53 protein-coding genes (1 of these 53 only partly in view) are annotated in these 56,729 nt (G+C 58.5%); 28 read left to right on the plus strand and 25 right to left on the minus strand.

What is annotated here, in order from left to right:
• A protein-coding gene (locus ABIQ96_RS23230) for a multicopper oxidase domain-containing protein (RefSeq protein WP_348217042.1) crosses the window boundary here: on the plus strand, positions 1-493 show its end. 1,892 nt of this gene lie to the left of the window's left edge; 493 of the gene's 2,385 nt are visible here — the last part of the coding sequence; its start codon lies off the left edge, out of view; its stop codon occupies positions 491-493.
• A gap of 67 nt (positions 494-560) precedes the next feature.
• Complete coding sequence (locus ABIQ96_RS23235; RefSeq protein WP_348217043.1) at positions 561-1,097, plus strand: DUF3347 domain-containing protein; 537 nt, start codon at positions 561-563, stop codon at positions 1,095-1,097.
• A 195-nt stretch (positions 1,098-1,292) separates the two neighbouring features.
• On the opposite strand, the gene ABIQ96_RS23240 is transcribed toward ABIQ96_RS23235, so the two are convergent.
• Positions 1,293-2,717, minus strand: coding sequence for a PLP-dependent aminotransferase family protein (locus ABIQ96_RS23240; protein ID WP_348217044.1), 1,425 nt, complete (start codon positions 2,715-2,717; stop codon positions 1,293-1,295).
• A 156-nt stretch (positions 2,718-2,873) separates the two neighbouring features.
• Between ABIQ96_RS23240 and ABIQ96_RS23245 the strand changes: the two genes are divergently transcribed.
• Complete coding sequence (locus ABIQ96_RS23245; protein WP_348217045.1) at positions 2,874-3,083, plus strand: hypothetical protein; 210 nt, start codon at positions 2,874-2,876, stop codon at positions 3,081-3,083.
• Between the two features lie 6 nt (positions 3,084-3,089).
• Here ABIQ96_RS23245 and ABIQ96_RS23250 read toward each other — a convergent pair whose 3' ends face one another.
• Positions 3,090-4,052 (minus strand): alpha/beta fold hydrolase, encoded by a 963-nt coding sequence (locus tag ABIQ96_RS23250; protein ID WP_348217046.1) that lies wholly within the window; start codon positions 4,050-4,052, stop codon positions 3,090-3,092.
• 132 nt (positions 4,053-4,184) lie between these two features.
• Between ABIQ96_RS23250 and ABIQ96_RS23255 the strand changes: the two genes are divergently transcribed.
• Both ABIQ96_RS23255 and ABIQ96_RS23260 read left to right on the plus strand, forming a co-directional pair.
• Positions 4,185-4,760: a fatty acid hydroxylase gene (locus tag ABIQ96_RS23255; protein WP_348217047.1), complete on the plus strand. Its 576-nt coding sequence runs from the start codon at positions 4,185-4,187 to the stop codon at positions 4,758-4,760.
• Between the two features lie 72 nt (positions 4,761-4,832).
• Positions 4,833-5,000, plus strand: coding sequence for a hypothetical protein (locus ABIQ96_RS23260; RefSeq protein WP_348217048.1), 168 nt, complete (start codon positions 4,833-4,835; stop codon positions 4,998-5,000).
• A 9-nt stretch (positions 5,001-5,009) separates the two neighbouring features.
• Here the strand turns inward: ABIQ96_RS23260 and ABIQ96_RS23265 are convergent, their stop codons facing one another.
• From ABIQ96_RS23265 to ABIQ96_RS23275, 3 genes are read right to left on the minus strand one after another with little or no spacing between them, the layout of a single operon-like run.
• A complete protein-coding gene (locus tag ABIQ96_RS23265) occupies positions 5,010-6,383 on the minus strand; it encodes a class I SAM-dependent methyltransferase (RefSeq protein ID WP_348217049.1) in 1,374 nt (457 codons plus the stop codon).
• On the minus strand, positions 6,380-7,120 hold the full coding sequence (locus ABIQ96_RS23270) for a hypothetical protein (protein WP_348217095.1): 741 nt from the start codon (positions 7,118-7,120) through the stop codon (positions 6,380-6,382). Before ABIQ96_RS23270 ends, ABIQ96_RS23265 begins: the two co-directional genes overlap by 4 nt.
• A gap of 51 nt (positions 7,121-7,171) precedes the next feature.
• The gene (locus ABIQ96_RS23275; RefSeq protein WP_348217050.1) at positions 7,172-8,287 is read right to left on the minus strand and encodes a glycoside hydrolase family 76 protein; all 1,116 of its coding nucleotides are present in this window, start codon (positions 8,285-8,287) and stop codon (positions 7,172-7,174) included.
• 104 nt (positions 8,288-8,391) lie between these two features.
• On the opposite strand from ABIQ96_RS23275, the gene ABIQ96_RS23280 reads away from it, so the two are divergent.
• Positions 8,392-9,456 (plus strand): Gfo/Idh/MocA family oxidoreductase, encoded by a 1,065-nt coding sequence (locus ABIQ96_RS23280; protein ID WP_348217051.1) that lies wholly within the window; start codon positions 8,392-8,394, stop codon positions 9,454-9,456.
• Between the two features lie 91 nt (positions 9,457-9,547).
• Here ABIQ96_RS23280 and ABIQ96_RS23285 read toward each other — a convergent pair whose 3' ends face one another.
• Positions 9,548-9,976, minus strand: coding sequence for a deoxycytidylate deaminase (locus ABIQ96_RS23285; protein WP_348217052.1), 429 nt, complete (start codon positions 9,974-9,976; stop codon positions 9,548-9,550).
• A gap of 98 nt (positions 9,977-10,074) precedes the next feature.
• On the opposite strand from ABIQ96_RS23285, the gene rarD reads away from it, so the two are divergent.
• A complete protein-coding gene (gene rarD / locus ABIQ96_RS23290) occupies positions 10,075-10,950 on the plus strand; it encodes an EamA family transporter RarD (protein WP_348217053.1) in 876 nt (291 codons plus the stop codon).
• Positions 10,951-10,955: 5 nt separating this feature from the next.
• Here the strand turns inward: rarD and ABIQ96_RS23295 are convergent, their stop codons facing one another.
• Positions 10,956-12,059: a leucine-rich repeat domain-containing protein gene (locus ABIQ96_RS23295; protein ID WP_348217054.1), complete on the minus strand. Its 1,104-nt coding sequence runs from the start codon at positions 12,057-12,059 to the stop codon at positions 10,956-10,958.
• A 201-nt stretch (positions 12,060-12,260) separates the two neighbouring features.
• Here ABIQ96_RS23295 and ABIQ96_RS23300 point away from each other — a divergent pair, with 201 nt between their 5' ends.
• The gene (locus ABIQ96_RS23300) at positions 12,261-12,965 is read left to right on the plus strand and encodes a C4-type zinc ribbon domain-containing protein (RefSeq protein WP_348217055.1); all 705 of its coding nucleotides are present in this window, start codon (positions 12,261-12,263) and stop codon (positions 12,963-12,965) included.
• 12 nt (positions 12,966-12,977) lie between these two features.
• On the opposite strand, the gene ABIQ96_RS23305 is transcribed toward ABIQ96_RS23300, so the two are convergent.
• The 3 genes from ABIQ96_RS23305 to ABIQ96_RS23315 are packed head-to-tail and all read right to left on the minus strand — an operon-like array spanning position 12,978 to position 16,245.
• On the minus strand, positions 12,978-15,230 hold the full coding sequence (locus tag ABIQ96_RS23305) for a hypothetical protein (RefSeq protein ID WP_348217056.1): 2,253 nt from the start codon (positions 15,228-15,230) through the stop codon (positions 12,978-12,980).
• Complete coding sequence (locus tag ABIQ96_RS23310) at positions 15,227-15,757, minus strand: type II secretion system protein (RefSeq protein ID WP_348217057.1); 531 nt, start codon at positions 15,755-15,757, stop codon at positions 15,227-15,229. Before ABIQ96_RS23310 ends, ABIQ96_RS23305 begins: the two co-directional genes overlap by 4 nt.
• Complete coding sequence (locus ABIQ96_RS23315) at positions 15,754-16,245, minus strand: hypothetical protein (protein ID WP_348217058.1); 492 nt, start codon at positions 16,243-16,245, stop codon at positions 15,754-15,756. Before ABIQ96_RS23315 ends, ABIQ96_RS23310 begins: the two co-directional genes overlap by 4 nt.
• 57 nt (positions 16,246-16,302) lie before the next feature.
• Here ABIQ96_RS23315 and ABIQ96_RS23320 point away from each other — a divergent pair, with 57 nt between their 5' ends.
• Positions 16,303-16,851 carry a hypothetical protein gene (locus tag ABIQ96_RS23320; protein WP_348217059.1) on the plus strand — a complete coding sequence of 183 codons (549 nt, stop codon included), beginning with the start codon at positions 16,303-16,305 and terminating at the stop codon, positions 16,849-16,851.
• 2 nt (positions 16,852-16,853) lie between these two features.
• Here the strand turns inward: ABIQ96_RS23320 and ABIQ96_RS23325 are convergent, their stop codons facing one another.
• From ABIQ96_RS23325 to mutL, 5 genes are all read right to left on the minus strand, one after another.
• Positions 16,854-17,957, minus strand: coding sequence for a hypothetical protein (locus ABIQ96_RS23325; RefSeq protein WP_348217060.1), 1,104 nt, complete (start codon positions 17,955-17,957; stop codon positions 16,854-16,856).
• The gene (locus ABIQ96_RS23330; protein ID WP_348217061.1) at positions 17,954-18,505 is read right to left on the minus strand and encodes a hypothetical protein; all 552 of its coding nucleotides are present in this window, start codon (positions 18,503-18,505) and stop codon (positions 17,954-17,956) included. Before ABIQ96_RS23330 ends, ABIQ96_RS23325 begins: the two co-directional genes overlap by 4 nt.
• 5 nt (positions 18,506-18,510) lie before the next feature.
• Positions 18,511-19,245 carry a hypothetical protein gene (locus ABIQ96_RS23335; RefSeq protein ID WP_348217062.1) on the minus strand — a complete coding sequence of 245 codons (735 nt, stop codon included), beginning with the start codon at positions 19,243-19,245 and terminating at the stop codon, positions 18,511-18,513.
• Between the two features lie 278 nt (positions 19,246-19,523).
• Positions 19,524-20,318: a hypothetical protein gene (locus ABIQ96_RS23340; protein ID WP_348217063.1), complete on the minus strand. Its 795-nt coding sequence runs from the start codon at positions 20,316-20,318 to the stop codon at positions 19,524-19,526.
• 322 nt (positions 20,319-20,640) lie between these two features.
• A complete protein-coding gene (gene mutL, locus ABIQ96_RS23345; protein WP_348217064.1) occupies positions 20,641-22,374 on the minus strand; it encodes a DNA mismatch repair endonuclease MutL in 1,734 nt (577 codons plus the stop codon).
• A gap of 126 nt (positions 22,375-22,500) precedes the next feature.
• On the opposite strand from mutL, the gene ftsY reads away from it, so the two are divergent.
• The 3 genes from ftsY (at position 22,501) to ABIQ96_RS23360 (ending at position 25,611) form a co-directional block, all read left to right on the plus strand.
• The gene (gene ftsY / locus ABIQ96_RS23350) at positions 22,501-23,352 is read left to right on the plus strand and encodes a signal recognition particle-docking protein FtsY (protein ID WP_348217065.1); all 852 of its coding nucleotides are present in this window, start codon (positions 22,501-22,503) and stop codon (positions 23,350-23,352) included.
• Between the two features lie 232 nt (positions 23,353-23,584).
• The gene (locus tag ABIQ96_RS23355; RefSeq protein WP_348217066.1) at positions 23,585-25,003 is read left to right on the plus strand and encodes a hypothetical protein; all 1,419 of its coding nucleotides are present in this window, start codon (positions 23,585-23,587) and stop codon (positions 25,001-25,003) included.
• 107 nt (positions 25,004-25,110) lie between these two features.
• On the plus strand, positions 25,111-25,611 hold the full coding sequence (locus ABIQ96_RS23360; protein ID WP_348217067.1) for a hypothetical protein: 501 nt from the start codon (positions 25,111-25,113) through the stop codon (positions 25,609-25,611).
• A gap of 163 nt (positions 25,612-25,774) precedes the next feature.
• Here ABIQ96_RS23360 and ABIQ96_RS23365 read toward each other — a convergent pair whose 3' ends face one another.
• The 3 genes from ABIQ96_RS23365 to ABIQ96_RS23375 all read right to left on the minus strand — a co-directional run bounded on the left by ABIQ96_RS23365 (position 25,775) and on the right by ABIQ96_RS23375 (position 27,237).
• On the minus strand, positions 25,775-26,140 hold the full coding sequence (locus ABIQ96_RS23365; protein ID WP_348217068.1) for a type II toxin-antitoxin system VapC family toxin: 366 nt from the start codon (positions 26,138-26,140) through the stop codon (positions 25,775-25,777).
• The gene (locus ABIQ96_RS23370) at positions 26,137-26,358 is read right to left on the minus strand and encodes a ribbon-helix-helix protein, CopG family (protein ID WP_348217069.1); all 222 of its coding nucleotides are present in this window, start codon (positions 26,356-26,358) and stop codon (positions 26,137-26,139) included. The genes ABIQ96_RS23365 and ABIQ96_RS23370 overlap by 4 nt, the downstream gene beginning before the upstream one ends.
• Before the next feature lie 78 nt (positions 26,359-26,436).
• A complete protein-coding gene (locus tag ABIQ96_RS23375) occupies positions 26,437-27,237 on the minus strand; it encodes a hypothetical protein (RefSeq protein WP_348217070.1) in 801 nt (266 codons plus the stop codon).
• Between the two features lie 260 nt (positions 27,238-27,497).
• Between ABIQ96_RS23375 and ABIQ96_RS23380 the strand changes: the two genes are divergently transcribed.
• The gene (locus ABIQ96_RS23380; RefSeq protein WP_348217071.1) at positions 27,498-28,670 is read left to right on the plus strand and encodes a hypothetical protein; all 1,173 of its coding nucleotides are present in this window, start codon (positions 27,498-27,500) and stop codon (positions 28,668-28,670) included.
• A 37-nt stretch (positions 28,671-28,707) separates the two neighbouring features.
• A complete protein-coding gene (locus tag ABIQ96_RS23385) occupies positions 28,708-30,321 on the plus strand; it encodes a toll/interleukin-1 receptor domain-containing protein (protein ID WP_348217072.1) in 1,614 nt (537 codons plus the stop codon).
• Between the two features lies 1 nt (position 30,322).
• On the opposite strand, the gene ABIQ96_RS23390 is transcribed toward ABIQ96_RS23385, so the two are convergent.
• Positions 30,323-33,424, minus strand: coding sequence for a beta-propeller domain-containing protein (locus ABIQ96_RS23390; protein WP_348217073.1), 3,102 nt, complete (start codon positions 33,422-33,424; stop codon positions 30,323-30,325).
• A 167-nt stretch (positions 33,425-33,591) separates the two neighbouring features.
• Here ABIQ96_RS23390 and gcvT point away from each other — a divergent pair, with 167 nt between their 5' ends.
• The 4 genes from gcvT to ABIQ96_RS23410 all read left to right on the plus strand — a co-directional run bounded on the left by gcvT (position 33,592) and on the right by ABIQ96_RS23410 (position 38,034).
• Positions 33,592-34,659 (plus strand): glycine cleavage system aminomethyltransferase GcvT, encoded by a 1,068-nt coding sequence (gene gcvT, locus ABIQ96_RS23395; RefSeq protein WP_348217074.1) that lies wholly within the window; start codon positions 33,592-33,594, stop codon positions 34,657-34,659.
• Between the two features lie 77 nt (positions 34,660-34,736).
• The gene (locus ABIQ96_RS23400) at positions 34,737-35,357 is read left to right on the plus strand and encodes a hypothetical protein (protein ID WP_348217075.1); all 621 of its coding nucleotides are present in this window, start codon (positions 34,737-34,739) and stop codon (positions 35,355-35,357) included.
• Positions 35,358-35,414: 57 nt separating this feature from the next.
• Positions 35,415-35,792: a glycine cleavage system protein GcvH gene (gcvH, locus tag ABIQ96_RS23405; RefSeq protein ID WP_348217076.1), complete on the plus strand. Its 378-nt coding sequence runs from the start codon at positions 35,415-35,417 to the stop codon at positions 35,790-35,792.
• A 52-nt stretch (positions 35,793-35,844) separates the two neighbouring features.
• A complete protein-coding gene (locus ABIQ96_RS23410) occupies positions 35,845-38,034 on the plus strand; it encodes a glycoside hydrolase family 3 N-terminal domain-containing protein (protein WP_348217077.1) in 2,190 nt (729 codons plus the stop codon).
• Between the two features lie 40 nt (positions 38,035-38,074).
• Here the strand turns inward: ABIQ96_RS23410 and ABIQ96_RS23415 are convergent, their stop codons facing one another.
• The 3 genes from ABIQ96_RS23415 to pgsA form a co-directional block, all read right to left on the minus strand.
• Positions 38,075-39,883 carry a lectin-like protein gene (locus tag ABIQ96_RS23415; protein WP_348217078.1) on the minus strand — a complete coding sequence of 603 codons (1,809 nt, stop codon included), beginning with the start codon at positions 39,881-39,883 and terminating at the stop codon, positions 38,075-38,077.
• Between the two features lie 24 nt (positions 39,884-39,907).
• The gene (locus tag ABIQ96_RS23420) at positions 39,908-41,731 is read right to left on the minus strand and encodes a lectin-like protein (protein ID WP_348217079.1); all 1,824 of its coding nucleotides are present in this window, start codon (positions 41,729-41,731) and stop codon (positions 39,908-39,910) included.
• 81 nt (positions 41,732-41,812) lie between these two features.
• Positions 41,813-42,406 carry a CDP-diacylglycerol--glycerol-3-phosphate 3-phosphatidyltransferase gene (gene pgsA / locus ABIQ96_RS23425; protein WP_348217080.1) on the minus strand — a complete coding sequence of 198 codons (594 nt, stop codon included), beginning with the start codon at positions 42,404-42,406 and terminating at the stop codon, positions 41,813-41,815.
• Between the two features lie 102 nt (positions 42,407-42,508).
• On the opposite strand from pgsA, the gene gnd reads away from it, so the two are divergent.
• Positions 42,509-43,927 carry a decarboxylating NADP(+)-dependent phosphogluconate dehydrogenase gene (gene gnd / locus ABIQ96_RS23430; RefSeq protein ID WP_348217081.1) on the plus strand — a complete coding sequence of 473 codons (1,419 nt, stop codon included), beginning with the start codon at positions 42,509-42,511 and terminating at the stop codon, positions 43,925-43,927.
• A gap of 217 nt (positions 43,928-44,144) precedes the next feature.
• Positions 44,145-45,257, plus strand: coding sequence for a histidine kinase (locus tag ABIQ96_RS23435; RefSeq protein WP_348217082.1), 1,113 nt, complete (start codon positions 44,145-44,147; stop codon positions 45,255-45,257).
• A gap of 43 nt (positions 45,258-45,300) precedes the next feature.
• Here the strand turns inward: ABIQ96_RS23435 and ABIQ96_RS23440 are convergent, their stop codons facing one another.
• Complete coding sequence (locus ABIQ96_RS23440; RefSeq protein WP_348217083.1) at positions 45,301-46,299, minus strand: CocE/NonD family hydrolase; 999 nt, start codon at positions 46,297-46,299, stop codon at positions 45,301-45,303.
• Positions 46,300-46,395: 96 nt separating this feature from the next.
• Between ABIQ96_RS23440 and ABIQ96_RS23445 the strand changes: the two genes are divergently transcribed.
• From ABIQ96_RS23445 to ABIQ96_RS23480, 8 genes are all read left to right on the plus strand, one after another.
• Positions 46,396-47,121, plus strand: a complete 726-nt coding sequence (locus tag ABIQ96_RS23445; protein WP_348217084.1) for a phosphodiester glycosidase family protein — start codon at positions 46,396-46,398, stop codon at positions 47,119-47,121.
• 44 nt (positions 47,122-47,165) lie between these two features.
• Positions 47,166-48,095, plus strand: coding sequence for a ribonuclease HIII (gene rnhC, locus ABIQ96_RS23450; RefSeq protein WP_348217085.1), 930 nt, complete (start codon positions 47,166-47,168; stop codon positions 48,093-48,095).
• Positions 48,096-48,300: 205 nt separating this feature from the next.
• The gene (locus tag ABIQ96_RS23455; protein ID WP_348217086.1) at positions 48,301-48,633 is read left to right on the plus strand and encodes an HU family DNA-binding protein; all 333 of its coding nucleotides are present in this window, start codon (positions 48,301-48,303) and stop codon (positions 48,631-48,633) included.
• Positions 48,630-49,154 (plus strand): septal ring lytic transglycosylase RlpA family protein, encoded by a 525-nt coding sequence (locus ABIQ96_RS23460; RefSeq protein ID WP_348217087.1) that lies wholly within the window; start codon positions 48,630-48,632, stop codon positions 49,152-49,154. Before ABIQ96_RS23455 ends, ABIQ96_RS23460 begins: the two co-directional genes overlap by 4 nt.
• A 49-nt stretch (positions 49,155-49,203) precedes the next feature.
• On the plus strand, positions 49,204-49,584 hold the full coding sequence (locus ABIQ96_RS23465; RefSeq protein WP_348217088.1) for a Dabb family protein: 381 nt from the start codon (positions 49,204-49,206) through the stop codon (positions 49,582-49,584).
• 71 nt (positions 49,585-49,655) lie between these two features.
• On the plus strand, positions 49,656-50,600 hold the full coding sequence (locus tag ABIQ96_RS23470) for a homoserine kinase (RefSeq protein WP_348217089.1): 945 nt from the start codon (positions 49,656-49,658) through the stop codon (positions 50,598-50,600).
• A gap of 56 nt (positions 50,601-50,656) precedes the next feature.
• Complete coding sequence (thrC, locus tag ABIQ96_RS23475) at positions 50,657-51,952, plus strand: threonine synthase (protein WP_348217090.1); 1,296 nt, start codon at positions 50,657-50,659, stop codon at positions 51,950-51,952.
• Positions 51,953-52,084: 132 nt separating this feature from the next.
• The gene (locus tag ABIQ96_RS23480) at positions 52,085-52,522 is read left to right on the plus strand and encodes a DUF5069 domain-containing protein (RefSeq protein WP_348217091.1); all 438 of its coding nucleotides are present in this window, start codon (positions 52,085-52,087) and stop codon (positions 52,520-52,522) included.
• Between the two features lie 12 nt (positions 52,523-52,534).
• Here the strand turns inward: ABIQ96_RS23480 and ABIQ96_RS23485 are convergent, their stop codons facing one another.
• Positions 52,535-54,427, minus strand: coding sequence for a S8 family serine peptidase (locus tag ABIQ96_RS23485; RefSeq protein WP_348217092.1), 1,893 nt, complete (start codon positions 54,425-54,427; stop codon positions 52,535-52,537).
• 79 nt (positions 54,428-54,506) lie between these two features.
• Positions 54,507-56,408, minus strand: coding sequence for an ATP-dependent DNA helicase RecQ (locus ABIQ96_RS23490; RefSeq protein WP_348217093.1), 1,902 nt, complete (start codon positions 56,406-56,408; stop codon positions 54,507-54,509).
• Positions 56,409-56,729: the final 321 nt, after the last annotated feature.

Genomic DNA, 56,729 nt, shown 5'->3' on the forward strand with positions numbered 1-56,729 from the left:
CTGGCTCTTCTACGGCTTTGCCGACATCCTGAGCAGCGAGACTCAGGGCAGGCTCACCCTCTCCGATCCACTCAACATCATTTCGCTCGAATGGGAGGCCGGGTGGCATGCCTCCGACGGCATCGATTGGGAAGGAGACCTCACCTATGGACGCTACTTCAACCGCTTCACGACCGTCTTCGCCGGAGTTTATGCGGAAGGAAACAACTCTGACAGCGACACGGAGCGCGCGATCGCCGGCGTCAGCTTTCTGTTGCCTGGTAACTTCATGTCGCGTGCATGGATCGATTCCGACGGCGGGGCCCGGGTCACGCTGGATCGCGAGATCATGCTGACTCCGCGACTCGGGATCTTCGGCGAGGTGGAGTATGACACCCACGACAAATGGTCCTCGCAGGCGGGATTTAGCTATCTCATCAATCAGTATTTCTCCGTAACCACAATCTGGGACACGGACTACGGACTCGGTGCTGGAATCACGGTCCGTTTCTGAAATTCCCACCGCACTCAGCCCATCAGCCCATCCAAATCTACCAACAACCCCGAAATCAACAAACACCATGAACCGACTCCATCCGATGACCCTGCTTTTTGTCCTCGCCACCACTGCTCTGACCGCACTCGTCTCCTGCAAACCTGAGTCTTCGTCCACTTCCGCCGTAACTCCCGAATCCGCCACCATTCCTGATGGAGATGGTGTGGTCTTCAAGGACGCCGCGACCTACCGGCTTTTCAAAAGTTATATCGCCCTCAAGACTGCCCTCGTTAAAAGCGATGCCTCCGCCGCCAAGGCCGCCGCCGCAGGAATCGACTCGGAGGTTCCTGCGGTGACCGAAGCGACGAAGGCCATCGCCGCCACCGGCGACCTGAAAGCCCAGCGCGCCTCGTTTCAGACGCTGGTCGCCGCACTGGTTCCGATCTTCCAGCAGAATTTAGCAGGAGGAAGGATCAGCATTCAGCATTGCCCGATGGCGATGGGCGGAAAAGGTGCCGACTGGATTTCCGAAAGCACCGCCATTCGCAATCCTTACTACGGTGAATCGATGCTCGAATGCGGGGAGGTCACGAAGAGTCTCACAGCCGGGTCCATCCCGTGACTTCCCGGTTAGAATTAAACAAACTCAAGGCAATACGCTGAAATTCTGCTGCAAGAACTGCGAGCCGAATTTAGGAATGGAACCCACGAAGTATCTGGCGAAATTGAAGTGCGTTCGGGGCGGAGAAACCCCGGAAACCCGCTCGTCAAATCACGACCCGCCTGTAATTGTCGGGATGTCGTACCACGCATTTCGTCAGAACTTCCCTGCCAGTCTCCCCAAGGTCGCGATCGCATCCAGCGTGCGCGGACCGAAGGCAAATCCGCAGCTCAGACGGAAGCAGTTTTTCAATCCGCCGGACGGTGAGAAAAGCGTCCCTGGCACCAGACTGATTCCTTTCGCGACGGCGTCCACTGTGAAGGTTTCCGAGTCGAACTCCGCAGGCATTTCGATCCATAAGACAAAGCCGCCCGCGGGTTGGTTCACCCGGCAACTCACGGGAAAATGTTGGATCACCGCCTGTCGGGTGCGCGCACACTGCAAGGCATACAATTGGCGGATCCGGCGCAAGTGGCGGTCGTAGCCGCCGGCATCGAGGAACTCCGCGACGACGAGTTCGGAGAGAGTTGCGTTCCACGGACATTGGATGGTTTTCAGGCGTTTGACTTCTTGCTGATAGATCCCAGGCAGTATCCAGCCGACGCGGAAGCCGGGTGCGATGGTTTTCGAAATAGAGCCACAGTGAATGACGTTCCCGCCATAAAGCGCGATGGACGATGGGCGGCCGCCGTCGTGGGAAAGCTCGCCGTAAACATCGTCCTCGATGATGGCGAATCCATGGCTTTCTGATAGTTTCGCGAGGCGCTTTTTGGACTCCGGACTCATGACGCTGCCGATCGGGTTCTGAAAATTCGGCTGCACCACGCAGGCCGCAATGCGATGCTTTTTCAACGCGGCTTCCAAGGCATCTACGACCATGCCATCGCGAGCGCAAACCGGAACCTCGATCGCCCGCAGGCCGAGGTCGCGGATCAGATGGAGAATGCCGAAATAGGTGGGAGTTTCCACGGCCACCAAGTCGCCGCGTTTCGTGGTCGCCCGCAACGCCAACAGCAACGCTTCGGTGGCACCGTGGGTGGTGATGAGTTCATCCGGTCCCGCCTTGATTCCCGCGACTAACAGCCTTCGCGAAAGTGCGATCCGCAGCTCGCGCCGGCCCATCGGCGGGGTGTAACGGAGGGCGTCGGATTTGAATTTCCGCATCACGGCGTTCGTGATCGAAGCGAGTTTCGCGGAAGGAATGATGGATTCATCCGGCGCGGCGGCGGCGAACGGAACCACCTTGCGGTTTTCCGCCAGATCCATCACCGACTGGAAAATGGATGTTTGCGCGATCACCAACGGCTTGGTCGAATGCTTTGCCGCCGTCGGCAGTTTGGACAAATCCAAGACCGGCGGCGGGATGTAATAGCCCGATCTAGGCCGCGCCTCGATGATGCCCTGATCTTCCAACGAGCGGTAGGCTTCCATCACTGTCGTGATGCTCACCTGATGCTCGCGACTGGCCTGCCTCACGGATGGCAGCCTGTCTCCCGCCGAGAACGTCCCGGCGCGGATCAATCCGGCAAGCCGCGACGCCAGATCCTGATAGAGAGGCACGGCCGCTTTCATTGCAGTCATGATGCTCTGATCCGGCGGTGGCTGCCAGTTACAATTTTGAAAAATCTCGATAAATTCGGAATCTGTACCATCTGTGCTTCCCTGAAATCCCCCGGACTGTATCTGTTTTGCCGTCCATCCCATGCCTAGAATCCAGCGTCTGAGGAACCAAACGCCATGATCTACATCGTCAAAACCGCCCTCGTTTTTTTCATCCTCGGCTGGTCGCTCTTCGGAATGTGGCTGGTCGCGAAATATGCGGTTCTGTTCGGACCGCACATCGACGATCCAGCGGAATCCGTCGGTGCCCGCTCGTTCGGCGTCACTCATATCGGTCTCGTGTGGTTCGGCTTCTTCTCGCTGGCGACGTATTTCCTGTTCCATTGATCGCTATCAGCTCCCAAGAAACTCAAGAGCCCGGGTTTCCGACCAATACTCCCCGCCGTTTCCGAATGCAGCAAACCCGACGTGGCCGCCCGTCGCAGGTGATTCGAAATGGAAGAACTCACTCGAAGCAGCTTCTTCACCGGGATAACAACCCGGGCCAAGAAACGGATCGTTTGCCGCATTTACCAACAGTGTCGGCAGCGTGATGTGAGGAAGAAACTGCCGGCAACTGTTCTTCTCCCAATAGTCCGCGGCATTCTTGAAACCATGGATCGGCGCGGTGTAGCGGTCGTCGAACTCCTGGAAGGTGCGGATGTCCGCCAGGCCAGTTAGATCAACCTCATCCGGAAACAGGCGGTCTTTGGCGCGGATCTTCGCACGCATGGCGACGAGGAAACGCTCCATGTAGATGCGGTTGGAAGCGGTGGCGAGTTCGCGCGACGAGCAGGCGAGGTCGCACGGAACTGAAAAAGCGACCGCGCGACGGACTTCGGGTGGAAGATCCGTCGGGTTCTCGCCGAGATATTTGAGTGTTAGATTTCCGCCGAGACTGAAGCCGATGAGATCGATGGATTCCGCCGGATGATTTCCAAGAGCATGCGAAACGACCGCCTGCAGATCTTCCGTCGCACCGCTGTGATACATCCGCAACAGCCGGTTGGGCTCGTCGCCGCAACCGCGAAAATTCCAGGCCAGCACGTCCCAGCCACGGCGGACCAACGCCGCGGCCATGCCTTGGATGTAGCCGGTTTTCAAATCGGCCTCCAGACCGTGGGACAGAATCGCGAGTCGTGAATTCCCCTGCTCCGCCCATTCCAGATCGATGAAATCGCCGTCAGGCAGTTCCAGCCGCTCCGCCCGTCGTGTGACGCGCGGCACCCGCCGGAACAGGGCGGGGTAAATCGTTTGCGCATGTCCACCTGGAAGCCACGATGGCGAGCGGTAGAGGGATTCCCGGATCAATGGCATGAAATTGGTCGCAGAGATTTAAACACGGATCATCGCACCTGCAAGAGCCGCCCGTGTTTGATAAAGGCACTTGCCAGCGTCCCACGTCCCTTGTAGCGGTGCGTGCGCACGGAAAGCTTTCCCTATTCATTCATGATCATCTTCATCCTCTGGTGTCTCACTGGCCTCGCCGTCGGCATCGTCTTCGCCTCGTTTTTCGAATGGACCCTTCACAAATACGTGATGCACCGTCCGGTTTGGAATTTTCGCTACGCGTTTCAAGCCCACGCAGTCGTCCACCACAAGACTTTCAAGGCGGATCACACGTATCATTTGATCCACGAAAAGGACAAGGAAACCATCCCGATGGCTTGGTGGAACGGCCCGGTGCTGATCCTGATCGGTGCGATTCCTTTTGCCGCTCTTTCCTGGCTGACCGGCCAATGGGCCTTTGTGGTCGGCGGTGCTGTCGCCTTCACGTCCTACTACTGTTTTTACGAATACATCCACTGGTGCATGCATTTGCCAAAGGCCCGGCGGGTGGAAAAACCCTGGTGGTTCCGCCGCCTCAACGGCCATCACCTGCTGCATCACCGCTACATGCACAAGAATTTCAACGTGGTGCTACCGGTCGCCGACTTGTGCCTCGGGACGTTCATGGCCCGTGCGAAGACCCATTTCAAGCAAGCGGAAGGGCCATCGGTGCCAAACATGCAGCCGACCGCCTGATTTCCGGCGGAAAGAGAATGCTGGATTTTTCCGTTCGGATTTGCTAAAGATCAATCACACCCGATTGATCCGATGAAATCCCTAATGCTGTTCCCTGTCGTCGCCCTTGCCCTTTTCGCAAGTTCCTGCCGCACCGTCACCCCGATCGACCCGATGCAGATGAAGCAATCCTGCAAATGCCTTCCCGGTCATTTCAAAGGCTATGGAAGCCAATGCCAGACGGTCGTCGGCACCAAATAGTTTTCCGATTCAGGAAAACATCCCTCGCCAAGCGAGATGTCGAAGCCAGGGCTCGAAGACGAGTTCCGGGCATTGGCTTTTGGAAATGGCCGCCAATTTCTCGCGGCTTTTGCTTCCGTCCATCGCGGCTAACACTTGGAAATGCGCTGCGGGAAACGTGCAGGGCTGATGCCAGACATCGACCAAGGGCAGGGCCTGACGGGCACACAGTAGCCGAAACGCATCAAGCTTCGGAAAGGATGGCGTCTCACTCACGAAACGCACCGGTTCGATCCGCGGACGAATCCAACCGCGTGTGATCCCGGTCATGATCCCGCGGGCTGTGGCCTCGAAACCCTCGCAATTGGATTCTTGGAAAATTTCCCTAACCGGCAAACAGGACGGCGCTGACGCTCCGATCGCCCGGTGAAGCTCCACAGCTAACGGGTCCTGCACCGTTCGGCCAAGTCTCAGGCAGAGATCCCCGACGATCGCCCCCACCGCTTTCGGAATCACCGGGGTGTCATCGCGGCACAGAACTCCGGAGCGGAACGTCCGGCCGGATGCTTTATCCATGGCCATCTGGAAGGCCAGCGGATCTTTCGAAGAATGCTTCAACGCCTTGATCTCCTTTTCATCCAGCGCTGTCGGAAGATTCTCGCCGGGATCGGACTCGCCCAGCCAGCGCAATCCCGCATTCGCAGCCGCTTGGACGAAGCGATCCAACGGCCATGGGTCATTGACCGGGCCGAAGTCGTCGAACGCTAGAATCGCTGGTCCCTTGGCGATCATGTCGCCGATGATCTCCAGTTCCGGATCGTCCGCACCGGTGATCGTCTTTAGAATTTGCAGCGCGGCAATTTCATCCCCTCCCCCCACTTGTTGGATGGCACGCACCTTTGCGATCACCGGGAAACGTGGAAGCCATCCACATTCCAGATTGAAACTGATGGTCGCGATGCCCGATGGTGCGAGATGCTTGTGGCAGAAGACGAGCAACGCTGCTTTCACCCCATCCGGCACCCATGAGAAAAAACCGTGGGCGATGATGAAATCGAACGGCCCTCCTAACGGCTCAAAGCTTGTGAGATCAGCCGCAAGGAAATCGACGTTTCCAACTCCGCAGGCAGCGGCACGTTCGCGCGCTTCATCGATCGATGATTCCGCCAGATCAATTCCGGTGAATTCACTGTCCGGCCACCGCATCGCCAGCGGGATCAGATTGTGTCCCGAGCAACAGCCGATTTCCAGAATCCGCGACTTTGCCGGATGCGACGTATTCAAACCGATCATCCGCGCCGCCACCGCGCTCACCGCCGGATCCGACAGTGGATGGCTCATCGGCGGATAAGCCTGATTCTGATAGAGTTCGTGAATCACGTCGGGCATGGAGGCATCCTTCATGAAATCCTGCGGACGTCGATGCGGTCCCAATACATGCGGTCCCGCCAATCCTGAAACACCTCGCCATACGCTTCGAGCTGGCGGCCGGTAGCCACCGCATCTCCCGCCACCAGAACCTCGTTCATCCCCTCGGCGGTCCGCAGGGTGCGGACTTGAGGAAACGCCTCGCACAGAATCCGGCGTGTGAGTGACTGCATCTTACGGTGACCGGCACCGGTCACCAGATTGACCGCGAGCAAACCGTCCGGAGCCACTGCCCGGCGGAGATGGACCATCAGTTCGGGATTCCATGCCTGCGGGCGGAAGACATCGGTCTTTCCCGCCAGATAGATGTCGTCAAACACGATGTCGAATTTCCGTTTGTTCTTCGCCAGCCAGCCATATGCGTCGCCGATCACCACCTCGATGCCGAGCGCGTCGAGATCCATGAGCTCCCGTGCCAGCCCGACGATTTCAGAATCAATATCGATGGCGGTCAGCTTGCAATCCGGCAACAAGTGCCGCAGCACGCGGTAAGCCGTGCCGCCGGCCAACCCCAGCATCAGGACCGAGCGTGGCGGACCGTCCTTGCGGAGCAACGCCGCCGCCGCGATCAGGTCCCACGCGAGGCCGGTTAGAAAACGTTTGCGGTGATAGGAAGCGTGAAGCGCCCCCGCCACGCGGAACTCGGTAACCAGCTCCGATTTCCAGATTTCCAGCGATTGAAAACGGGTGTGGACGATATCCGTGCGGCGCATCGCCGCCACTTTGGCGGTCTACGGCCACGGGTCAAGGAGCGTCCTGCGGGGCTATTTCCTCAGTCTGTCCGACTTTTTCAAAAACGTTCGTCCCGCATCTGTTTCCATGTCAGCCATAAGCCAGAGTTCGCGGGCGAGCGAGGCGTTGGCGATCAGATCGGACGGCGGGGACTTTTTCCACTCGGCGTAATGGAAGTCGCAGTTGGCTTTCGCGCGCTTCATGTAGCGATCGTTTTTCGTCCAGCGAAAGAGTTCGATGTCGGCCTCGACCATGAGGTGCGACCACTTGATCGGATCGCGGTAGGCACCGGTCGACTTGTCCAGCATCCCATCGGCGGCTTTGCCGACGACTTCCGCCTCGTCCAGATAGACGTCCTGGCCGGTGAGGGCGTAGAGCGAGAGATAGGCGCGCAGCATCAGGGCGGAGTTATAGGTGAGCTGTCCCATGTTTTTCTTGCCGGTGACGACGTCGAGGGAATCGCCGAAAAGGCCGTTGCTCCCGCGAAGGTTGGCGGTGGTCCACTTCACGATTTTTCCGCCGTCGGCGATACGCGCCTCCGCGGTCTTAGGGTCGCTGAATTTCGAGATGCGGAAACACCCAACCGCGGCCGGGGCATTCGCGCAGGTGTTTTTCCCATTGCCCAGGTGCCGCTGGTGCCACCAGATGCCGCCACCCCCTTGTTCGTCCCAGCCACTCATCACAAAGTCGAGGGTCTCCCCCGCGCGCTTGAGGTAGTGATTTTCGCCGGTCACGTCGTAGGCTTCGAGGAAGGTGATGACCATCCAGGCGTTGTCGTCATAATACTTGTCGGTTCCTCCGCCGGCGGTTGGGGCGGCTTCGTAACCGGGGATTTTCACCTTGGTGTCCCAATTCGCATCCATGCCTTCGAAAAATTTCCGCATGATCGATTTATATTTGGGATCATGCCGCGTCGCACCCGCCAGCGCGGAGAACATCACGCCGGAGCCCCACATGAAATCGGGCGTCTTTTTGTCGATGGCCGCCGCGTAAAGTCCGGTCTTCCGGTCCCAGAAATTCTTCTGGAGGTATTCCGTCACCTCCGCCGCCTGCTTGCCATAGACACCGGAATCGGTGGTTTGCGCGGAAACGGAGCCGAACATGCCGAACGCGAGAATCAGGTGCCGAAGGGATTTCAGAATTTTCATCAATGCGGTGGGTTCAAGACGCACTCATCGGCGAGGTCCTGTCAATTCCCACTTCCCAGGCTTTTTCCCTTCACGGGGAAATTCCATCCCGCCAGCCTTGCGCCATGAACATCGGCATCATCGGGACCGGGACGATCGGGCGCTTTCACGCGGAGGCGATCCGCGCGATGGATGGCGGGACGCTGCATTCGGTTTACAGCCGCCGCTCCGAAAGCGCGGCGGATTACGGGGTAAAATGCATTTCCGATTTGGAAAAATTTCTCGCCGATCCGGAGCTGGACATGGTGACCATCGCCACGCCTTCCGGCGCGCATTTCGATCCCGCTCTCGCTGCTCTCGCCGCAGGAAAACACGTGATCTGTGAGAAGCCGCTGGAGATCACGACGGATCGCATCGACCTCCTCATCGCTGCGGCGACCGCGAGCGGAAAAACGTTGGCGGCCATTCTCAACCGCCGTTTCAATCCCGCGATGGACGTATTCAAGGCGGCCTGCGACTCCGGTCGTTTCGGAAAAATCACCTCGGCGTCGTGTTACGTGAAATGGTTCCGCGACCAGGCTTACTACGATTCCGCCGCGTGGCGCGGGACGAGGGAGTTAGATGGTGGAGGAGCATTGATGAACCAGGGCATCCACACCATCGACGCGCTGGTCCATCTCGCGGGCCCGGTTAGATCGGTGCAAGCAAACACCGCCTGCCTCGCCCACGAACGCATCGAGGTCGAGGACATGGCGGTGGCGATCCTGGAATTTGAAAGCGGCGCCCGCGGGGTGATCGAGGGATCCACCTGCTCATGGTCCAAGTCAGGCCACCCGGCACGCGTGCAAATCTGCGGCACGGACGGTTCCGTTTTCCTAGCGGATGAATCGTTCGAGGTCTGGGATTTCAAAAACGAAATGCCGATCGACACGATGATCACGAATTGCCTGATGCGTGGAAGCCAAACCGCTCTGGGAGCGAACGATCCGAAGGCGATCCAATTCCACCAGCACCAGCGGAATTTCGAAGAAGTCGTTAGGGCCATCCATGACGGCCGCGAGCCTTCCACATCAGCGAACGAAGCGAGGAAATCCGTCGCGCTGATCGAGGCGATCTATCAAAGTGCTGCAGCCGACGGTGCAAAAGTTTTCCTTCAGAACCGAGGAGCGGCAATCTCAGAATCGCCGTAGCCCATGGTGGGTCAATGAAAGGCGGTTTACCTCCGGCCATTGTCAACTCATGGACATGGCGGATCGGAGTCCGCCACTCCTTGAGGAAAGGTCACCCCAGCGGAAACTCGGGGACGCACTCCAGCTTCACGTTGTAGAGTGCGGCGATTTCCGGAGCGTCGGAAACATGATAGACCTCGCGATAGTAGATTTCCTTGATGCCATACGCGCAGAGCGTTTGCATGCACGCCGTGCATGGCATCGTGGTGGTGGCGACAATCTTCGCCTCGCCACGACGGAACAAGCTGCACAGGTTCACCTCGGCGTGGAGCATGAATTTCTGCCGTGCCTCGCGGTCATCCCAAAAGCCGGGCGGCGGATTGTAGCCGGGCGCAAGGCCATTGTAGGCCGTACCGATCACCCGGTTGTCAAAGTCCAGCGCCGCGGCTCCTACTTTCCGATACGGATCTTCCGAGCGCAGGCTGGCGACGTGGGCAAGGGCCATGGCGTATTGGGGAATCGAAAGGCGGCTGGCGGGCATGGGCGGAGGATGATTTGAAATTCCGGTTTTCAAACCCAAAAGCGCGGGCTGGAAAAAATTCACTTTCTGGATGAGCTGCGATGACCGAGTTTCCGCCCGTGGATCGAACCCGTTCCGGAGTCCTGGCGGCATTGGCCGCGTTTTTCCTGTGGGGAATCCTGCCGATTTTCTGGAAGTTGCTGTATTTCCTACCGCCGCAGTCGATCGTCGCGCAACGGACGTTGTGGTCACTGCTGCTTGTATTCGCAGTCCTGTTCTGGCAGGGCGAGGGCCGGGCCTTGCTAACGGCCATGAAGTCGCCGCGAGTAATCGGCTGGCATTTACTATCGGGGGCGTTGCTCGCGTCCAACTGGCTGTTGTATGTGTGGGCGACCCTGAACGGCCACATCATCGAGGCGGCGCTGGGCTACTATCTGAATCCGTTTTTCAACATGCTCTTCGGCGCGCTGTGGTTCGGCGACAAGAACAGCCGCTGGCAGTTGGCGGCGGTCGCGCTGGCCCTCATTGGAGTGGCCGTGCAGATTCCGGCGGTGGGGCATTTCCCGTGGATCGCGCTGACGTTGGCGGTGACGTTTTCATTATATGCGGTAGTTAGAAAACGCGCCCCGTTGGGATCGCTGGTCGGATTGGCGGCGGAAACAAGCTTGCTGGCACCGTTCGCGCTGGCTTGGCTGATCATCAGCAACAGCAGCCCGGCGCAGGCGCTCGGCGGGAGTTGGGCGCACGCAGGACTTGTTATCGGCACTGGATTCGCGACGGCACTACCGCTGTTGTTTTTCGGTCATGCGACAAGAACGATCCGGCTTACCACGCTGGGCATCTTGCAGTTTCTCGGGCCGACGATCCAATTTTTCATCGGTTGGAAACTGTATGGCGAGCCGATGACCGAAGTCCGGCTGCTGTCCTTCGCGCTGATCTGGCTGGCCGTCGGAATTTACGCGGTGGACGCCAGGCGCGGCGCCGTTGATCGTTAGAAGGTTCAGTTGTGGACCATGAGGCGCATGAAGCGCGCGGTGCTTCCAAGCGGAACCGTTGCCGTGCGGACCTGGTTGGCGTCCGGCGCGGAGATCGTAACTCCTGCCGTAGTCCAGTCCTTGAGATTGTCGCAGGTCTCTACCGAATAAGTCACTCCGGGTTTTCCCGCATAGAAACTCATGCTCATTTGATTGGCACCAACCACGGGTTTGGGCAGACTCCCGCTGAGGTTCTGATTGGGATTCAGGTTCAGGGCATAGGCGATGAGAAGATTCACGCCGTCTCCGTTCGCATCATTCAGGAGGTTCGTATCAGGGGAAAACCCAAGTTGGAGTAACCAGTCAACGATCGGAGTTCCACTTCCCAGATTGATCGTGGCATAGGGAATCAGGTTGACGTTCCAAATCGGAGTGGTGAATCCTGTTTTTCCGTCGAAATAACAAAGCCGGAGAGCCGGACTGTTGTCAGGCTCATCAAAAACCGTGTCCCCCATCGACGGCGCGTTACCCAGGAAATAGACTCGATTCAAACTTGAGCAATCGTCGAACGCATGGCCTGCGAGGTCGGTGACACTCGAAGGGATCGTCACGCTTGTCAGCGAAGTGCAGTCGAAAAACGCATAGCTTCCGATAGAGGTCACGCTGCTAGAGATCGTCACGCTCGCCAGCCCGTGGCAACCGCTGAACGCATCGCTTCCGATATAGGTCACGCTGTTGGGGATCGTCACACTCGCCAGCCCGTCGCAACCGCTGAACGCTTCGCTTCCGATTTCGATTACGCTGCCGGGAATCGTCACGCTCGTCAGCAAGTCGCATTGGTTGAAGGCTCCCTGACCGATGACCGTAACAGGCTTGCCTACGATGGAAGCCGGGATTGAAATCGGTCCCACGGTGGTCTTGGGAAAGTCCGTGATGATGATCGCCGTCTCATCCTCGTCCGTAAATCCGTAGGAAAATCCGTTGAATACCTGTGCAGAAAGGGAGTTCGCAAGGCAGCAAAACAGTGCCAGAAGGATCCACCCGGCCATCGAACGACAGGTGTGCTTTTCCAAAACCGCACAACCGGGGCGCGCGGTCCATTTGACACTGTTAGGGAAAATCGTGATCATCTCACGGCGTGAGATATCAAGAAGCCCGAAATATTGCAATCCCGGGAAACGGAATTTTTCCTCGGAACTCGGTCCCGCGCTGCGCCTTCACAAAAGGGCGGCCCGAAGAGAATTCACAAACCAAGGCACCCGCCTTGCGGGATCCGGACTTCGCTGCAAGCAATCCTTGCCGCCATGCGCCGTGGCGTTTACCCAACGTGCATGCAAGATGAAGTTCGCGCGTTGTTGATTCTCCAGGACCGAGACCGCCGCCTGATCGGGTTGGCGAAGGATCTCGAAAAGCTGCCCCAGGACGAGGCCCGGGCAAAAATGAAGCTGGCGAGTGACGAGGCGGCGGTGACCAAGGCACATCAGGCGTTGCTCGATTGCGAACTGCGGGTGAAAAAGATCGAACTGGATGCGGAGACGCGGCGGACGACGATCAAGCGCCTGAAGATGCAGCAATTCGAGACTCGGAAAAACGAGGAATTTGTCGCTCTCGGTCATGAAATCGTCCGCTACGAGAAGGATCTCGATGATTTCGAAACCAAGGAGCTGGAAGCGATGGACGAAGTGGATGGCTTCCGGACCGCCCACAAGGCCGCCGAAGCCGCTCGCGCCCACACCCGCACGCTGGTGGAGGAGGACCTCGCATCCATCAAACAACGTCACGCGCGCATGGAAGCCGACCGCAAGGAGGTTCTCGCCGAGCGTGAATCGCTTCTGGCCAACGTTCCCGAAAGCGTCATCCCGCTTTACAACCGCCTGATGAAAACCAAGGACGGTCTGGCCGTCGCACCGATGCGCGACGGCAAATGCGAAGGGTGTCACATGAAACTCATCGCCTCCACCGTGATGAAAGCACAGGCCGGAAAGGAAATCGCCCAGTGCGAGGACTGCGGGAGGATTCTCTATGTGGAGGAGTGACGCCGGTCGCGGTTAGTAGTATTCGCTCCTCCGCTCTTCCAGCAGCACCAGCCAGTTCATCATGGTGATGGGCGGTAATTCCGCAGGATGGAGAATCGGGAGGAGGTTGACCGTGATCCGGGTTGATCCAATAGCGGTACCACTCATGCTTTTCGAATCCAAGGGGCGCACCGGGGTCGCCACGGTATCGCTCGCCAGCGAGCCGATCTGGCCTTTCAACGCCACGCCATAGGCATCCACATCGACGCCGTACCGCTTCTCCGGCGTGAAAAGCGAGCACGGCGGATAGTAAAGGCCCGAGGGATTGGAGGTGGTGACGGCAGGTGTGTAGCCGGACGGCGGGGTGGCTGACACGACGTTGAAATCGTCACCGATGTAGAGCCGCAAGTTGGTGACCAGCGAGAAGCCCTTGGTGAAGCCAGTTAGATCGGCGCATTCCTTCATGATCAGACCGTAGTCGTTGTCGGTGCATGGGATGAACGGCTTCCTGGTGGAATCGTTCAATCCGCTGTTGGAATAGTCCACATTGACGGACAGCGAGTTGTTGATGGCCGCACCCGCCGCGCCGATCGCGGTCAGGAAAGCCGGAAACCGGGTCGGATAGACAGCCACGCAGATCTGTCCGCTCAAGAGCGGTTTGATCTCAAAAGGTGCCCGGGGTCTCCAATAGCCGGCCTTCAGGGTTCCCACCTTGGGGTCTCCGAAGACGTTGTTGTTGAAGGCGATGGTTCCCGTGATCCCTTGCCTGAAAGTGTAGCCGCCACTGATGCCGTAGGCGATGTCCACTGGGACCGTGGATGAAAAGGTATAACTCTGGTTCTCATCGCAGACTTTGACGTAGCCCTTCGGAAGGCTGGTCTGGGTGGCCGAGGTGAGCGCCACATCCTCGGATGTGCGGCTGCCGGTGGTTTCATAGTATTGGAACCGCAGTTTCGTCGGGTTTCTGTTGGTGGAACTCGTGACGGCGGTGACGTCCAGCCGCATGGCACACTGCTGCGCGCCGATGGAATAGTTGTTCCAGTTCGTGGACGACAAAACGTTCGAAGCGACATGGTTCAATGGTCCGCTTGCCTCGACCGGATCATTTTGAGCCGGGTCAAACCGATCAAAAAATGCAGCACCGCGGTTCACGGGGACAAAGGCGGCCCGACCGCTTTCGGACGCCTGCGACACCGGGAAGAACGCTCCCTGGGTGACCTGATAGGACTCGCGGACTCCCGGAGTGAATGGGCTGCCGCTGAAGCTCTGCCCGCCGATGGTGGTGCCGCTGGACAACGTCATTCCCCGGCGGCTGGACAACGAGTTAATGGCGGTCGTGCCCTCGACCACCGCCTTGCCGACGAACATGCCACCATCAATGCTGACATTCGACCAGGCGGCACCCGAGGCATATTGCCCGAGCGACATGAACGAGGAGGCGGAGATCGCGAGTTGCGACGGGATCTCATAGATCGAAAGCACGAAATTCCGCTTCTTGCGGGCGAGCAGGGTCGTCGCGCTGTCATTGCCGCCGACATCCACCGAGAAAGCCCACCAGTTGCGTTTCGCCACGAAAGGATCGCCCGGTTTGGCATAGCCGAAGTTGATGTTCGGATATTTCAAACGGTTGAAGCCCGCGTATGTTGTCACAGGAAGTCCGTAAGTGGTTGTCCCGTTGCCATTCGCCGTCACAGAGTTCAAATCGGTCTGAGCCACCGAGCCGTAGATCTTCTTGTTAGAAATGATCGGGTAGAGCTTGTCGCGATCGGTGGTCGGGGTATCGCTCACGGTGAGCGGAGGCGGATAGCCGGTGCCGAGACTGGTGTTGACACCGCTTGACACATAGCCGGTGTCCGACGGGATCGCGGCGAAAATCGTGGAGGGAGATCCCAGCGCGGAGTCTCCGGCATTGGCGACCTTGAGATTGGGGATGGCCAGGGTGGCGACCATGTTGCTGGAAATCGATGTCCGCGAATTCGCCAGATCCAGGGCCTGGGTGAAGATCGATTGCCAAGTGAACGCGTCCCGATGCGCTGGGTCCAGATCGGAATCCTGCTGCATCGCGCGGATCGCCCGGTTCGGAACGATCGCAACGATGGCCCGCAGGATGGCTTCGTCCTTTTCGCTGTAGTCCACGCGGAGCTGGACCTGTTTCTGGACTGACTGGGCGTCCATGGCACGCCGGTAGGCATGGACCATCAGGAGCGTGAGGATCGTGGCGGTTGTGACCACCAGCAGGAAGGAGACATAGCCGGCATCGCGGCGTTTGAGTGGAGAGGTTTTCATTGCTGCATGGTTCCCGAGTAGGTGATCACTTCCCCGTTAGGTCCAGTTAGAGTCATTCTCAGCACGCCGGAGACCATTGAGAACGAGACATTGGAGGGTTTCGTGGTGACCGCCCACTGGGGAGCTCCCAACACGCCGGAGACAGGGACGACGTAATAATAAAGGGCCAGACCGGTACCCCGGTCTTCGAACGAGAGGATGGTCGCCCGCATCGTGCCGTCCGGCTGGCGGAAGTTCAGCACCACCACCGGAGAGGGTGTTAGGCGCGGATTGGTTCCGGCAAGCGCATTCGCGACCGAATCATGAAGCCGAAAGCGGTCGGCTTTTCCCACCAGTCGGCTGACATACATGCTGATGATCGGAGCCTCGTCCGCCAGGAAATTCTGCACCTTGAAAAGCTTCAGGAACGCCAGCTGTTGATTGAACAACGCGATCACCATGCCCCCCAAGGCGATTCCAATAAACATGGCGACGGAAAGCTCGATCAGGGTCATTCCCCGACGCAGGCGACGGCGGGTGGATTTCATTGGGAGCGCAGGACGGTTCGGGATTTCGCGTAGGTTCGGTTGCCCACCTTGTAGGTGACCACGCTCTGCGCCCGCCAGACTTTCATACCCGCAGGATTGGTCGTGACGTTGCCGGTGCCACCGTCGAGCGGGTAATTTCCAGTATCCGCGATCCGGGTTCTTACCACCGTTCCGTTGATCACCTTCCCTCCGGGCAATCTTCCCAGCTCAATCACCGTCGAGGTCATCGTCGGATAGACCGGCCATGGGGAATCCGCCGCCAGCAGGTTTTCAAAAGGAATCCGCTCCGCATACGCCCGTTCGTAGGTCAAATAGGCATCGGTGACCGTTTGTTGAAGGATGTATTGTCTCGGATGCAGGACATCCAGGGACAGCTTGAGCATGCAAAGGCCCACGACGGTTAGGAGAGCGAGCGACATCGTCGCCTCCACCAGCAGGAAGCCCCGGCGGAGCGATCGCGCCTTGCGAATCGGGCGGATCCTCCCCATCGTCCCGGCATGTGGGGAAACGTTCGCAGCTTTGCATTTTGCGTCTTGGCGCTGGTCATGACGGCCGGATCCGGTCTGGCGCAAGGCCTCCTCGAACCGCCGTTCGGACTCCACTGGGGAGATTCTCCGGAAAAATTGATAGTATGGGCTTCCAAACATTCGCTGGATGTTAACATCAGCCTGCCCGGGGATCAACCGGCAATGCGGATTCTGAAAATTGCTCCCAAAAAAGGATTTCTTCCAGAGACCCAGGCCGGTGCGGTGGAGGGCCGGTTTCTCGGCGGGAAACTGTTCGAACTGACGGTTCACTACTTCGACCCCCAAGCGTCGGCCGATCTGATGGAGTCCCGGTTCGAGGCGCTTCGCAAACAAGTCACGCTGGAGCACGGCACCTTGCTGCCGGACCAGCAGCAGCGGACGGTGGCCGACCAGTTTGTGACTCGGACTCAATCGTTTCATCATGAACCGGTAAAGGGATTGTTCCTGTTGCTGGCTTTCACCGAGATCGAGGATCTGTTGCGGAAATCAAAGGATGCCAGGTTTTCCCTGATCTATCGGAATGACAATTTCAGGAACGAGCTGCTGAAGGAGCTGAAAACTCCGTAAGGTCACTCGATGGTGGTGAAGCTGCCGTTCATTTCGATCGTTCGATCAACCGTGAAGGTGACATAGGCCGGCAGGTCCGCAGAAGTCAGCATGTATTCGGTTCCGGTGCCGAAGGGGACGGCCGTGACCAGTTCGATCGTCCACCGGCCGTCAGTGGTAAAGAGCTGATCGTAGTTGGTGGGCGTGAGCACCTCGGTGAGAGGCTCCGATCCCGTGTTCACCTTCAGGGAGCCGGTAAGAACGGTTCCAACTTTACCTGCGACACGTTCACCCTTGTAAACCTGCGCATAAACCGAGGATCCCGGATAAATGTCGTGGTAGGTAATGGTGATCGCAGGCATCGCGAAGCGGACGATCTGGTCTTGAACGATGCCGGTCATGTTGCCATCGGCAACCGGCCAGACTTGAATGAACTGCGAGGCGAGCTGGGAGGCGGGCAGGGCCGTCGGCGCGGCCGGATCGGCGATGGAAAAGACTGAGAACCGTTCCTCACCGCGCAATTTCTTGAGATTGGAGCCTGCGATGCCTGTCAGGGAATACGACAGGACTTGCTGACCGTTTGTGGTGATGGAAGACTGGGTCTTGAGGGTCGCCTGGGTGCGGTCGATGCCGACTCCGACCCCTGTTCCGTACGACTGGACATGGCGCAGGAGGTTCACGCTTTTTGAGGCAGGTGGGTCATCGGCTCCGCTGAGCAACCCGCTGATGCTGACATAAACGGTAAATGGACGGTCCGCCCGAGTACGCCGGATCTTCGAGGGAAGGTTGACCGGCACGGGACCGGTAGCCGTAAGATCCTTGCCGTAGGTATCTTCGGTATCAATGACGACTTGGGCGATCGGCACGTAGGTGCCCACGTAACTGCTATCGAGCAAATATTCGGTATAGGGCGAGGAATTGATCGTCCAAAGATCGAACCTGGCCCCGCCAGGATTGATGGCAAGGGCAGAATCTTGGGTACCCGTGGCCGCGACGGTGTCCGAGGCATCCCAGGTTACCCCGGACGGCATTTGGAACTGACGGATGTAGTTGGTATAGGTCTGCCCGAAAGCACAGGACATACCGATGACTCCCAGGAAAATGCAGCGAAGGAGGATAGTTTTCATGGTTTTGTTTTTTCAGGAGCCGTGACGACGGGAACTTTGAGCGGCAGCACGGAAATCGGCCCGCCAAGATAGGTGGCGACGACGAGATTCCCGCTTTTCGAGTACAGTCTTTGGGTTTCTTCGGCGATTGGGTTGTTGCCCTCTGCCTGGGTCCGGCTGACCTCCACCGTGGTGATCCAACCACGGTTGGCCGCGTAGAACTCACTCCAGCTTTGAAGAATCGCGCCGGGTTCTTGTTTGATGCGGTCGGCAACGCTCTTGGGGATTTGCAGAATCGCCCGCTTCGGGACGAGAGTGGCGAACCTGCCGTAGCTGATGATGTCCGAGCTTGCGAGAAGACTCTGGGGACGATTCACGACCGATGGATCCTCGCCCTTAACCTCGGGCATTTTTTTCATGGGGTCCATTCCGTCCGCCTTGCGCCGGGCGAGGATGAGTTGATCCTGAGTCATGGCCTCCTGGAGAACCGGAGGCCCGGCAAGCACCTCTCCTGCCAGCATCGCGGAAACGGCGCATCCCATGCCTTTGATGAAAAAATTGGTTTTCATGGGGATCAAGGTTTGCGGAAGGTGATGAGCATCACAAGGTCCTGAAGGTCGTAGCCGATATTGGTGGTATCGGTGTGGGTCAGCTCCATGATGATGATGACATCCATCGGGCCGATTTTGACTTTATGCGCCGAATCCAGATAGGGCTTGAGGAAGCTTTCCAGCGAAGGCGCGTTGTAGTCGGGAATGTTGTTAGGGCAAACGTCGCCGCTGACCAGGGCCCGCACATTGTAGGGAAGACCGCTCGTCGAGGTGTATTGGGTTTGCCAACTGCTGTTGTAGTATTGGCCGGCGAAATTCATCGCCTTGTCTTTGGTAACGGCGATGTTGGACTTCACGATGCCCTGCTGCTGGACGATGGTATCCGTCTGCTTGCCGTCATAGATATCCGCCCAACTGGACGAACCGTTATATTTCCACTGCCCGCGGGTCCGGTAGTAGGTGATGACGTTGTTGGACATCGAAGTTACCCCCAGACCAAGGATCCGAACATCGCAGACCAGATTCTGCTTGGGTGTGACCGTACCCGGCTGGGTGATGGTCACGAAGTTCTGAACGATCGATGGATAGCTGATGTCCCAGGTCAACTTCGGCTTGGTGCCGGTCTGAACGACCGTGGGATATGCCGTCAGATTCCCAACGGGAATCGTTGGAGTTGTTTGGGCGAGGGCGCGTGGTGACACAAGCGTGCCTACGGCGATGAAGGCGGCCGATACGGCGGCCAATTGGCTGGTTTTCATGGCTGGTTGTAAGGGTGGGATGTCTGGAAACACCTTCCATCTGGGACCTTGAAAGCGGGACTTCTTTCAAGAGATGTGCGGCCCGGTTCGGGCAAGGGCAGGGTTCGGCGAGAAGTTCTCGACGGACCCTGCCGATTCGGGACAGAACCCCGATCCGGGCCGCCTGAGGGACTGCAGGGAAGGCAGCACCTCAGAAAGGATGTGTTTGATTCAAGTGACGGGTGGGGTCGTTTGGATCGGGTTAGGGATTGGGAACAGCGGTTGTCTGGCAGGTGAAATCAACGTTGCGGCAGGGCGGCCTCGCGGGACCAGTTCTTCCAGGGACCGCGCGGGACTTCGCGGTCTTCGGCGAAGCGCCACTCGACGGTCTCGCCGCTGCGGAGCTTCAGGAAATCACGCACGGCGGGACTCAGGTCGATGCCGGCGGATTGATTGCGGTTGGAGCGCGGGGATTCTTTTCCGAAAACATATTGCCAGTGGTCCACTTCGAACGGACCGACGTCCTCCCATTGGGCGAAGCACACCCGGCCTTCATGGTGGATGGCGAGCCATCGGCCTTTGCAAACGGAGATCCCGTCGCCGCGATAGCTCTCCCAGAACCAAGGAATCACCTGCGATGCTTCCGGCCGGTGAACGCCGCCCTTGGCGACATCGTTATAAGGCAGGGCGACGTAAAAAGGATTCAGTGACGGAGTGAAATCCGCGGGAAGATAGCCCGAACGGCGATCCGGCTCATCATAGCCGCCGAAGTTCGCCTGCCAGTTCTGATCCCAGGCGCTCTGGGTGTTAGGCGTCGGATTGTTTTCAGTCGGCAGCTCGCCGACCCAGAAAACGGTGGCTACCACGTTGCGCTTCCATTCCTCGCTCGAATGGAACCTCCCGCGAGGCTGCTCGGCCACTTCCCGGGCGACTGCCGGAACTCCAAACGGATCGCTCAGCGACGGCAGAATTTCACGACGATTTTCAAGGAAGCTCTCGTGAACACTTTCCAGACGTTCGGTCAACCGTGCTGCGGCGGCAACCCCACAGAGGGCGGCGCTGGCAATTCCGATTGTGATCCACGTCGTCTTCATTTACTTTTTGCACGAGGTTGAAGCTCTGGATGGCTTAAACTTGCCCACATAGTAAAATTTTAACGTAACTTAACAAGAAAAAAACATGACGATTTTTGAACGATTTTTAAAAATGATTGTCATGGTGTTTTTTCCTTATACCTAAAAGGAATTTTCGCTCTCCAAGTTGGAGGAAATCGAGTTAGATCACTCGTTTTCAAGAGCGTTTTTCACCGAAAATCGACACTCGCACGGCCATTTCTTAACCGAATCGGGCAAAATGATCCACCCAATTTTTACAAATATTGAACAAATCTAAAGTTTAATTTTTTACGCGATCACGTCATCCCCTACCACCGCTGAAACGCCGGTCGAGCTCCCGCATGCTGAATTCCGTGAGCGTGGGACGGCCGTCCGCCGCGCAATAAGGCAGCTCGCAGGTGAACAATTCCGCCAGCAGTGGTTCAGTTTCAGCAAGTCTCGGCACAACCAGCACCGAGGCGCGTTTCGCGAGAACTTTCGCCAGGCGTTCGATGGCGAATCTCGCCCCGGTGGTTGATTCGTGCAGCAATTCATCCATCAACGCCCCGAGAAATGGTCGCGGATCGGAAACCGGCAGGCAGGCGGGCAAGCTCCGGATTTGCAGCGTATTTCCACCAAACGCCTCCACTTCGATCCCCGCCTCGGCCAGCGCCATCCGTTCCCGCAACACCAGATCCAAATCCCGCGGATCGAGCTCCAGCAAAACCGGCACCAGCAGCGACTGAACCTCCAGACCCACTCCGTCCTGATGTTGCAGTTTTTCAAAAAATATCCGTTCCCGCGCGGCTTTAGGGTCAAAAAGAACCAAACCATCCTCGCTTTCCAAAATCACGAACCGCTGATGCAACATCCCGATAATCCGAAAATCAGGCCCCCGGTTCACCACCACTCCAGTCGGCTCCGGCACCACCGGCACCGGATTTTCCCAATCCGCCAACATCGGCTGCGGCGCATGGAAAACCATCCGAACAGGCTCGATGTCCACCGCGTCCCTTGAAATGAACTCCAGCGACGGTGCCTCCATCCGTTTCGGAACCACCGGAGCGGCAGGTTTCAGCGCCAACGCCACGGCTTCCAGGATCACGTCCTTCACATCCAGCGGCCGATGAAACCGCACCTCGCGCTTCGCCGGATGCACGTTCACATCCACCAGCGTAGGCTCCAGATCGATCCACAACCACGCCGCCGGATAGAGACCGTCCGCCAGCGCTCCGCGAAATCCCTCGGCCAGGGCCCGCGAAATCACCGGGTCCTCCACGGGCCGGCCGTTCAGGAAAACAAATTGATGCCGCCTCCCCTTCCGCGCGTGACTGGCCGGTAACAGATAGCCTTCCACCGAAATCCCATTGCCGTGCGTCAGCGGAATCGCGATCAGCTCCCGCGACAACTCCGGCCCTAGCAAATGCCGCACCCGGTCCACCGCCTTCGCCGCCGCCGGCAGGTCGAACACCTCGCGGTCATCCCGCCGCAGGCGGAAACGAACGTTCGGCGCGGCCAGCGCGTGCAACCGGAGCTGATGCTCCACATGCGCTGCTTCCGTCGTCTCTGCCCGCAGGAATTTCCGCCTCGCCGGCATATTGAAAAAAAGCGCCTTCGCCTCGATCACCGTGCCCGGCGCACAGCCCGCGTCCCTGACATCACGGACTTTCCCGCCATCTACCAGAATTTCAGTCCCGGCGACCGCATCCGTTTCCCGCGTCACCATTCGGAACCGCGACACGCTGGCGATGCTCGGCACCGCTTCCCCGCGGAAACCCAGCGTCATGATCGCTGCCAAGTCCCCTGACGTCCGCAGCTTGCTCGTCGCATGGCGTTCCAGCGAAAGCAGCGCATCCTCGCGCGACATCCCGCAGCCGTCGTCGCTCACCCGGATCAAGGCCGAGCCGCCGCGATCGATGTCCACCCGGATTTCCCGCGCTCCGGCGTCGATGCTGTTTTCCACCAGCTCCTTCACCACCGATGCCGGGCGCTCCACCACTTCGCCCGCAGCCACCTGGCTGGCGAGAATGTCGGGGAGCACGCGGATCTTGGGCACGAAAGGAGACGTAAGACTCAAGACTGCAAGACACAAGACCAAGAAAAGACAACGCGTCGCAGATTCTTCGACTTTTCTTCCTCTTGTGTCTTGCAGTCTTGCGTCTTGTGTCTTGTCTCTTCCCGCATGGCTGGCTTTTTCAAATCCCTACTCAACAAGATCACCAACCGCGCGGAAATCGATTGGGACGACCTCGAGGCCGACCTCATCTCTTCCGATCTCGGGATCAGCCTCACCACCGCCATCATCGACGAACTCCGCGACCTCGGCCGCGAGGTCTCCGGTGACGATGTGGTGGCCGTCACCCGCCGCCAGCTCTCCAAGCGCTTGCCCGACAATTTCCTGCCACCCACCCCGCGCGCCGATGGCAAGCCGTTCGTCATCCTCGTCGTCGGCGTGAACGGCACCGGAAAAACCACCTCCTCCGCCAAGCTCGGCCTCTGGCTGAAAAAGCGCAACCGCACCGTCATCATGGCCGCCGCCGACACCTTCCGCGCCGCCGCCGTCGAGCAACTCAAGCGCTGGGGCGAGCGACTCGACATCCCGGTCATCACCGGAAACACCAATGCCGACCCCTCCTCCGTCTGCTTCCACGCCCATCAGAAAGCCATCGCCGACAAAACCCAGTTCCTCATCTGCGACACCGCCGGCCGCATCCACACCCGTCACAATCTGATGGAAGAGCTGGGTAAAATCCGCCGCACCATCGCCAAGCAAGATGAAACCGCGCCGCACCTCACCTTGTTAGTCGTAGATGCCACCACCGGCTCCAATGCCATGCAGCAGGCCAAGGAATTCCACAAAGCCAGCCCGCTCGATGGCCTCATCGTCACCAAGTTAGACGGCTCGGGAAAAGGCGGCATCGCCGTCACCATCCACGACCAGCTCAACATCCCGCCCCGCTTTCTCGGCACCGGCGAGGAACCCGAAGCGTTTTCGATTTTCGAAAAAGAATCCTTCGTCGCGGAAATCCTCTGACGAGTCAGCTCCGGACTTTCACTCGGCACCAATCGCCACCCGCAGCCGGGAAATTTCCGAAATCCACACCGGATGTCTTCCGCCTAAAATCGAGGCGATTCCGCCAATCCGCTTGCAAGGCTACCCATCACTTCCTCGGGCCAGCCGCTTATCCTTGAATACTCTGACCTTGCAAGGAGGCCAAGGAACTGGCATCCCCAATGTAGATATTTGTCCCGGCTCTCAATGACCCATGAAAGCAATTCCAAACGTGCATTCGTTTAAATCCACCCTATTTATTTTCACGAACCGGTTGGCATCGCTGATTTGTAGCGGATTGATGATTATTGGCATATCCTCGGCCGCCGAACCTTTTGACGGCATCAGCAAGACGGCGAAAGAGGAAGTGTCCGCCGCCGATACCGCCACTTTATTCAAGAAAGCGGACCTCAGCCAGAAATACACCGCCGCACTGACCAATCTCGAAAAAACGCTGGCTGCCGGTGGCGACTTGAATCTCATCGTCCACCTGAGAGAAGAGCGTGACTCGATTCAGAAAACCGGCGATCCCTCCTCCCACCAGGACAAGCCCTTGGTCCAGATTCGCGAAAAATATCTAAAATCCATGACCGCCATCAATGCGGAAACGAAGGCATCCCGCGCGAAAACGGTGGAAAGCACTGCGAGGAAACTCCGTGAACAGGAGACCGCGCTGACCAAGGCCGGCAAGGTAGATGAGGCCCTAACACTTCGCAAGAATGGTGAAAGCCTGATGCTGGAAATTTCCGGCGGAACGGCGGCCGATGCGGTTTCATTCACGGATGATCCAAGGGCGAAATCGTTGCCAAATCTGAATCCGCTTGAACCTATCCAAATACCTGCGGAAAGGCCGCCCGTGGTCGAGAAACCTTTCTCAACAGGTTCCTGGTTGACGAGTATGACCGTGCCAGTGGCAAAGCAGAATATCCGGGAACCGATCATCCTTGGCGATCGCAATAAAAATATCTGGATTAACGTCGTAGTGTCTCCGTATAGCGTCTGGTCCGGCGCGGATCGCGGAAAGGTTCATTTGTATGCAGCGAGTTTTCTCGCTACCAAGTCTCGATTCGAGAATCTCGAGTTTGGAGCTGATCACGCGAATCGTTTCTATTTCCAAAACTGTGCATTGACTAACTGCAGATTTCCAAAAATCGGCTGGTGGCATGATGGCGGCGATTTCTTCGCGAAACACTATTTTGAAAATTGTTATATCAAAGGAAGCTATTCTGGAAAACTCACTGTTCAGGAGAACGGGATACGAGCACAGACCTGTGTTTTTGAAGACATTGAGTTTCCAACCATTCGTTTTCAAAAGCACCAACCTGCGGATTTGGTGAACGAAAAATGGTTGCGTATCATCACCTGCCGCTTCGTGAAGTGTAAAATTCCACTCAGTTTTCTACTTCTCACACGAGACTGCATGTTTGAAAACTGCGTATTTTCCGATGATATCGATAGGGGAGATGATGAAGAGATCACAAAGCCCATTAAAATCGACCTGTATGTGAGCAATTGCCAGATGCGGATCAACAAGCTCCCGCCCGCAGTGACTCTCAATCAAAAGCAGTATGGCGAGTTGAAAGGCGTCACCATCCCTACCGCAGATTCTCTAGCGGAAATGATGGCTAGGTAAATGGGGTCGGGGTAAATGAAAACGCAATGGTTAGTGCTTTCGCAGCGCGAGCTGCGGGCTGGGGAAAAGCTGACTTCGATCTGTTTGCTCGCCCGGCACCAACGCGCATGAGATTGATCGGTTTATTATTCCTCGCTTTCGCGGCGATGCTGGCACTGGACCACTCCGCCAACTGGCTGATGCCCGCCGCGCTCGGCATGGCATTTCTGACACTATGGTATTTCACCGGGCGGGAGCCGGATGAAGTGCCGCCCGATAGGTCGGACTATCTCCACCGGGACCAACCCCCGTTGGATTTGCACGAGAGTTCTACCAGCTTCGATCTGGCGGACCTCGCCCCTTTTCTCGAACGACTTTCCGCCCACATCAAGGGCGGCTACACAGAAAGGGTCATCGCCCACATCGCCGAGGTTTCCGCAGGGATGAAACACGAGGCGGAGCGCAGCCTGGAATATGAGGTCGAATTCCAAGGACAACGACTCCCCTTCCACATCGGGCTCTTCAAGGATGACGCTGAGGAAATCACGATTTACTTTCACACACCGCAGCCGCTTGCGGATTTCATCGATCGCGAGATGGATTCGTTCTTTGCAGAAAGTGGCATTTAACGCGGATCGATTCGCGGCCGGCGGCGGAGAATCCGGCGTTTGATTATACGGAAGCTTATGATCGCAGTCGGTTGACCCGCGCGGCTTACGAAGAAAAGTGAGAAAATAGCCGAGCGTAGCGCGAGACCGGTTGCTGGAAGGCGGTCCGGGTTGATCCATCCGGTCACACCGAATAAGGAAAACGCACTCTCGGATCGTCGGCACTGAAGTCTCTGGTATTTCGCGTGACCAGGATGCAGCCTTCACAATCGGCACTTGCTAGAATCGCGGCGTCAGGAAGCTTCAATCTCGAATTCTTTCTCTCCTCCACTGCTTTCCGTGCCACGTCGGGCGAAAGCTCGACTCTTTTCATCGACTTGAAAAGCGCTTCGGCGGCCTCCCGATCCTCGTCGGTCTCAGCGCCGCACATCACTTCCATCCAGGAAATGACCGAATAAAGCGGCGGGTCGTATCGGTCGATTTCGACTTTGGCTTCGGGAACTCCTTGGAGGTAGTCGATGAGGACATCGCTATCGATCACCGCTTTCATCGCTCCCACTCCTCGCGCAGGTTTTCGACGAAGGTGCGGCTATCGAGGCGTTTCTTTTGCCAAGCGCCGAAGGCTTTTTCCCTTCCGGACTGTTGCTGATTGGCCAACATGCTGGCGAGCGCCCTGCGGACTGCTTCCGCCTTGGAAATCTTCTCCACCTTGCACCATTCCGTAAGGGCTTTCGCCTGTTCGTCGGGGAGATCAATAATCGTTCTCATGATGACGTCATCATACATCACGACGAGTTTCGGGCAAGTTTGAATTCCCGGCAGGCGGCTTTGGGAGACCAAGGGCAGTCACTCCGGCAAATGCTCGGCGCAGTATTCCTCGCCGTCCGCGCCGATGCGGAATTCCATGTGCGGGTCCGAGACATCGGTCTTCTTGCAGATGATGCAGGTGTGAAACGCATCGGACTCCGGCAGATTGGCGGCGTTAAAAATTTTCCTGCGTTTCGTGGCATCGAGCACGCGGGCGTTCCCGCGCATGACGGGGATTCCGGCCCAGATGATGTAATTGGCAAAAGTTAGAACGAAGAACGGCAGGAGGATCGGGAACTTGACGAGCGTCATGACAATCCCGAATGCCAATATCATCCCGAGGAATCTCACCTGGAGCGGAAGGACGAAAAACAGCAGGATTTCCACCATGGGAAACAGGGTGGCGAACGCGAGGAAGGAAGCGGCGAACAGGGTCATGCCGCTGTAAGGGATGGCCATCGGATAGACGAAATTCGCCACCAGCGCGAGGATGATGCCGGTGTAGTAGAACAGCGACGCCTTGAAACTCCCCCACGCGCTTTCAAGACCGTCGCTGACCATGAAGACGAAATTCACGGCGAAGATGAGCAGCAGGATGCTCATGATGTTCGGCGCGCCGAACTGACCGTTAGAGAAGAACATGGTGGCGACCCGCCAGATTTCTCCGGAGAGGATCTTGTCGCGGTCGAACGCGAGGGCTCGGCCGATTTCCGGCTGGAAAAGCTGGAGGATGAAGACCAGCACTTGGAACAAAGCGAAATAGCGGAGGAACCCGGGGAAGGCCAGCCAGCCCCAGCGACGCTCCAGGCGGTCGAAAACATTCATGTCGCCGCAGAGCATCGCGGGTCGGCGCGGATTGACAAGCCCGGCTGCGGAAGGGCGGGAATTTCGCCGGTCGCAGGCAGTTTCACGGGCGAAGGGAACTCGGGGGTACTTTCAGGTTGGCCTTCCGGGATGAAACTGATAGCTCATGCCAATGATCCGGCATGGATAGCATCGTCTGGCAAGGCGGGCGTCCATGTGGAGCATTCGCCCCCTCCCCGAAGATGACCCTTTTTCCCCTCTCCCGCCGTTCGTGTTCCGGACATTCTGTTTCCGCTTTGAAGTGCCAACTCGCCGTAGGGTTTTTCCTGGTCGCCACAATGGCTTGCGGTGATGCCCAACTGACGGACAAGGCGTTGGAAACGCTGAAAGCCCGCTGGAAACCCACTGTCGCGAAAGAAATGCCGCTCACCGAACTGGATGCGCCGAACGGCTATGTGGTTCTGAAAGAGCCGGCCGCCGATGCCCAAGAGGCCAGGCGTGTGGACAAGGCCGCCAAAGTGAAGGTCAAATTCTATATGGATCGGGGAAACCGGCGTTTCTACATGACGGAGTGGAACTGGAACAACGCCGGGAAAGGCGGCAAATTCAATTGGGTGATGCTGAACCCGGTGGCCGAAGCACCCGCGAAACCGGAAGCAGGCAAGCTGGATGCGCTGTACAACGATTTGCGGCATGATCAAACCCAATGGAACTGCGAAAATGCTTACGGCGAATTCGGCAAAATAGTGAACCAGCCAGAGGTCGTGGAATTCCTCGTGGCGAAACTGGCGACCGAAAAGGATGCGCAGGCTAAGAGCTGCGTGGTCGCCCTGCTGTGTACATCCTCACAATACAAACACGACGCCACGTTCGCCCGGACGGTTCTGGATCTATTGATCGAGTATCAGGCAAAACGATCGAACGGCTTCCACGACAAAGCAGGAGTTCCCGAGCCTGAACGGCTCTGGCTCTTCGTGAGTTCGTCGGGGGCGAGCCTTAATTGCGTTTGGATTCGATTTCTCGTTCGCAACACGCCGAAGTATGAAGAACTGCTGAGCCCCGTCATGCTCGACCCGAAGGCAGACTTCTACCTCCGCTGGGTCTGCATTCACGCAATGGCCCGACACAAGTTGATGGAAAAATATTATCCGAAACTCGATCCGGATTTCTATCGAATGCTATTCGAAAATCTGCGCAACGACGGACATGGATGGAATGCTCAATTCGCCACCCGGATTCTGGTGATTTTAAAACCCGTATCCACTCCCTATATCATCCAAAGGCTCAATGAACCGCGCCTCGATGATCAGGAAAAAGACATCTTGAATCTGATCAACAAGGATATCCTGCTCCCCGCCAACCGGGGGAAATTCGAATTCAAATACGGCAACCTCAACAGCAGCATTTTCGGCACCACCGCTGACACTAACGATAAATTTGATTGCGAGCTTTCCATGTTCAAGAATTGAGGTCCGTTGTGTTTCCCGCGCTTGGAGCACGGGATTCATGAAACACGGAGCGCTGCTTGCTGTCTTCGTCGGATTGATTTCTCCCGTCATCGCCCAACAGGAGCCGGACGCCCGCATTCTCAAGCCGTCGATCCTGCTCCCTCTCCGCGGGGGGATCATCATCGGTGCTGAAAACGGCCTGTTCGTGGCACGCGACGGCATGCCCGCGACTCCGACCGGCACCGAGCTAACAGTGAATGAAATCGTCCCGGGAAAGGATGGCTATCTCATCGCGACCGATGGCGGTGTTTTCAGCTTCGACCCCGACAAGATGTCGTCGCCATTGGTCAAAATCGGCAGTTACAGCCGGAGCGTCCGGCAGATCTACGGCTTTGCGGAAGACGAATACTACCTGGCGACCCAGGACGGGCTGAAAATCCTCTCGGGAGATACCATCCGCTCTCTCGGAAAGAACGTCGAAGTCGATACGCTGCCATGTCTCTTCGGAGGGAAAATCGTCGGCATCTGCGGCAACGATATCGTTCTTTCCGACTCCGACCACGCCACCTTTTACGACTGCGGGGATGTGGTGACGGCGGTGGTCCCCGCAGTGGATCAGTTGTTCGTCGCCACGTTGTCTGGGCTCATGGCCCTGCGCGGGGATCGGCTTGAACCTGTCGTGGTCAAAACGGTCGTTAGCGACATGGTTTCCGTCGGGCAGAATCTCCTGATGGCGACCCCCGGAGGGCTGCTGACCATGCCAATCGACGGCCCCTATCAGCCGTCGAAATCACGGGAAGGCTTCTATTCGGATCTCCAGCCCTTCGACGGTGGAGTCCTTCTGGCAGGCCGCGACCGGCTTGACCTGCTGTCGCCAGACCTAACACAGATCGCCACCATCCCGTCTCCCGGCGCCCGCAAAAGCAACAAGGTGAGGCAGGAAAAAGGCCTGCTGGCTTTTTGCCTGAACAACGGACTTCTGGTTTCAGCCGACGGTGGCGCCAAATTTGATTTCACGCCCTCGGAGCAGGAAGTGCGTGACGTCATTTCCAGAAACGGCAGGGTCATGATGGCGACCGACAGCGGCATTTCCTTCCTCAACGACCAGCCCCGCCCCACTCCGTGGCTGCAGATCGCCCTCGGAACCGGAGTGGTGGTGTTAGGCAGCAGTTTCTGGCGGATGCGATCGCGGCGGCGCGTCATTTTCATTTCCTACCGGCGGAGCGACTCGAAGGAAATCGCCTGCCGCCTGAGAGACCGTCTGCAAGGAAAATTTGGCAGCCAATCCGTCCGTCTCGACCTGCACGACATCGAGGAGGGCGAGGACTTCCGCGTGGAAATCCAACGCAACGTCGGCGAGGCCTCGATGGTGCTGGTCCTGATAGGTCCGCACTGGGCCGGTGCGACCCATGCGGACGGGAGTTTGCGCCTTTTCTCGGAAGTGGACTACGTGCGCTATGAGATCGAACTCGCGTTCCAACTGAAAAAACCGATGGTGCCGGTTCTCCTTGGAAACACCGGGATGCCATCCGCCAATGATCTGCCCGAAACCATCCGCGATCTCTCTTTCCGCCAGTCGATGCCTCTCCGGTCAGACCCCGACTTTGACGGGGATCTGACCGATCTCATCAGGGTGATCCGGCGGCCCGCGTCAAAGCCCCCGGTGTCCTGATTCAACGCTCGAGCCGCTCGACGCCATAGTCGCCGAAGGGAACGATGACGTCGCCATTGTCACCGAGGATCACGCGCTCCACACCGGGATTCCAGGTTGGGAACTTCCACTTGGTGACGTCGCTGTCCGCCGCATCCGAAGCGAACAAGGCATTCCATTTGCCGCCGACCAAGGTCCCGTCGATCCAGCGCAGCGAGTCCGGCTGCCATCCGACTTCAAGCGGTGATTCCGTGGCGAAGGTTCCGTCTTCGGTGAGGCGGTGACGTTCGACCCCGTCTTCCGTGGCGACAAACAGGCGGCGGCCGCCGGCGGTAATCGCGACATAAGGTGGGGCCTCCAGACTGGCGACCGAGAACGCATCGTAGCCGTCGCAGGCACTGACTTGTAGCGTGGTGGATTCGAAATCACCCGAAGTCCGCGTGAATGCCAGGAAGCCTGCGTGATCCAGTTCGGTGACGGCGAAAAGCTCGCCCGGCAAGTCCACCAGCGGACGCACGATCGGCGAGCCGGAGCTTTCCACTTCGATGACGCGGGCGGTCTGAAGCGCCACCGTGGAACCCAGCCACTCGTCGGTCGCGATGTCCTTCCATTGGGAATTTCCGAGCACGATCAATCCGTCGGCAGCCGCGCCGATGCGGTTGAAAATCGTTCCATCAGGACCTAACACCACCGGATCAGCCGCCACTGGATTTTGTGGATCCGTAGTATCGAAGACAATCAGGCGAGGTGCTTTCTCGGGAACCCAGTACGGACGGAGATCCACCAACACGGAAGCCTTGGTCTTCAGCGGGGCAGCGGCAGCGGCGAATGTTGTCGCAGTATTGTTGTCCACAAAGATTGGTCCCCAACCGAACCAGAAGGAGTAGCGGAAATCCATCACCAGCGCGGGACGATTCGGCTGCGGCCAGAGCAGATGATCCATCGCAATCTGTCCGCCTTCGACCGCGTTGACGATACAGGAGCCCAGCAACGTCAGGGCAGGTGCGGAGCTGACATCGTAGATATCGAGAACGAGCTTGCCACCCGTGGAGTTTCCAATGATCCGGCTGCTGTAGAAAAACAACGGCGCGGAGCCGGTATCGCGGAGAACATACAATTTCCCATCGCGGCAGTCCGCGGCCTTGACCGCGCCCTTTCCGAGACTGGTTTCAGATAGAATCGATTCGGATGACTTCGCGGGAGACACGCGGACGACCGGCTGACCGCGATACCAGGAACCGTCTTCGATCTGGAGCAGATAGCCACCTGTCTCGAACACCCGGTCCACCGGCCAGGCCAGCGACACTTCCGATAGAATGGCCGGAGCGTCACGGTTGGTGACATCGGCGGCGACCATTACCCGTTGGGAAATGGAGACGACGGTATTTCCCAACAGATCGGCGCGGCGGGCGTCGAACTCATGCGAGATCGTTCCGCGGACGTGCAGGTCGCGACCGGCGGTATCGACGTCCAGCAACTGGACCACGGATTTCGATTCGCCGCTGTCTCCATCGTAGGAAGTCAGCGGGATCAGCGCGAGTCCGGCACCCGGCAGGAGCTTGAGCGCCTGTTCGTCCCACATGGCTTCGCTGTAGGTGCCCGGAGCGCCGAGCTTCACGCGTCGAAGCAATTGGGGAGCCGCGGGATCCGCCACGTCGAACAAGGAGGCGACGACGGTATTCGATTCCCAGCCGATGGCGAAAAGCAGATCGCCCAGCGGTTCAAGATGCGATGACCAGCCCGGCACTTCGATCTGACCGGCCACCATCGGATTCTTCGGATCGGATAGATCGATCACGAACAGTGGATCGGTTTGGAGGAATGTGACGATGTAGGCCTTGTCCCCTGCAAATCGGGTCGCGAAGAGGCTTTCGCCCTTGGCAAGCTGGAGCGAACCAAGCGGGCCGTAGCCTTCGAAAATCATCGGATGAACGACATCCGGATCCCAAGCGCGGAAGTTCTCAAGCACCGTTACGGGAAACCAGCCGTTTTCGCTGTTGTTGCGCTCCGAAACGGTCGTCAGCACGTTGTTACTCCACTGCATCGCGAACTTGCCGGGAACCACTCCTTTGGTCCGCACAGGCTGAGCCATTCTCACCAAACCATTCTCACGGATCGCGAACACCGACACCTCGGAAACATCCCACTGTCCGTTCGGATAGACCGCCAGCGCCAGCCAATCCGCGCCGGTGGCGATCACCGGGCTGTCGCCTTCGATCACCGTTTCTCCGGCCGCCTGCGGTGTCTTGCCACCAGCGCACAGCCACTCAGTTAGATGGCTTCGGGTATTCCATTCGTCCTCGGTTTCGTCGACCGACTGGTTCCACTCGGAAGTCGCGAGAATCAGACGGTTGCCAACCATACGGCTGTCGGCCAGGTAGCCCGGCACGTCGCGGGTGTTGGTGATTTCCGCTTTTCCGCCGGAAACTTTGACGAGATTGATGCGTGTCCAGTCGCCTTCTTTGGATGACCATCCTTGGGTCAGCAGGACGAGGTTCCGTTCCTTGCCGGACCCGGGTAACAGATAGAGATCCTGGCCCACCGCGGGCAGTCGCAGCGATGCGGTGATTCGCGGATCCGCCGGATTTGCCAGATTGAGCACTTGGAGACCGCGGAGTTGGTTGAAGAAATAAACCGTGTCGCCATCCACCTTCCAGATGTCCGCTTCGACCGGAACATCTCCGGAAGGAAGACCTCCCTGCAATCCCGCATCGTCGAATCTCCCCGGCGTGGTCACCGAACTGGTGTCCGCTTTCCCGGGTTTGAAACTGTTTTCCCCGGAATAGAACGAAGCCGGAAACTTGTCATGCGATGCGACAGTCACTTCGAATCGACCGATCGCGCGCCAACGGTCGTTGCCGCCGGCTTTTGGCAGTTTGAAACGCATCACGCCCGGCACGGCATCCCGGCTGGCGACTTTCGTCCAGCCGCCTTCGCGCTTGAATTTCTGCAAGGTAACCGTCGTGACGCCCGCAGGCACCGTGACCTTGGCCGTCTCGTGGTCCTTGGTCAGCACGATTTCCAAGCTCTTCCGTCCACCCGACGTCGGGGCTGCGACCCCCAGAAGGGTGCTGGCGAACAGCATCAGGATAAGCTTCTGCCACAGGCGGAATGGTAAGAACATGAACGGTTTCATAGTGGTTTTTTCAAATGGGGGAAAAGGAGATTCGGGAAGGGCTGACATAAGACATCCGTTTCCCGCACCCGATTCGGATCACTCTTCCGGGAAATTTCTTCCATCGGTTGACAAGCGCAGGTCGTCCTTCCAATCTCCGCCGCGTGATTTCCGACTTGAAAAGTTCCCCTCTCGAAGCCGCCCATGTGGCGCTCGGTGCCAAGCTCGTGCCCTTCGCCGGATGGAACATGCCGGTCCAGTACACGTCGATCATCGACGAACACACCGCGGTCCGGACGAAGTGCGGGATTTTCGACATTTCCCACATGGGACAATTCATCGTCAGCGGACCGAATACGGCGGCATGGCTGAATGGATTGCTCACCAACGACATCGCCAAGCTCGGCATCGGCCAAGGGCAATACACGCTGATGCTGAATGAAAGCGGCGGAGTGATCGACGATCTGATCGCTTATCGGACGGGCGAATCCGATTTCTTCCTGGTGGTGAACGCGTCAATGATCGACGAGGATTTCTTCTGGATGGCGGCACGGCAGGACGAGCACGTCGCGCTAAGCAACGAAAGTCCGCTGTGGGCCGGGATGGCGATCCAGGGGCCGGATGCGGCGGCGATTTTTGCCAAGGTTTGCCCGGATGAAACGCTGCCGCCACGCAACAGCATCCTGAAAACGGCCGCGGGCTCGGTGGTTTGCCGGACCGGCTACACCGGCGAGGACGGCTTCGAATTTTTCTCCCCGGCTGCCGAGGCGATCGGCTACTGGGATCAATTTCTAGCAGCCGGTGCGAAGGCATGCGGCCTCGGTGCCCGCGATTCGCTGCGGCTGGAAATGGGCTATCCGCTCAACGGCAACGACCTTTCTCCCGAGCGCACGCCGATCGAGGCGGGACTCGGTTTTTTCTGCGACCTCACGAAAGGCGACTTCATCGGCCGCGAAACCCTTGTCCGCCAAAAAGAAGATGGCCCGGGCATGAAGCTCACCGCGATCCGCTATACGGAAAAAGGAGCTCCGCCGCGGGCGCACTATCCGGTGGTTTCCGCGGACGGCGCTGTCATTGGCGAGCTCGCCAGCGGCGTGCTTTCCCCTTCCCTCATGACCGGCATCGGCATGGCCTATCTGCCCGCGACGTTTTCGAAACCCGGCACGCCGCTCGGCATCGAAGTGCGCGGAAAAATTTTCCCCGCCGAAGTCGTTAAAAAACCTTTTTACAAGCACCTCCCCTAAAGCTTCCCAAGCCGCCCACTTCTCCATCCGATGCAACCCGAGGGAATCATTCCATCACCTATGCGTGGTATGCCGAATTGGCGCGAAAAACAACGCGCCCTTCCCATCGGGGAAAAAATCGAACTTATCGGCAGGTTCATTCAGGAGACACGCCAACTCGAACTCGTGAAAAAAACATGCAAGTCGTCTGTGATGTCTTGGAACAGCTCGTCGGTGAAGGCACCCTGAAGCACTACGCCATCGGTGACGCGACAGCAGCCGGTTTCCATGGGGAACCGCTCGCGACCCGAGACGTCGATGTTTTTGTGTTCATCGAGCCGGCCCCAGGTTCACTGCTGGTTTCTTTGGAACCGCTTTTCTTTCGTTTGGCGGAATTGGGATTCAGTGAGTTCGAAGAAGAAGGATTACTTGTACACGGATTTCCCGTTCAATTTCTCAGTGCTTCTCCCGGCTTGGAAACCGAAGCGGTTGAGGCTGCCCTTGTCGCGGAATGGGACAACCATCGAATCCGCGTAATCCGTCCCGAGTATCTGGCGGCGATCGCGATCACTGTCGGCCGCCCGAAAGACCGCGCGAGGCTGGTGTATCTTGCCGAACTGCCGGATTTCCACCGATCACTCTTCATTGATATTTTATCTCGCCATGACCTGCGGAAACGATGGGATGAATGGGCCGGCGCGCTGGGCCTTGAAAATTAAAAGAACCGTCGACATTCACCCTCTACAATTTCAACAATCAACAACTAACACATCCCCATGAGCACACCCGCCGACCTCCGCTATGCCACCTCCCACGAATGGGTCCGCCTTGATGGCGACATCGCCACCGTGGGCATTTCCGATCACGCCCAGGAAGAACTGACCGACGTCGTTTTCGTCGAGCTCCCCGCCGTGGGACGCGCGGTGGACGCCGGTGACCCGACCGCCGTGGTGGAATCCGTGAAGGCGGCCAGCGACATTTACGCCCCTGTCGGCGGAGAAATCGTGGAAGTGAATCCGGAAGTCGAGGCCGATCCTTCGCTGGTCAACACCGACCCATACGGCAAGGGCTGGATCTTCAAACTCAAGGTGAAGGACACGGCACACGTTTCCAAGCTGATGGACGCCGCCGCCTACGAGGCACAGATCGGTTAGTCCGTCGCAAGGAACATTGACACACGGGGCGGGATGCGGTGTCGTCATCACGATGATACCACCCCGTTTTCTTTGTCTGGCTCTGCCCTTGCTGTTCGCCGCTCTAACGACGGCTCGAGGGCAGGATGTCGAGGCCAAGGTTGAGGAAATTCTTTCAAAGCTCACCCTCGAGGAAAAGCTCGGGCAGTTGCGGCTGGTGGACGGCCACGCGGGTGGCGGGTGGAAGCCGCAACACAGGTATCTCGCCCAACAGGGACTGCTGGGCGGCACCTTCAACGTCCGGGGCACCGGCCCGACCGGGGAAATGCAGCGGGCCGCGCTGGCGACGCGCCACAAGATCCCGTTGGTTTTCGCGTTCGACGTGGTGCACGGCTACCGCACGATTTTCCCGGTGCCACTGGGTGAGGCCGCAAGCTGGGATCTGGAACTGGCTGAAAAATGCGCGGCGGTGGCGGCCAAGGAAGCACGGTCGGCGAACGTCTCTTGGACCTTTGCTCCGATGGCCGACATCGCCCGCGATCCCCGCTGGGGAAGAATCGTGGAGGGCGCGGGCGAGGATACGGTGCTAACATCGGCCTTCACCGCGGCCCGCGTCCGGGGATTCCAAGGCAACAACATCGCGGCTCCGGACCGGATGCTTTCCTGCCTGAAACACTTCGCCGGCTCCGGAGCGGCGGAAGGTGGGCGCGATTACAATATTGCCGAAGTGTCCGTTAGATCGCTGCGCGAAACCCACTTCCCACCGTTTCTAGCCGGACTCGCCGCGGGCGCGGGCTCCATCATGCCGACATTCAGTGCGATCGACGGCGTGCCCGCGACCAGCAACCCGTGGCTGCTTCAGGATGTCCTGCGGAAGGAATGGGGATTCAACGGAGTAGTGGTCACGGACTACGACGCGGTCGGCCAGCTTGCCAACCACCGGGTCGCAGCAACCTATCCGGCGGCCGGCCTGCTCGCCCTGCAATCCGGCATCACCATCGAAATGTGGGGAAGCTGCATGGTCGAGGCCGAGTCCATGATGAAGACTCCCGCGAACCTGAAGCTCGTGGACGAGGCCGTTAGAAATGTCCTGCGGATGAAATTCAAGCTCGGGCTGTTCGACAAGCCCTTCGGTGACCCGGCGCGGGAGAAGGCGGCGTTGCTCAATCCGGATCACCTCAAGCTCACCCGCGAGGCGGCTTCCAAGGCGTGCGTGCTTTTGAAAAACGAAGGCAACACCCTGCCGATCCCTGCAAGCGCCAAAAAGATCGCAATTGTCGGCCCGCTTGCGGACGACCGGACCAGTCTGATAGGAAGCTGGTCCGGCGATGGTCGGCCTGAAGATGCGGTCACCCTGGTGGATGCCGTTCGGGACCGCCTCGGCGCGTCCGGCACGGTCATTCATGAATCCGCGGGCAATGCCTCCGGCTTCAGCTTCAGTCGTCCCTCCGATGGTGTGGAAGCCGCGAAGGATGCGGATTTCGTCCTCGTGGTGATCGGTGAAACCGCCGACATGTCGGGCGAAGCGGCATCGAAGAGTTCGTTGGATTTGCCGCCGCTCCAATTGGATCTGGTGCAGAAAGTCCACGCCCTCGGCAAGCCGTATGCCGTGGTCCTGATGACCGGACGTCCCTTGACGGTCGGCTGGCTGGCGGAAACCTGCCCGGCCATTTTGCTTACCTGGTTCGGCGGCACGATGGGGGGTCCGGGGATCGCAGATGTGCTTTTCGGCGATGTGAATCCTTCGGGAAAACTGCCGGTGACTTTTCCGCGCAGCGTTGGACAGATCCCTCTGACGTATAACCTCACCCCGACCTCCCGTCCCTATCGAGCGGACGACAAGTGGACGTCCAAATACACCGACATCAGCAGCAGTCCGCTATGGGCGTTCGGGCATGGCTTGAGTTACACCGACTTTGAAATCTCCCAGCCGATGAGTTCGCAACTCCGCTTCCCCATCGACGGCAAAGTCACTTTCAAGGTCTCGGTGAAAAACACCGGGAGTCGCGATGGCGACGAAATCGTGCAGGCCTACATCCGCGACGATGTGGCCAGCATCACCCGGCCTAACAAGGAACTCAAAGCCTTCAAACGGGTGTCCGTTCCTGCGGGAAAATCCGTGATGGTGGATTTCGAAATCCCCGCCAAGGACCTCGGCTTCTGGACGCCCAAGGGGGAATACGTCGTGGAACCTGGAAGCTTCACGCTGATGGTTGGCGACAGCTCGGAATCCGTCCAGTCCGCGCGTTTCTATCTGGAGTGATCATTCCGCGCGAAATAAATTTCGCGCTCCAATTGGAGAGTCACTTCGCGGGATCGATCAACGGCAGACCGTCGATGTCAGGTTCGATCTTCGCACCGTCCTTCGCTAACAAACGCGGTGCGAAATCCGCCGGTGCACCGAAGACAGAGAAGATCGACGGCCCCAGGAGATTCACGTAGAGCGCTTCCATCTTGTAGGTGCCTTTCTTGAGCGTCACCTCGCCAAACAGCTGGACGTTAGTGCCGATGTTCAACGGGTCCTCGCCGTAAATCGTGTCGCCCTCGAGCTTTCCCCGGTAGCTGGTATCGCGGACGAAGCGGCTCCAGGACTGGCCGATGATGCGCAGCGCGCAATGGTCGTCCGCGTGGATCCCGATGTGATAGACGCCGTCGCGCGGGATGACGAGATTGGCGGTAGCCTTGACCACGAATTGGTCCTGGCCGCCCGGCGAGTCACCGGGAAATTCCAGGGGATCGGGGAATTCGACATCACTCGCCGCACCGGAGTCGATGTGATTGAGTTTCGCAACTCCTTCGGCGGATTTGCCGGTGCCGCTTTCCGCCAGAACCAGGCCGTCCATCAGTTTCGCCAGCGGCGCGGCCCCCGCGGGACGATCAGTGCGGGTGATGGTCCAGCCCGCGGAATCGACGCCAGGCCACGCCAGATCACCCGCCGCCTTGTGGCCGGGGAAACGCCATTGGTCGGTGCCGCCATCCATCGTGAATTCGCCGGGAGCGGCGAGAATCTGAAGCATTCCGTCGTACACGCGATTTCCTAACACCACCTCGATGGTGGATTCGCCCGCAGGCAAATCGATGGTGCCGACGATGCAGCCGTCCCCGGATTCGCAGGCATAGAAGATGACCTCCGGATCTTGTGGATCGATCCCGCCGAGCCCGGTAGCGGATTTCCATGGGTGGCCGGGAAAGCGCATGGCGACGAAATCGTCGCAATGGATGTTGAAGCTCCATGTTCCGGCCTTTTCAAGACGCACCTTCGCGACGTGGAGCGCCCCGCTGCCGCCTTCGAGAAGCGGGAATTCCGGATGGTCGGTGATTGCCACCCAGCCGCCGGCGAAGAATTTTTCGCGGGAAACGTGATAGTTCAACTTCGCGGCGCGATGGCAGGTCTGATCGAGAAGCATCGTGTCTTGAAGACTCTTCACGACTTTCTCCAGGCCACCGGCATCGATGCCGACGGCGCTGATGATGCTCCACGGCCCCTTGCCCGTGGCTGTCCATGTGGAGATATCGGCAGGCCACTTTTTGGGCAAAATCGGCAAAATTTGGATCGCTCCGGGCACCGGCTGCGGCGAGCGGGTCTCCCACTCCGTCATTGAAGGGTGTCGCTGGACTTCCTGGCCTTGCGAGCCGATCGGCCAGTCGGACCACCTGCCGGATCTCTCGATCACCACACCGTCCTCCCCGCCGATGACATACTCGTTGGGCTCGGTGCTGCGCCACGCGCTGAACGTGCAAGGCTCGCCGGTCACCCAGTGCCAGCCACCGGAGCGATCGCTTCCGGCTTCCTTGCCTCCCCATTTTTCATTGTCCGTGAGACCGATCCAGATGTAGTCACCCACAACTTTCTGATAGACGAACATGTTCTCCGCCGCGCTGCCGATGGTGACGAGGTGGCCCGGCTTCCCGCTGTTTCCCAGCGGGTCCACGGTCGCTTCGGCGTTTGTCTGGGCTTGCGTCCAGGTCATCGGGGCGTTATTCGTCCGGTAGAGATTCCAAGTCCCGCCGGGTCCGTAGGGCGCTGTGAAATACGTGCCGTGGGGTGCGGCCTGCGCGAACAGCGGCGCGGGCGACAACATCAGGAACAACGGGAGAATGGATCGTTTCATAAGTTGGGTTTTGGATATAACAGTTCAACGGGCGGTGTCGAGAAGCGGAAGTCCGTCGAAATCCGGTTCAATCTTCGCGCCGTCCTTTGCCAGCAGGCGCGGCGCGTAGCTGGGCGGAGCGGCGAAGACGGAGAACACCGAAGTTCCGTCCGTCTCGACGTAAAGCGCCTCGATCTGATAGATGCCTTTTGGCAATTCGATCGCGCCGACGAACTGGGCGTTGGTCGCCCTCACATCCGGGGATTCCGCAAAGATCGTGTCGCCGTTGATGGCCGCCGTATAACCGGTGTTTCTCACAATGGACGACCAGTTCCGGCCGATGATCCGCAAGGCACAATGATCCTCGGCATGAACGCCGATGTGATAGATGCCGTCGCGGGGGATGACGAGGTTGCCGGTGGCCCGAATGACGTAAGCGTCCTGACCGCCCTGAGCATCACCGGGGAAGTCCGATGGGTTCGGAAATTTAATATCACCGGCCGCGTTGGAATCGATGTAGTTGATTTTTTCGACTCCTTCGGTGGGTTTCCCTTCGCCGAGGGAGGATAGAATCAGACCGCTCGCCAAGTCCGTCACCGGCGCACCGCCGGCGGGACGATCCGTGCGGGTGACCGACCAGCCTGCGGAATCGATGCCAGGCAAGGCAAGGTCTCCCGCCGCCTTGTGTCCAGGGAAACGCCAGCGGTCGGTGCCGCCATCCATGGTGAATTCCCCGGGAGCGGCAAGAAGCTGGATCATCGTTTCATACTCCTGATTTCCTAACATCACCTCGATCACCTGATCGCCCGCGGGCAGGTCGATGACCCCGATGGCATTGGCATCACCGCAGCTTCCGCGGAAATAAATCACCTCGGGATCGAGCGGATCAATCCCGCCCATGCCGGTAACGGATTTCCATTTCCGGCCGGGAAGACGGATCGCAAAATAGTCGTCGGCGTGGATGTTGAAACTCCAGGTGCCGGGCTTTTCAAAATGTGCTTTCGCAAAGTGAACGGCCCCGCAACCCGCCTCGCGGACGGGATGCAGCGGCCGGTCCGGCACTTCCATCCAGCCTCCGCTTTCCAGCGGAGTTCCGGGCCAGCGGTAGTTCAAGCGGGGAAGTCGATAGAGAACGGTCGCTTTTTTCATCGCCTCGAACAAGCCTACCTCGATCGCCTGATAGCTGCCTCCGTCGAGATCGCTCGCTCCGAAAATCGTCCATGGTCCCTTACCCTGGACTTCGCCTTTCCAGTTGAAAAAATCGATGGGCCACTTTTTCGGCAAGGCGGGCTTCATCACGAACGCGCCGCTAACAGGCTCCTTCGAGTTTACTTCCCATTCGATCATTGATGGATGGGTGTTCATCCCCTGCCCGGCCGAACCCATGCCCCAATCCGCCCATCGCCCGCCTTGTTCGATGGCCACGGCGTCCTCGCCGCCGGCACTGGCCTCGTTGGGTTCGGGACTGCGCCACAACGAAAATGTCACCGGCTCCCCCGTGACCCACGCCCATTTTCCCCGGCGGTCGGATCCCGCTTCGCTGCCTTTCCAGCGCTCGTTGTCGGTCAGGCCGATCCACAGGAATTTCGATTCCGAACTGCGATAGACAAACTCGTTTTCCGCCGCGCTGCCGATCGCTGCGAGATGGCCCATCTTGCCGGACTTGCCGAGCGGGTCGGACATCTTTTCCGCCATCTCCTGGGCCTGCGTCCAAGTCAGCGGCGCGCTGCAGAATTGATAGAGATTCCACGTCCCGCCGGGACCGAACGGCGCGGTGAAATAGGGATCATGAGGGGCCACCTGGGCGGCGAGGTTCATTGCGCCAATTTTCAGCGCGAGCGGGATGAGCAGAAATGGGGTGGGTTTCATGAAATGCACGGTTTCCCGAATGGTGGAAACCCTAGCTGCCGCCGATCACCTGACGAGCGGATTCTAACGAAGCCTTCGCCTTTATTTCGCCCGCAGCAATCCGCGACCGCTCCAGACGTAGTTCCAGCCGGAAATCACCGTCAGCGCGACGGCGACCCACAGGAAAACCGGTTGCAGCCAGCCGCCCTCCGCGTAAGGGCGGGCGAGGTGTTTCAGGTAGTCCAGCACGGGGAACATTTTACCAGCCTTCTCCCCGGTCAACCAGATCAGGCCGGCGATCAGATAAGCGAGTTGGAAGGTGGTTTTCCATTTTCCCAAATTGTCCGCCGCCAGCACATGGCCAGCCTCCATGGCAATGGTGCGCAGGCCGGTGACGAGGAATTCACGGCCGATGATCAGGGCGGTCACCCACACCGGGCAAAGTCCGCGTTCGGTGAAAAAAATGAACGCTGCGCTCACCAAGATTTTGTCTGCGAGTGGATCCATCAATTTCCCGAGTGGCGTAACGAGGCCCATTTTCCGCGCCAAGTAGCCGTCCAGCCAATCGCTCGCCGCCGCCACGATGAAAAGTGTGAGACCAATGCCATAGCCGGGCAGATTGCGTTGCGAAACCGCCACCACAAATGCGGCGGTCATTACCAGGCGGGAAAACGTGATCGCATTCGGTAAGTTCACGCCCGCAATGTGTGAAATGCATGACCGGATGGCAACAAGGGGTTGCACCAATCCACCGAACTCCCTACATCCTCCCCCGCCTGTTCCAACGGCACTTTTATTATGAGCAATAGCGATTTCGGACTCATTGGTCTGGCCGTCATGGGTCAGAATCTCGTTCTCAACGTGGAATCCCGCGGATTCCAAGTCTCGGTTTACAACCGCACAACCACCGTCACCGACGAGTTCGTCGGCAAGCACCCCGACAAGAAAATTGTCGGTGAGCACACTCTCGAAGGCTTCGTGAAATCCCTCGCCTCCCCACGCAAGGTCATGATCATGGTGAAAGCTGGCGGCCCCGTTGACGCGGTCATCGAGTCGCTCATCCCGCTTCTCGACAAGGGTGACATCATCATCGACGGCGGAAATTCCCTCTACACCGACACCGAGCGCCGCGACAAATGGCTCGGCGATCTCGGTTTCCGTTTCATCGGTGCCGGGGTTTCCGGCGGTGAGGAAGGCGCCCGCAAAGGCCCGTCCATCATGCCAGGCGGCCCTGCCTCCACTTGGGAGGTCATGAAGCCGATCTTCGAATCCATCGCCGCCAAGGTCGATGGCGAGCCCTGCGTTTTCCACATCGGACCTGGCGGCGCGGGCCACTACGTGAAAATGATCCACAACGGCATCGAATACGGCGACATGCAGCTCATCTGCGAGGCTTATAACATTTTCAAAGCCGCCGGCTTCACTCCCAAGGAACTCGCCGAAGTCTTCACCGAATGGAACGAGGGCGACCTTGAATCCTACCTCATCCAGATCACCTCGAAAATCTTCGAACAAGTCGATCCCGAGACCAAGAAGCCGCTCGTCGATCTCATCCTCGACACCGCCGGTCAAAAAGGCACCGGCAAATGGACGCTCATCAATGCCGTCGAAAACGCGGTCGTCATCTCCACCATCAACGCCGCTGTCGAAGCCCGCATCCTTTCCTCAATGAAAGACAAGCGCGTCGAAGCCAGCAAGATCCTCGAAGGGCCGAAGCCCGAGATCGACATCAAAAAAAAGAAGCTCATCAAGAAAGTCCACGACGCGCTCTTCGCCTCGAAAATCATTTCCTACGCCCAAGGCCTCGACCTCATCGCCGCAATGGGAGCTGAAAAAAACTGGGGACTCGACCTCGGCAAGATCGCCGCCATCTGGCGGGGCGGTTGCATCATCCGCGCCCGTTTCCTCAACGACATCACCGACGCCTATCGGAAAGATCCCAAGCTGAGCAACCTCATGCTCGCCCCGTTTTTCACGGACCTCCTCAACGAGTTCCAGGAAAACTGGCGCGAAGTCATCAGCCTCGCCACCCTCGCCGGCATCCCGGTTCCCGCATTCAGCGCATCGCTCGGTTACTACGACAGCTACCGTAGTGCGGTTCTTCCAGCAAACCTGCTGCAAGCCCAGCGCGATTTCTTCGGTGCCCACACCTACGAGCGCACCGACAAACCACGCGGCGAAATGTCCCACACCGACTGGCCCGAGGTCATCGGCTGATCCTTCAAAATTAGCGCTGGTCCACGACCCGCGCTGACTGTTTTAAAACAAACGACCGTCAGGAAACTGGCGGTCGTTTTTGCATTAAAGGCCGCCGGGCATCGAAATTCCACAATCTTCCGACCACGCGTTCGCGTGTCATTCCAAGCTTGTCCATCGGTCAGCCCGACACCATTTTCCCGCGCCGTCCGCCACGAGGACGGAGCAAATATCTACCATGGAATCCGCCGTCGTTCAAAACTGCTTTGACCCGCAACAAACGGAAAGACAGGACCCTCCCGGTTTCATCTTCCGCCACTTGCGCAAGGGCCGCCGCGAATTGTTATTCTGGATCCTGCAGACGCTGTTCTGGTCGTCCATCGGTGTCATCGGACTGTTGATGACCATGGCGTTCAAAGCCGCGGTTCAAGATGTTGGATGGGTGATTTTCATGCGGATGGCGATCGGCTTCGTTGAAACTGCTGGTCTGCGATGGATCTACCGGCAGCCGTTGTTCCTGGCGAACGGATTGGCAAAATGGCCCGCGGCGGTCGCCTGCTGCGTGGCGCTTGCCGTGACGGAAATTGTGATCATGAAAGCCCTGGCGGTGGCGGGTATTTCCGTCCCCGGCGGGGCGGAAACCGTTGGTGCCAGACTGGTGGCGGTGAGACTGTTCATTTTGGCGATCTGGAGTTCGCTCTATTTCGCCATCCATCTGTTGGAAAAAGCGCATGCCATGGAACTGCGAGCAACCAAAGCGGAGCTGGCAGCGCGTGAGAACGAGCTCAGGCATCTACAAGCGCAGATGAATCCTCATTTCTTCCTCAATTCGCTCAGCACGGTTCTCGCCTGCAAGAATGATGCCGAGGCCGTCAAGGAGGTGACACAGAGCATTTCGGACTATCTGCGATTCCTCTTCAACGAAGCCCGTCCTCTGGAACCCCTATCCCGGGAACTTGACGCCATCGAGAAATACCTGTCAGTCCAAGCCGCCCATTTCGGAGGCAAACTGATCTGCCGCATCCAGGCAGAGAAAGCGGCACGCGCGGTGATGGTGCCGCCGATGGTAGTCCAACCGATGTTGGAAGATGCGTTTCTTCATCGTGGTGATATCCATGAGGCTGCGCTTCAAATCTGGGTGACGGCCCGTATCGAGAAAAAATTCCTGCTTGTTACCGTCACCAACACCGGAGTTCAGGTGTCGCCAGCCGTCCAACAACTTCCCGACGGAGGCCTCCGCGCGCTTCACCAGCGCCTCCGCCTGCTGCTAGGCGAGGGTGCCCGGGTGGAGCAGGAATCGGACGCCAACTGGAAACGGGTCACGATCCATGCCCCTCTGGCGGCCTCCTGATAGGAATCGTTAGATCGGAATATTATCGGGCGGCGGATGCCGCTTACGGCCTGCTCCCGGCCATGGCGTTGAGTTCCCACTTGTCTTCGGACACGAGCACCGACTTCGCGCCGTCTCCGTTCAGCCAGGCCTTGGCAGCCTTGTCGTCGCCGAGTTCGGCATCCCAGAAAGCTGTCGTTAGAGCGAGGATGGCCTTGTGGTAGCGGTTTCCGTTTTCGGAATTTCCCTGCAAGTCACGTTCGCCGAAACTCATGTGGGTGGCCTTGTCGAAAACGATCTGCCAGGCGGGAGCGTTCGTTAGATTTGGAAAAACCTTGAGCCGGTCCGCGGCCTTGGAGTCGCTGATCGGGCTGTCGTCGAGCGTGCCGGTCATCAGCAGGCAGGGGATTTTGATGGAGGCGAAGGCCTTGGCGGGATCGCCGAGCGCGGGAATGCTGGGGCTCATCATCACGGCGGCGGACAGTCGGGGTTCGAAGAATGAAATCCGCCCGCCGGCGATGGTTTGGCCGGCGACGGCCTGGGTGGTGGTCGCCCCGAAGGAGTGGCCGGACATGCCGATGTGTTTCAGATCGAAGCGATCGTGAAGCGGGTTTTCCTTGTCGCCGTTCCAGGCAGTCAGAGTATCGATGACTACGGGAATATCCTCGCAGCGGCGCATGTAGTTCTCAAGCGACGCGGCTTGTTTCATCGCGCCCATGCGTTGAGCCTGCGGGCTGTCCTTCCAAACACTCTCATCGCTGCCGGGGTGCTGAACGAAGACGACGATGTAGCCGCGTTTTGCCCAGTGATTGCCCAGATAAGGATTATTGTCCCGCGAACCACCGAGGCCGTGGGAGAAAATGACGACGGGTGCGGGTTTTTCCGATTCCGGCAAATAGACACGGACGGGAAGGGTGCGGTCGCGCTTGGCGTCCTTCACGTCGAAAATTTTCGAAGTGATCGTCACGTCCGCGACCTTGAGCGGGTCGTAAGCATCCGTTTGGGCGGCGACTCGCGCGATGGATGCGAAGACAATGCAGGCGCAGGAAATCCAGAGTTTCATGAGGTAACGTGAACCCGCCGCAGCCGATGAAGTTGCGGCGGGTGTTTTCCGGATCGACACGGCGGGCAGATTGGCGATGAATGGTGAAGACCTAACATGAAACTATTGCTGCTCATTTTCGTCACGTCGTTCAACATCGCCCGGGCGGCGGTGGTGGAAGAATCGATTGCCCATGCGGGCGTGAAATTCCGTGTAGTGAGGGTCTCACCCGAGACAGTGCAGGTGGTTTGGAAAAATGGAAATGGCGCGCTCTATCGAAGTTTCGACAAGGTGCAGGCGGCATTCGCCGCACAAGGAAAGACGGTGAAATTCATTATGAATGCGGGTATTTTCGAGCCCGAAGGCATTCCCAGCGGGTTACACATCGAGGGAGGAAACAATCTACGCCCGATCAATTTGGCGGACGCTCCGGGAAACTTTTTCCTAAAACCTAACGGTGTCTGCGCGTTCGGCCAGGGAAAGCAGGCCGACCCGTTTGTCGGGACCTGTGCCTCTTGGCAAAAAATGGCCGGGCATGAATCGTGGGCCATCCAATCCGGGCCGATCTTGCTGACCGATGGCAAGCGCCATCCCGCGTTCACCGAAGTCTCCACCAGCAAGCTCCCCCGCAACGGGGTCGGCTTGGACAACAAAGGACGCTTCATTTTCGCCATCACCGACAAGGGCGAGATGGTGAATTTCTGGGACTTCGCAGGTTTGTTTCTGAAACTGGATTGCAAGGATGCGTTGTTTCTCGATGGAGACATTTCCCAAATGTCGGTGAACCCGGACAAGCCGGTCGAAAGCAACCAGTTCGGCGTGATGTTCGTGGTGGCCGAGTGATCGCCACTTGATTCCCCGCGTTCGATTTCCGAAGATTTCCACCAGTGACCAGCCACACCGCAGCCCTAACGACTCCTCAGGTGGAAACGCTCCGCGCGGCGCTGGTGCGACAGGGGTTTGATTTCGAAACGAAGCCTTACGCGATTTTCTCCGCACGGAAGGGCAAGCTCAACGTGACGGTTTATGAGAAGGGGCCGAAGGTGCTCATCCAGGGCAAGGACACGGAGGATTTCATCCGCTTCACCTTGGAACCGGAAGTCATCGGCGAGGCGAAATTGGGATATGAGGAAATCCTGGAGCCTGACAAATTCGAACCGCATTTCGGCATCGACGAAAGCGGCAAAGGAGATTTCTTCGGACCGCTCGTCATCGCCGGAGCCTACACCGATGCAACCATCGCCCGGCGCTTGATCGACTCCGGGATCATGGACTCGAAGCGGATTGCCAGCGCGGCACGCATCCGGCAGCTCGCGGCGATCATCCGGGCGGTGCCGGGCTGCACGACAGCGGTGATCTCCATCGGACCGGAGCGCTACAACTCGATGCACGCGTCATTCAAGAACCTGAACCGCCTGCTCGCCTGGGGTCACGCACGCGCCATCGAGACCCTTGCCGCCGCGAGACCGGATTGCCCGCGCACGTTGAGCGACCAGTTCGCCCGCCCCGAAGTCCTCCAGCATGCACTCAAGGAAAAAGGCCTGACGATCCAACTCGAACAGCGGACAAAGGGCGAATCCGACACCGCCGTCGCCGCCGCATCCATCCTCGCTCGAGAGAGATTCATCGACTGGATGGACAAAACTTCGACTGCCTGCGGGATCAAACTTCCGCTCGGCGCATCGGATGCGGTGATCCAAGCGGCGCGTGAATTGGTCGCCCGTGACGGTCCTGAAGTGCTCGGGAAAGTGGCCAAATTGCATTTCAAAACGACTGGCGTGGTGCTGGGAAATTCCGCAGCGGGTGAGGGAGGCTGAGCATTGCAAGCGCCTCATAATCCGAGGAATCCGTGGATATCTGATATTTTTGGGGTGATTTTTCCCAAATATCCGGTAATTCTGACGTTTGTTCCTCTGCTGGCACGAAAATCGCATCCATTTGGACGATTTTAGGCGGGACAAAACAGCCCCCGCAGTAGTTCAATCACCGCGCATCTCGAATTTTCTCCCTCCCCTAAATCTCATGGCAACCATCACCAAACGCGAACTCGTCATCAAAATCACCGACCAACTCGGTGCCAAGGGTCACGAAATCACCCAGCAGGACGTGCTGGAGGTCGTTCAAACACTCATCGATGAAATCACCGACTCGCTCGCCCACGGCGACACGGTCGTCATGCGGAATTTCGGAGCCTTCCAGGTCCGCGAAATGAAAGCGAAGATCGGCCGCAACCCGAAGGACCCCGGCAAGGACGTGCCGATCCCCGCGAGAGCCGCCGTGAAATTCAAACCCGGCAAGGAAATGAAAGAAAAGGTCGCAACCACCCTTCAGGTTATCCGCGAGCGCAAATCGTGATTTCCCGTTTGTTGAAAAACCCACAGTTCCGCCTCGCCGCAATCTGCAGCGTGGCGGTTTTCGTTTTCCCCTCGTGCTTCTCACGGCCCGGAGGACACGATGGCTATCAGCAAAGTGCCTACACGGTCCGCGGCCAGCACTATCAGCCGATGGGAATTGATGAGGCGCTCGACTATCAGGAAACCGGCACCTGCTCGTGGTATAACGAATCCTCGTGGTTCGGCCTCAAGCGCGGCACCACCTCGCTGGGAGAAAAGGTCATGCCCTGGCATCTAACTGGCGCGCATAAAACTCTGCCGCTCCCCTGCCTCGTCAAGGTCACCAACCTCGAAAATGGCAAGTCCCTCAAAATCCGCATCAACGACCGCGGGCCTTTCATTCCCGGCCGCATCCTCGATGTCACACCCCGCGCCGCGAAAAAACTCGGCTTCTACGATCAGGGCACCACCACCACGCGGGTCGAGGTCCTTTCCGTCGGCGATGGCTCCTACAAACGCAAGAAGCGTGGCTGGTTCTTCTAACTGGACCGCGAAAATCATTTCACCCGTATCATCTCCCATATAAAAATCCATGAAATCGCTCCTCGCACTAACCGCCTCACTGTCTCTCGTTTCCTGCGCCACCATCGCGCCACCCGCCGCCCATGGCACCGTCGATCACGTCGTCCTGATGTGGCAGAAGCGTCCCGGAAATGCCGCCGACCGCGAGAAGCTCCTCGCGGCGTGCTCGGAACTAAGAGTGATTCCCGGCATCAAGTTCCTCGATTCGGGCACGGCACTCGCCAGCGAACGCCCCGTCGTGGATGACTCGTTCGATGTCGGACTCACCTTACGTTTCGATTCCGCGACATCTCTGCACGCCTACGAGACCGACCCGCGCCACGTGAAGAAGGTGAACGAAGTCCTCAAGCCGCTGACGAAGAAGATCGTAGTTTACGACATCATCCGTTGAAAGGTTTCCGGGCTTGAACAACCGGGACCTCCGCCCGCAGACTCCGCCCGCTCCCCGGGAGCGCTTTTCTTATGTCCAATTCTTCTGAAATTCGCGTGTTCGCCCCCGCCACGGTGGCCAACGTCGCCTGCGGTTATGACGTCCTCGGTTTCGCCATCGACTCTCCCGGCGACGAAATCGTGGTCCGCCATTGTGACAAACCCGGCCTGCACATCACGAAAATCACCGGAGACAACGGCAAGCTCCCGAAAAACCCCGCACAGAACTGTGCCGGTGTCGCCGCCCTCGACCTGCTCAAACACCTCGGCATGACCGACCGCGGCATCGAGATGGAAATCCACAAGAAAATGCCATTCGGCTCCGGCCTTGGCTCGTCTTCGGCCTCCTCCGTCGCCGGTGCTTTCGCAGTGAACCAGCTCATCGGAAATCCGCTCAGCAAGAAACAGCTTCTTCCATTCGCCATGGCCGGCGAGGCTTCGGCCGACGGTGCCTGGCACGCTGACAACGTCGCCCCATGCCTTTTCGGCGGCATCGTTTTCATCCGTTCGAATGACGAACTCGATTTCGCGCAGATCCCCGCGCCGAAAAACCTCTGGGCCGCCGTCGTCCACCCGGACATCGAAATCCTAACCAAAGTCGCCCGCGAAATCCTGCCGAAGGAAATCCCGCTCGAAAACGCCACCCAACAGATCGGCAACCTTGGCGGCCTCCTCTGCGGCCTGATTCAGGAAGATTACGGTCTCATTTCCCGCTCCATCCACGACGTCATCGCCGAGCCGCGCCGCCAAAAACTCATCCCGGATTTCTACAAGGCTAAACGTGCCGCGCTGTCCGCCGGAGCGCTCGGCTTTTCCATCTCAGGTGCCGGTCCATCCGTCTTCGCCCTCTGCGAAGGCGAGGAAATCGCCCGAAAAGTCGCCGATGTCATCAGCAAGGTTTTCTCGGCCATCCCGATCGAGAACCAAGCCTACGTCTCCCGGATCAATCCGACGGGCGTGCATGTGGTTCAAAGCTGATAGCACCGGTTTTCTTCCTTGAAAACTGAACACTGAAATCTAGCAAACTTCTTCCCGTGCTCTACCACTCCACCACCACCCCGTCCCATCAGGTCGATCTCAAGGAAGCCATCTTGCGCTCCCTACCGCCGGACAACGGTCTCTACATGCCGGACAAGCTGCCCGTGTTGGATCCGGCGTTCTGGCAAATCTGGCACGAGCTCACCTTTCCGGAAATCGGTATCGCCGTGGCGGACGCGTTCTTCGGCGAGGATGTGCCTCCTCAGGCGCTGGTGGATATCGTCGAAGGCACCGTCACCTTCGACGCGCCGCTCGTCACGCTTGGCCCGGGCGATCACATTCTCGAACTTTTCCACGGCCCGACTCTCGCCTTCAAGGACTTCGGCGCGCGCTTCATGGCCCGCCTGATGGCCTGGCTCACCCGCGGCGAAGACCGTGAACTCACCGTTCTCGTCGCGACCTCCGGCGACACTGGCGGGGCGGTTGCTTCGGCATTCCACAATGTTCCCGGCACGCGCGTCATCATTCTCTATCCGCAGGGCAAGGTTTCCGGACTTCAGGAAAAGCAACTCACCGCGCTCGGTGGAAATATCACGGCACTCGAAATCCAAGGCTCATTCGACGATTGTCAGGCGCTCGTCAAATCCGCCTTCCTCGACCGCGAGCTTTCGGAGCGACTCAATCTAACGTCAGCAAATTCCATCAACCTCGCGCGCCTGGTTCCGCAAAGTTTCTACTACATCCACGCCGCCCGCCAGCTTCCGGAAGGTGTTACGCCGACGTTCGTCATCCCTTCGGGAAATTTTGGAAACCTAACCGCAGGGTTGCTCGCCATGCAGCTCGGCCTGCCGGTCGATCACCTGGTCGCAGCCACCAACCGCAACGACGTCGTGCCCGAGTTCCTCCGCTCCGGCCAATACACGCCGCGCCCCAGCGTCCCAACGATTTCCAACGCCATGGATGTCGGCGCGCCTTCGAATTTCGTCCGCATGCAGGCCCTCTTCGGTGGCTCCTGGGAAGCGATGAAAACCCGCATTTCCGGCATGACCTTCACCGACGACCAGACGCGTGCCGCCATTCGCACCGTCAAGGCGCTTTACAATTACGAGATCGATCCGCACGGCGCGGTCGGCTGGCTGGCCGCACAGAAATGGCGGGCCGGTCACCCGGGCACCGCCACGGTCACCCTCGAAACCGCGCACCCCGCCAAGTTCCCCGATGTGATGGAAGCCGAACTCGGAGCCAACTGCCTCGAAATTCCCGAGCGCCTCGCCATCCTCGCGGAGCGGCAAAAAGTCGCAACTCTTCTTCCCGCCGACAAAGCCGTCTTCCGCGACTGGCTCCTCCGATAGGGGGAAGGCACGTCTCGTCCCTTCGCATGGACGAGACGTCCATGCCCCCTATCAGCCTATTGACAATCGTTCGAGCGAGCTTTTGGTAACTTCCAACAGCCACAGCGCACACATTCTAACAAACACACCATCATGAGCACCGTCAAAGATCTTTCCAAAGTCGCCCCTACCAGTCCCCGCGTCCGCACCGGCGGCTACGCCATTCTCGCCCGCATGGCTGACAAGGGCCGCGCCGACCTCGCAGGAACCGTTGGAGATTTCCACTTCGACTGTCCGCTGGACAATTTCCTCTTCGGCTTCAAAGACGTAAAGGGCGAGGACGTCAAAAAGCTCTTGGAAGGAGGATCCACCAACGAGGAAATCGCCGATTGGCTTGACGAAAACGGCACACCGAAAAGCGAAGACGAAAAAAAAGCCTGGTCCGACACCGTCGAAGCCGCCCGTCCTTACGACAACCCCGAGAAAAAGGATTGGTTCGTCGGGGTCTGCGCCGAAGCCGGTTGTGATCCAGCGACGAGCACCCTCTTCGACTATCTCGAAGCCGACGACAAGGTGAGCTTCGCGAGCTGAGAATCTATCCGATCACGGAGACGTCGTGATCGGCAGGATGTTCTTCTTCATGGGCGAGGTGCCCATGGAGAACTCCGTCGCATTGTCGAAACCGTCGCCATCAGGATCGGCCGCAGGGCTCGCAATCCCGGTCGGCAAATAGCTGCCGAAATTCGATTTCCGCCAAGTATCCAGCGAGCTGAGCGTGTTTTTCAAAGCGAAGTCCGCCATCAGGATGCCATAGCCGCTATTGATGTCATAGCCCGGCGCTTCGATATCGAGGCAACTGGATTCCAGGATTGTTCTGACCTCGCTGTTAGTGAGTCCCGGGTCCTTGCTCCACACCAGCGCCGCGATGCCTGCGGCCGCAGGAGCCGCCGCACTGGTACCATAGAAATGTTTGAAACCGGTCAACGACGTCCTGCCACCGTCGCCTGCCGTGATCGAAGGCGTATTGATTGTTAGACCACCACTCGCCAGGAAATTCCCAGGCGTGATCGGCATACCATCGGGACGGTAAAACATCTTGTGCGGCCCGTCCGAGGAGTAATCTTCCAGCTTTGAAGCTTTCGTGAAAGCGCCGGGAGCAACCAACGTGGCGTCGGAGGCGGCTACACCGATGCAGTTGCCAGTCGCGGCATGACCGATCACTTGGCCAGCCGTTCCGTATTTCAGCGGGCTACCGGTGCAGGAAAGCCGCAGGTATCGCGGAGCGGCAGCCGTGTCCTTCCAAATCAAGATCCGTTCGCCGCGCGCCACATAGTCGACATACTCCGTGGGTTCCTGGCTACCGTCCTGATAGTCCGTCGATGAATCCACGATCTTCGTGCCGGCCGAGTTAAGAATGTAAATGTCGTAATCGTTGGAGGAGCTGTGATACTCGTCACTCCATTGGAACACTGCGTCGGACGAACCGTCAGTTAGAGTATTGTAATTGTTGATCCCGAAACTGTGGATCCGCCCGACCGGATAAAGAGCGCCAGCCTCTCCGCCATCGGCGAAATCACCTTCCCAAGTCGTCGAGTTTCCTTCCTTGAGGCTGCCTTCGTTGCCGCAAGCCGAGAGGTAAATGGCACCGTTGGCCACCACGTTGTTGACTGCTTTTCCGATCGCATCGTCCTGAAACTGCCACTCGTTGCTGTAGGAAATATCGTCCACGATGATGCGGCAGCCCGCTTTGCGAAGCAGCTTGATGGAATCCGCGAAGCCCGATCTTCCCGGACCAGCTTCCGCAAAAACGATCGCCGCGCCGGGTGCGATGTCATGAATGATTTCCGACATCGCGGTGCCTTCGCCCGATCCGAATCCGAAGCGCCCTGGCAACACTTTGAACGATGCCGGCAACTCCCCCGCCGCCTTGGATTGGGTCGAGTATTTCGCACTATCAGAAATCACCCCCACCTTGACTCCTTTACCATTCACGCCGAATGCCGCCCGCGCCTTGTTGGCCTTCTCCGCCGCATCACTTTCATTCGTCACTTGGTGGGCGATCGGGTTGGTCCCCTTGACGATCCGCTTCACATCGGCACGAGAGGCGATGACGGTCAAGGTCTTGGCCGGTAAGCTTGCCCGAACCGAACCGGCATCGGCCGATTCATAAATCACAGTGCCACCGACATCGGCAATCGCCCTGGCAAGCGCGGGACTCGGGACGGCGGTCATGTCCACGACCACGCGACCATCGGTTTCAAGTTGCACCCGCGATTTCACGTCCTTCGCACCCGCCACCGCATCCGTTCCGGCGGCTTCACGCGACAAATACAAAAGCTGCGAGGCCAGCTTGCGCTGCACCGGTGTTCGCTTGGCCTTCTCCGCACGGATCGCTGCCATCTGGGCACCGGCCTCGGGTGAAAACTCTTCGCCACGGACGGGCGAAACAGCGCCAATGCTGGCAAGCAACGTGATGACAATGGCGGTTCTTTGCATGACGATATGGGTAAAATTCAAGCAACATCATTCTTCAACAGACTTGATTGTCAATTCACGAAACCAACTCCGGAAGCGATCAAGCCGCTTCCGCGATGGCGAGCACATCGGCGAACGGAAGATCCGCCAAGAGAGCGAAGGCGTTGTTCCGCGTGAGCCTCGCCCGTGTCGCGGCAGGACTGGCCATGCCGCAGAGGAAACGGGCGAGTTGGCGCGGGGTGTTGAGCGCGGCGTGCTTCTCATCGACCAATCTCCTAACGGCCGCGATGTCATCATCGGTCACCCGGCGGGATTTCGGTCGCTTGATGGTCTTCGCTGCGACGCCGCGGCAACGGTCACAGTGGCCGCAGGGTTCTTTCAAAGTCTCGCCGAAGTGTTTGGTGAGGTAGCCGGTGAGACAGCCGCGATAAGCTGATAGACCGAGAACCTGGCGAAGGCGGGCGAGGTCGGATTGCTCGCGGGATTGGAATTTTTCCACGAGCGAGGCGGTGAGTTGTTTGAGATCGCCGGGGTCTTTTTTCAATTTGTAGCCTTGGCGGACACCCCAGACGCTGAGGATGATGTCGCCTGCGGATCGGAGTCCATTGATGGCGGAGACGATCTTGTCACGGGAGCAGTTGAATTTTTCCGCAAGCAGCGTCGGTTGGAAATACAGCCACCAGCGTTTCATCTCGCCGGAGTCGAGAATCTGTTTGAGAAATTTCCTTTCCGCGGCGGAACGGCCCGCCAGGATTTTTTCCTGCGTGTTGAGCAGCTTGGCGCGGTAAGTCGCGTAGAAACTGCCGGTAGCCTCGATGATGCCGTCGATTTCCAGATAGGTCATGACGGTGGAAACCACGCCCGGCCGGATATCGCAAATCGTTGAAAGCTCGTAAGGCGAGACATCGAAAACCGGTCCGAGCCGCAGCACGCGGTCGATGAGATTTTCCAAAGCACGCGGTGTCGGAGTGTCCGAGTAGATGAAATTCTCAAGGACAGTTAGATCATCGCCGCATGCGAGCATTTCGCAAAGCGCTGGCAAACCGTCGCGGCCGGCGCGACCGATTTCCTGAGTGTGGTTTTCGAGGCTTTTCGGGAGGTTGTAGTGAAAGACGGCGCGGATGTTGGATTTATCGATTCCCATGCCGAAGGCGATGGTGGCGACGATGATGCGCGTGCCACCAGTCATGAACGAGCTTTGTGCATCCGCACGGAATTCGGCGGGCAGGCCGGCATGATAGGCGCGGGCGGAGAGTCCGCTTTTTGCCAGGAACGTAGCCACTTCCTCTGCGGTCTCCTGGCGGGTGACGTAAACGACAGCGGAACCATCGACTTCAGTTAGTTTTTCCAACAGGAGTTGTTTCCGCTCCGCAGCAGTGCACGGAGTGACACGCAGGTCGAGATTCGCACGATGAAAACTGAGCTGCACATGATCGGCCGTGGCGATGCGGAACGCCTTGCGGATGTCGCGCGCGACCTTGGGCGTGGCGGTGGCTGTTAGCGCGAGAACGCGGGGGATTTTGAGGCGGCGGCAGATTCTCGCGAGCTTGAGATAATCCGGGCGGAAATTGTGGCCCCACTCGGAGATGCAGTGGGCTTCGTCGACGGCGACGAGTTGGACCGGCAGGAGCTTCACCCGCTGGCGGAAGGCTTCGTTGGAAAACCGCTCCGGGGCGATGTAGAGGAGCTTGAGCGTGCCCGCTTCAAGCCGCTCGTAAACGTCGCGGGTTTGGTCGGCATCGAGCGTTGAGTCGAGGCGAGCGGCGGCGATTCCCTTTGCGTTCAGCGCATCAACCTGGTCGCGCATCAGCGCGATGAGCGGTGAAACCACAAGGGTCAAGCCGTCCAGCAAAAGCGCAGGAAGCTGATAGCACAAAGATTTCCCACCACCTGTGGGGAAGACCGCGAGGGCGGAGCGGCCTTCCAGCAAGGCCCATACTACGGGTTCCTGCCCCTCGCGAAAGGCATCGTGGCCGAAATGATCGCGGAGGGTTTGCAGCACAGCCGGAGCTTCGCCACCGACGCCAGCCGAGGCAAGCGGGAAGCAAGGGCTTGAAATGTATCGACCTGTGAGACGGCCATCAGGAATTCAATGGCCTCGAATTCGTGGTCAAAATCACCTTATTTATAGGGGAAATCCACCGGCGGGACGGGGGTGGGCAACGAGGTTAGTGTTACCCGGGATGTCCGGCGATTCAGAGATGATCCGAAAGCCCGCCGAAAACTCAAAACGCTTGAAACAAAGTTGGTTCTCGGCTCAACTCCATGCAAATGAAAAGCCTTTCATCGCCATCTCGGGGACCATTCCTCGCCGGAGAAAGGT

Origin of the sequence: Luteolibacter sp. (assembly GCF_039920825.1) — a bacterium.
In the GTDB taxonomy this organism is placed as follows: Bacteria; Verrucomicrobiota; Verrucomicrobiia; order Verrucomicrobiales; family Akkermansiaceae; genus Luteolibacter.

Coding starts and splice junctions, on each gene's coding strand:
- ABIQ96_RS23315 (WP_348217058.1), bottom strand. CDS start 16,245: ATGGGGAGGATCCGCCCGATTCGCAAGGCGCGATCGCTCCGCCGGGGC.
- ABIQ96_RS23420 (WP_348217079.1), bottom strand. CDS start 41,731: ATGAAACCCACCCCATTTCTGCTCATCCCGCTCGCGCTGAAAATTGGC.
- ABIQ96_RS23245 (WP_348217045.1), top strand. CDS start 2,874: ATGATCTACATCGTCAAAACCGCCCTCGTTTTTTTCATCCTCGGCTGG.
- ABIQ96_RS23355 (WP_348217066.1), top strand. CDS start 23,585: ATGAAAGCAATTCCAAACGTGCATTCGTTTAAATCCACCCTATTTATT.
- ABIQ96_RS23270 (WP_348217095.1), bottom strand. CDS start 7,120: ATGCGCCGCACGGATATCGTCCACACCCGTTTTCAATCGCTGGAAATC.
- ABIQ96_RS23275 (WP_348217050.1), bottom strand. CDS start 8,287: ATGAAAATTCTGAAATCCCTTCGGCACCTGATTCTCGCGTTCGGCATG.
- ABIQ96_RS23255 (WP_348217047.1), top strand. CDS start 4,185: ATGATCATCTTCATCCTCTGGTGTCTCACTGGCCTCGCCGTCGGCATC.
- ABIQ96_RS23330 (WP_348217061.1), bottom strand. CDS start 18,505: ATGAAAACCAATTTTTTCATCAAAGGCATGGGATGCGCCGTTTCCGCG.
- ABIQ96_RS23435 (WP_348217082.1), top strand. CDS start 44,145: ATGGAATCCGCCGTCGTTCAAAACTGCTTTGACCCGCAACAAACGGAA.
- ABIQ96_RS23415 (WP_348217078.1), bottom strand. CDS start 39,883: ATGAAACGATCCATTCTCCCGTTGTTCCTGATGTTGTCGCCCGCGCCG.
- ABIQ96_RS23365 (WP_348217068.1), bottom strand. CDS start 26,140: ATGAAAGCGGTGATCGATAGCGATGTCCTCATCGACTACCTCCAAGGA.
- ABIQ96_RS23455 (WP_348217086.1), top strand. CDS start 48,301: ATGGCAACCATCACCAAACGCGAACTCGTCATCAAAATCACCGACCAA.
- ABIQ96_RS23340 (WP_348217063.1), bottom strand. CDS start 20,318: ATGAAGACGACGTGGATCACAATCGGAATTGCCAGCGCCGCCCTCTGT.
- ABIQ96_RS23385 (WP_348217072.1), top strand. CDS start 28,708: ATGAAACACGGAGCGCTGCTTGCTGTCTTCGTCGGATTGATTTCTCCC.
- ABIQ96_RS23360 (WP_348217067.1), top strand. CDS start 25,111: ATGAGATTGATCGGTTTATTATTCCTCGCTTTCGCGGCGATGCTGGCA.
- ABIQ96_RS23440 (WP_348217083.1), bottom strand. CDS start 46,299: ATGAAACTCTGGATTTCCTGCGCCTGCATTGTCTTCGCATCCATCGCG.
- ABIQ96_RS23305 (WP_348217056.1), bottom strand. CDS start 15,230: ATGAAAACCTCTCCACTCAAACGCCGCGATGCCGGCTATGTCTCCTTC.
- ABIQ96_RS23335 (WP_348217062.1), bottom strand. CDS start 19,245: ATGAAAACCAGCCAATTGGCCGCCGTATCGGCCGCCTTCATCGCCGTA.
- ABIQ96_RS23375 (WP_348217070.1), bottom strand. CDS start 27,237: ATGCTCTGCGGCGACATGAATGTTTTCGACCGCCTGGAGCGTCGCTGG.
- ABIQ96_RS23480 (WP_348217091.1), top strand. CDS start 52,085: ATGAGCACCGTCAAAGATCTTTCCAAAGTCGCCCCTACCAGTCCCCGC.
- gcvH (WP_348217076.1), top strand. CDS start 35,415: ATGAGCACACCCGCCGACCTCCGCTATGCCACCTCCCACGAATGGGTC.
- ABIQ96_RS23250 (WP_348217046.1), bottom strand. CDS start 4,052: ATGCCATTGATCCGGGAATCCCTCTACCGCTCGCCATCGTGGCTTCCA.
- gnd (WP_348217081.1), top strand. CDS start 42,509: ATGAGCAATAGCGATTTCGGACTCATTGGTCTGGCCGTCATGGGTCAG.
- ftsY (WP_348217065.1), top strand. CDS start 22,501: ATGGCTGGCTTTTTCAAATCCCTACTCAACAAGATCACCAACCGCGCG.
- ABIQ96_RS23265 (WP_348217049.1), bottom strand. CDS start 6,383: ATGAAGGATGCCTCCATGCCCGACGTGATTCACGAACTCTATCAGAAT.
- ABIQ96_RS23295 (WP_348217054.1), bottom strand. CDS start 12,059: ATGATCACGATTTTCCCTAACAGTGTCAAATGGACCGCGCGCCCCGGT.
- ABIQ96_RS23485 (WP_348217092.1), bottom strand. CDS start 54,427: ATGCAAAGAACCGCCATTGTCATCACGTTGCTTGCCAGCATTGGCGCT.
- ABIQ96_RS23445 (WP_348217084.1), top strand. CDS start 46,396: ATGAAACTATTGCTGCTCATTTTCGTCACGTCGTTCAACATCGCCCGG.
- ABIQ96_RS23240 (WP_348217044.1), bottom strand. CDS start 2,717: ATGACTGCAATGAAAGCGGCCGTGCCTCTCTATCAGGATCTGGCGTCG.
- ABIQ96_RS23235 (WP_348217043.1), top strand. CDS start 561: ATGAACCGACTCCATCCGATGACCCTGCTTTTTGTCCTCGCCACCACT.
- ABIQ96_RS23285 (WP_348217052.1), bottom strand. CDS start 9,976: ATGCCCGCCAGCCGCCTTTCGATTCCCCAATACGCCATGGCCCTTGCC.
- ABIQ96_RS23325 (WP_348217060.1), bottom strand. CDS start 17,957: ATGAAAACTATCCTCCTTCGCTGCATTTTCCTGGGAGTCATCGGTATG.
- ABIQ96_RS23470 (WP_348217089.1), top strand. CDS start 49,656: ATGTCCAATTCTTCTGAAATTCGCGTGTTCGCCCCCGCCACGGTGGCC.
- ABIQ96_RS23410 (WP_348217077.1), top strand. CDS start 35,845: ATGATACCACCCCGTTTTCTTTGTCTGGCTCTGCCCTTGCTGTTCGCC.
- ABIQ96_RS23465 (WP_348217088.1), top strand. CDS start 49,204: ATGAAATCGCTCCTCGCACTAACCGCCTCACTGTCTCTCGTTTCCTGC.
- ABIQ96_RS23280 (WP_348217051.1), top strand. CDS start 8,392: ATGAACATCGGCATCATCGGGACCGGGACGATCGGGCGCTTTCACGCG.
- ABIQ96_RS23260 (WP_348217048.1), top strand. CDS start 4,833: ATGAAATCCCTAATGCTGTTCCCTGTCGTCGCCCTTGCCCTTTTCGCA.
- ABIQ96_RS23390 (WP_348217073.1), bottom strand. CDS start 33,424: ATGTTCTTACCATTCCGCCTGTGGCAGAAGCTTATCCTGATGCTGTTC.
- ABIQ96_RS23310 (WP_348217057.1), bottom strand. CDS start 15,757: ATGAAATCCACCCGCCGTCGCCTGCGTCGGGGAATGACCCTGATCGAG.
- ABIQ96_RS23370 (WP_348217069.1), bottom strand. CDS start 26,358: ATGAGAACGATTATTGATCTCCCCGACGAACAGGCGAAAGCCCTTACG.
- ABIQ96_RS23320 (WP_348217059.1), top strand. CDS start 16,303: ATGACGGCCGGATCCGGTCTGGCGCAAGGCCTCCTCGAACCGCCGTTC.
- ABIQ96_RS23300 (WP_348217055.1), top strand. CDS start 12,261: ATGCAAGATGAAGTTCGCGCGTTGTTGATTCTCCAGGACCGAGACCGC.